Here is a 57,671-nt window from a genome sequence, read left to right as displayed (position 1 = left end):
CCTGCTTCAAGGACCTTGGTCTCGCCAGCTTTGACGTTGGGGTTGTAGCGGATTTCCACCGTATTCGGTACTGGTACCGTTTCGGTATGGGTCACTTGACCGGTGAAGTCCTTGTTGCCGACCTTGATTAAAGCGTTGGTGGCAGGGATTTCTTGAGTCACCTTGCCTTGGCCGACCACAGAGTTGGTAATTGGCCATTCGGTGGTCCGTGAACCCACTGCGCCTGGAGTCACGATTTCATACTTGCCGGCTTGGATAGCTGGGTCGTATTCTACCGTGTAGCTAAATGGCAGTTCTTCGGTGTAAGTATGGACACCTTCTGTCTTAGCCCCCACTTTGATCTTGCGGTTGACCGGTGTCTTAGTTTGAACCGGATCAGAAACCACTTTCTCACCAGGAACGCCATTGGTGATGGTTTGACTTACCTTGGTGGTCGTTTCGCCTAACTGGCCTTTTTGAACTTCAACCACTGCATTTGGAGCCAGACTTGGGTCCACTTCAACTTCGGTTTCAAAAGGCACGATATTGGTGTATTCGTGGCTGAATTCCCCGTTATAGCCTTGGGTGCCCACAATAATCTTCTTATTGACTGGAGCCTTGGTTTCGGTCGTGGTGGTGGTTCCTGGGGTCACCGTGCCATCCGCAGCAGTTACTGGAGTAGTCTTGGTTTCTTCACCAGGGACACCTGTATTTGGCACGACTTCTACCGTACCAGCTGGCTTGGTATTATCGTATTCGATTTCCACGTCGAATGGTTTTTGGTTGGTGGTCGTCACAGTGGTAGAGCCAGTTAAAGGCTTGGTGCCGACCCGGATGATGTGTTCTTGAGGCGCGCTTTCGGCTTTGACAGTTGAAGTCAGGGCGCCATCCGCTACCCCATTCTTGATGGCTTGGGTATAGGTCGTGGTCTTAGATCCTGGAACCCCTTCTTGGTCGACATGGTAAGTGCCCTTGTCCAAGGTTGGGTCTTCAACAATCTTGACTGGGAATGGCACTTTTTCAGTGACATCGTGGCTCACTTCGCCGGTAAAGTCTTGGTCGCCCACTAAAACAACCGCATTAGTAGCTTGCTCATTAATGGTTGGCTCAGAAGTAGCGGTCACTTGAGAGTTTTCGATGGTCAGGGTCTTGGTTTGACTGCCTGGCTTACCTGGGGTTTCTACCTTGTATTCGCCCTTCTTCAAGCTTGGGTCCTTCTTGACTTCTACTTGGAATGAAATTGGCTCCGTCACTTGGTAGCTACCGCTAGACTTAGCCCCGATGCGAACGACACGCTTAACAGGATCTTTTGTTTGGGTACTTTGTCCTGGTGTCGAAGCGATCACTTGACCATTTTGGATGGTGTGGGTAGTTGTGGTGGTCTTCTCACCGAGTTCACCTGGATTTTCCACTACTTCCTTACCGGGTTCAAGGGTGTTATCGACAATATATTCGGTTTCATAAGGAATCAGATCCTTGTCCACCGTTTCAAAGCTACCCGTGTAGTCTTTTTGGCCCACCTTGATCACCGCATTGACTGGAGCCACCGTTTCCACAGCAGGGTCACCTACAACCTTAGAGTTTTCAATGGTCCAGGTCTTCTTGTTAGAACCCGCTTGTCCTGGGGTCACGACCTTGTAATTTTCGGTCGCGTCAGGGTAGTTCTTGTAAAAGTCCGGATCGAATTCCACTGTGTATTTGAATGGAATCTCGTCGTTATCGACAACGGTGCCAGTGGTCTTGGTGCCGACTTTGACTTTCTTAGGCCGAGCTGGAGTCGTGGTAGCCTTCGTGATGTTGACCGCACCAGTTTGAGGGTCTCTGGTTGTCTTCACGGTAACTACACCGTCTTGGCCTTCTTCCACAACGACCGGTTCAGCAGTCGGTTCCATGTTTGGATCCACTTCAACTTCAACAGGTCGAGGAATCGTCACGGTTTCTTCAACGGGCTTAGTCCCAACCTTCACCAAACGGTCTTGTTTCTCCTCAATGGTTTCCGTCCGTTTTCTGAAGAGTTGGTCACCGGCCGTGAATTGGCCAGTCGCTGGGTCAATTAAACCTTTTTGGCCGTTGATGACATCTTGTTCGAAGATAGTCCGTTCCTTACCGACCTTACCTGGGGTCACCACTTGGATGGTCCCTGCAGGCAGAGTCTCGTCGATAACCTCCTTAGTTTCATAAGGAATTAACTTGTCGTCGGTATCAGTTACGGTCGTCTTATATTTTGGACGGGCGATGAATTGGGCTTTGACAAATTCTTCCTTGTGTTGACCAGATTTAGGATCAGTATAGTTGACCTTAACCGGAATATAGACATTCTCGCCACCGATAATGTTGGCATCGGTTGGCACAGTGGCGGTTACCGCACCAGTTTGTGGATCAATTTTAACACCATGCCAGACATTGCCATGGTCGTCCTTGTAACCGCCTGTTTGAGGTACGAGTTCAAAGGTTTTAGGATCTAATTTCTTAGAATCTTGAGGAATTTCTGGGATATTGGTTAAGTTATCTCCCTGATAACCCACTTCCGCATGATATTCTGGCTTGTTATTGTTAGAATCTTGGACCACAAAATGGAACCATTGGAGGTCGGTTGATCCGTTGGTATAAGTATAGGTAATTAAAATGGGAATAAATTCCCCAGCTTTGGCGTCTGCTGGAGCTGTGACCTTGAGCTTAGAAATATCACCAGGGGTAGATTCTACCTTCCAGCCTTTTTCTTCAGCTTTTTTGACGAAGTCTGGGTCAATGACCCCGGTTGCAAATTTCTTGTTACCGGCCACATTCATTTCTTCATAAGTTTTGCGGTTAGGTTCGATGGCAGGGTCCATGTCCTGGTCGGTGATAAAAATAACCTTATCTTGTCCTGGACGGATTGGAGTTACTTTATCGGTTTTCTTTTCAAAACCTTGGTTGAATTTTTGGTCGTAGTAACGGGTATCGTCTAGGTTGATGGTGATCGAACCTAAATCATTGTAGTTGTCATAACGCGCGATGCCTTGCTTATCGGCAATAACTTCCTGACCATTGTGGTTGAGGGTTTGAGTGCCTGCACCGGTTTCGACGTATTTGTAGGCCCACTCATCATCATAAGGAGTTCCATTTTCATCATTCTTTGCATTTACAACACCAACAAATTCTTCCTTTGTTCGTGGGCGGGCAAAGAAACGCGCTTGTAAACTTTGAATACCCTTAAATTTATCCGTATTAAAGATGGAATAATCTGGACTGTCGGGATCTTTCGAACCTTCCAAAGCACCCTTAGGCATTGCAAAGATAATCTGACCTAGTTGAATATCGTTACCGAGTTTACCTTTCATTTCCTCGATATTCTTAGGTGTGATGATAAAGGCATTAGCTTGAGGAACAATAGATCCATCAGGATGGTAAACTTGTCCCACTACTCGATCATAGTCAGCAGGGTCGAGATTTTCAATATGAGCTCCAGTCTTAACATAACCTTCTTTGACGGCAACACGATTGACATTAGTGTCTCCAGCCACCTTTATAATAGATAAGTTGGCGTTTTCATTTGGATAGGGGTTGACACCAAAAGTAACAGCAAAGTTTCCACCCTCTAAAAATTTAGTCCCATTTTGGTTATCTTTAGTATATTTATCCCTAAAAGAGAAGGTAGTTTCTTTATTGTTATGGTTATTTATATATTTAAGATCATCTTCATTAAATGTTGAATTTAATGCTCTCTGTCTACCTGTTGTAATATTTACAGTTGTAGTAGGGGTGAAATTAGTACTCTTACCATTGATATGAGTAGGCTGCCCTACTTCTTCATATGGTTTTACTTTCGGTCTTATAGGTACACCTTTCTTAGAATCAGTGATTCCTATCAAGTTATAGGTTCTTTCAGAGTCATTCCGGTCAATCGAAATATCAATCCCATAATCTTTTTTCTTATCATCAGGGGTATTTGCTGATGGATTTAGTACCTTATGTGTCACCCCTTCAGTCTTACCTTCTGTTTCCGTAGCAGAATAGGAAATCCCATTATTCGCCAATTCCGACTGTCTATAGTGGCCCACATTCTTCTCATTTTCTGAGTAATTTGGGTTGTCTGGGTTAGCCGCTACTATCGGACCGTTGACAGTGTCGGCAGGAAGGCCGGATATTTTGGCGTCTTCACCGGATGCGGGTTGGTCGGTGTTAACTGGTGTCCCTTCTGCGGCGTAGAAGCCAGCTTGGTCAGCTGGGTTCACCGCGTCAACAGCTAGGGCCGAACTTGGCTGGCTAGGCTGTTCTGCAGCTTGCACTTCTTGGCCTTGACCAGCTAAGAAGGCAGCAATGGCGACACTTCCCACCCCCAAGGTAGTTTTTCTTATCGCATATCTATAATTCTTCTCCATTGTTCTCCTCCATGCAATCGAAGACTTTAACTTATACAATATTACACTAATGATATAAGTTAATTTAGTTAAACTATATATTAACATCTTAAAAGCATAATTAAATTCTTTTTTTATTTATATTAAAGCTACAGTGATCCTACTGTATAATTAGCCCTAATAATACCCCAAATAATACTAAGAAACCAATTTTTTAGCTTAAGTTGACAGTAAATAAACAATATTTGTTCTAGTCTGTCTTTTATTGCGTCTTTCCTAGGAACAAAGGCAAAGAATTCGTCAAAAAATGCCACACCCAAGCGGATGTGGCATTGTTGTTAGCTATCGATAAAGTACATTAACGTTTATCTAATTCTTGTTTTAAGAGTTTGTTTAAGACTTGTGGGTTAGCTTGACCCTTGGTCTGTTTCATCAATTGGCCAACTAAGTAACCCATGGCTTTCTTCTTACCAGCCCGGTAGTCTTCGAGGGATTGTGGGTTATTATCAATGACTTCGTTAATCATTGGTAGCAAGGTTTCTGGGTCAGAAATTTGAACCAGACCTTCTTTTTCCACATATTCCTTAGCAGAGCCGCCATTTTCGGCCAAGTGCTTGAAGACTTTCTTACCAATTTTTGAAGAAATGGTTCCATTGGCAATCAAGTCGATCATTTCGGTCAAGTTCTCTGGAGTTAGTCCGATTTCATCTAAGGTCTTTTCATTGTCATTCATGTAGGCGGACACTTCACCCATCAACCAGTTGGAGACTTGCTTAGGATCGCCACCCAGTTTAACCGCTTCATCAAAGAAGTCGGACATGACTAGGGTTTGGGTTAAGACCATAGCATCATAGTCTGGGAGGTCGTATTCTTCCACATAGCGTTTCCGACGTTCAGCTGGCATTTCTGGGATAGATTTTCTAATTTCGTCCAACCATTCTTCACTAACGGTAAATTCAGGAAGGTCAGGTTCTGGGAAGTAACGGTAGTCGGCTTCCCCTTCTTTCACCCGCATGAGGACGGTTTTTTGGTTATCCTTGTCCCAACGGAGGGTGGATTGAACGACCCGGTCACCACGGTTTAAGACTTGGGCTTGACGTTTCTCTTCGTAAGCTAAACCGCGACGGACGTTGGAGAAGGAGTTAAGGTTCTTAATTTCGGTTTTGGTCCCGAATTCTTCTTGGCCATAAGGGCGCAAGGAGATGTTGGCGTCACAACGCATGGACCCTTCTTCCATCTTCACGTCAGAAACATCGATAAACATCATGGTTTCGCGGATTTTTTCCAGGTAAGCGTAGGCTTCTTCTGGTGAACGCATGTCAGCTTCAGAAACAATTTCTACTAAAGGAGTTCCTTGGCGGTTTAAGTCCACTAAGGTATCGCCTTCATCGTGGATACTCTTCCCAGCGTCTTCTTCTAAGTGGATACGTTCAATGCGGATACGTTTGGTTTCCCCGTTTTCGAGTTCAATATCCACATAGCCGTGTTCCCCTAAAGGACGGTCTAATTGGGTAATTTGGTAGGCCTTAGGGTTGTCAGGATAGAAGTAATTCTTCCGGTCAAAGCTTTGGACCGGGTTCACTTCACAGTTCAAAGCCAAAGCAGCCCGTAAGCCAAATTCAACGGCGTGGTGGTTGGTTACTGGTAGGACACCAGGGTAACCCCAGTCAATAACGTTGGTTTGGGTATTAGGATCGGCACCAAAACTGGTGGGTGTTGGGGAGAAAACTTTGGATTGAGTTTTTAATTCCACGTGGATCTCTAAGCCAATAACTGATTCATAATTCATGTAATAATCTCCCTTCTACTCTGGATGTTTGGTATGGTGGTCGGTAGCTTGTTCGTAGGCATAAGCGGTCTTGTACAAGGTCGCTTCATCGAAGTAGTTACCAATTAATTGTAGACCAATTGGTAAGTTATCGCTGTCAAACCCACAAGGCACCGAAATACTTGGTAGGCCGGCCAAGTTCACAGGAACGGTTAAGAGGTCAGCTAAGTACATTTCGATTGGGTCGTCGGATTTTTCACCGAATTTGAAGGCGGTTGAGGTGGTTACTGGACCAGCAACAACATCATATTTTTCAAAGAGTTCTTCAAATTCTTGACGGATCATGGTACGGACCTTACCGGCTTTCTTGAAGTAAGCGTCATAGTAACCGGATGATAGGGAGAAGGTCCCTAACATAATCCGCATTTTCACTTCGTCACCAAAACCTTCTGAACGGCTGCGTACATAAAGGTCTTCCAGGTCTTGGATGTCGTCAGCGCGGTAGCCATAGCGAACCCCGTCAAAACGTTGCAAGTTGGAAGAAGCTTCTGAAGAAGCCACAATGTAGTAAACTGGAATCCCGTATTTTAAGAGTGGGAAGTGGACTTTTTCCACGATAGCTCCCATGGATTCAAGTTGGTCAATGGCTTTTTCTACGCGGTCTTGGACGTCGGCTTCAATTCCGTTAGTGAAGAATTCTTCAGGAACAGCGATCCGTAAACCTTCAATACTGTCACCTAATTGGGCGGTGAAGTCAGGCACTTCAATGTCAGCTGTAGTGGAGTCACGGTGGTCGTGGCCGGCAATGGCGTTAAGTACCAAGGCGTTATCTTCAACGGTTCTAGTCATTGGCCCAATTTGGTCTAAGGAAGACCCGAAGGCAATTAAGCCCCAGCGTGATACCCGACCATAAGTAGGTTTCATCCCCACAATCCCGTTATAGGCGGCTGGTTGGCGGATAGAACCACCGGTGTCAGAACCTAGGGAAGCGACAACTTCACCAGAGGCTACAGCAGCTGCAGATCCACCGGAAGAACCACCTGGTACCCGGCTGGTGTCCCAAGGGTTTTTACTTGGTCCAAAGTAAGAAGTTTCTGTAGAAGACCCCATAGCAAATTCGTCCAAGTTTAACTTACCAATAGTAATAGCACCAGCGGCTTCTAAGGCTTCCACCACAGCGGATTGGTAAACGGGGACGAAGCCTTCCAAAATACGGGAAGAAGCGGTCGTTTCAATCCCTTCAGTAATGATGTTGTCCTTAATCCCGACTGGAATCCCTTGTAGGGGACGGTCAGTGGAATAGCCTTTTTCATCACTGGCTTTTGCGGCTGCAAGAGCGCCTTCTTCATCTAAGCAAAGAAAGGCCTTGTAAGTTTCATCGAGTTCCTTAATACGGTCAATGGTAGACTGTACCAATTCAACGGCAGTGATTTCTCCATCGACCAATTGTTGGTTTAAGCCTTTAATGCTTTCATCAAATCGACTCATATGGATTAATCCTCACTTTCATCAAAACTGGCTGGTACGACGATAAAGCCATCCCGTTTGGTTGGCGCATTTTTTAACATTAAGTCACGATCGGTACCTGCTTCAGGTTTATCATCGCGCATAATATTTTTTAGGTTGATACCGTGGGTCATGACTTCAACCCCTTCAGTATCCACTTCAGAGAGTTGTTCAACCATGTCGAGGATTTCAGTAAAGCGGTCGTTCATGGGACCTACCTCTTCGTCAGAAAAGGATAGTTTTGCAAGTTGTGCCACGTGTTTAAAGTCTTGTTCGCTGATAGACATAATGGCCTCCTTTTTTCTTTTTCAAAATATTTACTGTTCTATTTTAACATAAGTTCTTAGGGCATTTTTACTGACTTACTTATTCTTGTAAAAAAATCTCACAAATTAAGGGTGGATGCGCTTGTCGCACTCTTTCTTAATAAACGGTGTATTGGAATTTGCCTTGGCCAGACAGGCGGGTGATGTTGGCGGTCATTCGGCTTGGGCCTTCAACGGTTACCTGCATTTGCACGTCTTTGGGATAGATGGCGTCCAGGCTAGCGATGACGTGTTGGACCAGAGCGATGTTTTCGGTATAGCCGTCAAATGGGGTGTTGATATGGAAGTCAATCCCATTGAGCTTGCCGTTATCGTATTGACCGACACCCACAATCCCGCTCAATTCAGGGAAGAAGGATTCGATTTCACCACGGAAGCGGCTGAATGAGGTATTATCTTCCTCGCGTGGGGCTTGGTCGACCCCGTAGACCACGTATTGGCGGTTATATTGCTTCCACTTACCTAGTCCTGCTCCTGGTTCAGCAATGGCTTCTGCCATATAAGCCCCGCCCCCGAGACTGTTTTGCTTATCGTTATAAAAAAGGGCGATTTGAATCGGGGTTTGGCCGTATTTGCCTTCTTGGCGGATACGCTCCACGATAGTTTGGGCCATGGCCTTGCCTTCTTGGAGGGCTTGGTCGCGGCTAATTTCTATGGTTTCTTCGCTATCCTTGTTTTGGAAGCGGTCTTCGGCATTCATGGCCAGACCGAGACTAATGACTTTCAAGTCATAGTCATCCCCATTTTCTTGCATTAAATTGTATTCCAAGATGGAATTCAAATAACGGGGTTGGAATTGATCGCGGTCGCTCGCGGCGCTGGCTTCAGGGTTGAGCCCTTCAGGATTGTCATTTGACTTGGGCTTGAGCCAGGAAGTGATCTTATCTTTGGATAGGACTTGACCTTCCGCCAAGGAATACTCATCGGTCGGATAGGCATTCTTCATTAATTCATAGAGGCCCCGTTCCATATTTTCCAGGTTGGCCTGGCTGGTCCGACTAGACAGGGTCCCCCGGCTGTTACTTAAGGGATAGCTGCCATCTTTGATAGCGGCAGGATAGTAAGCCTCGGTAAGGGTATTCTTCTTACCACTTTCTTCCTCTTCACTACTTGATTCTTCCGTGGTTTGGGTTTGCCCAGCGGTTGATTTGGGTTGGGCGTCCCTCCCACAAGCTACTAACAGGCTCAGTGACGCTAAGCCAAGCACGATCATATGTTGGATGCGTTTTTTCACGGTATGCTCTCCTTTATCACGATATCTGTAGAGTCCATACTATTCTAACACGAAATCAAGTGACTAAGCATCTTCTAGGTGACTCAACATCTCTTCTTCATCAAAAATTAAAATATCTAAGTTTTGGGCCTTGGTCAATTTACTACCGGCATCTTCTCCAGCCACAACCACATCGGTATTCTTAGAGACTGAACCGGTAACTTTTCCGCCCTGAGCTTCAATGAGGGCCTTGGCTTCTTGGCGGCTATAGTGAGTCAGTTTACCGGTTAAGACCACGGTTTTTCCTTGCCAGAAGGAGTCCACATTGGCCAAAGTTTGCGGGCTAGCGCCGAGGTAGGTCATATTAACCCCCCGCTCACTCAGGCGGTTGACTAGGGCGGTCACTTCATCGTTAGCAAAGTACTCCACCACACTGTCGGCAATGATTTCACCAATCCCATCAATGGCTGAAATAGACTCCCGTTCAGCGGCTTGGAGGGCTTCCATAGAGCCAAAGGTCATAGCAATGTCACGCGCCGCCTTAACACCCACATGGCGGATACCTAAGCCAAAGAGAAGCCGTTCCAAGGAATTCTCCCGGCTCTGATCGATGGCTTGGAGGATGTTTTGGGCCGACTTTTCCTTAACCTTGTCTAAGGTCAGTAAGGTATCTTCGTCTAATTGGTAGAGGTCACTGGGGTCTTTGACATAGCCCTTCTCGTACAATTGGGTAATAACTGCTGGCCCCACCCCGGTAATATCCATGGCATTACGAGAAACAAAGTGGAAGAGTTTCTCCTTGGCCTGGGCCGGACAGGCGGGATTGACACAGCGGAGAGCCACCTCATCTTCTAAGTGGACTAGGTCACTGTGACAGATTGGACAGGTCTCAGGTTCTGGATAGGGCTGGCTATCAACATCCCGGTCTTCCGTCACCACGCTAACCACTTCAGGGATAATATCCCCGGCCTTATGGATCATCACGGTGTCGTTAAGGCGGATATCCTTAGCTTGGATCAAGTCCATATTATGGAGGGAAGCCCGTTGCACGGTCGATCCTGCGACTAGAACCGGATCCATGACGGCAGTAGGGGTGACTACCCCGGTCCGCCCTACTGTCCATTCAATATCACGGATGATGGTCTCGGCTTGTTCAGCGGGGAACTTATAGGCAATGGCCCAGCGTGGGGCCTTGACGGTATAGCCTAATTCTTCCTGTTGGTCAAAATCATTGACCTTAATCACAATCCCGTCAATATCATAGGCCAGGTCATGGCGGACCTGACTAACGTGTTCGACATAGTCCCAAATTTCTTCCTTACTGTGGGTCAACTTAAATTCTGGGTTCACTCGAAGGCCCCACTGAGGATAGCTGGTCAACAGTTCCGCTTGGCTATTGATCCCAGCCTCGGCGGGTAGGACGCCAGTATAGAGAAAGACGTTCAAGTTTCTCTTGGCAGTCACTTTGGGGTCTAATTGACGAACCGAACCCGCAGCTGAGTTACGCGGATTAGCAAAAGTCGCCAGCCCGGCAGCTTCCCGTTCTTCATTCAATTTGGCAAAGGAGGCCTTGGGCATATAAATTTCTCCCCGGACTTCCACACTTAAGGGTTCTTGTAAGCGGAGGGGAATGGAGGAGATGGTTTTTATGTTATTGGTAATATTTTCTCCCGTATTACCGTCACCCCGGGTCGCCCCCCTAACCAAACGGCCGTCTTGGTAGAGGAGAGAAACAGACAGACCATCAATTTTCATCTCGCAGACAAATTCAGTATCTGCTCCAAATTCCTTTTGGACCCCGTCTACCCAGGCCATTAATTCTTCCTGGCTAAAGACATCGCCCAAGGACAGCATGGGATGGTCAAAGTGAACCTTATCAAACTTTTCATTTAAGACATCCCCAACCCTTTGCGTGGGGGAGTCGCTTTGAATCAAGTCAGGATGGCTGGCTTCCAGTTCTTCGAGTTGGCGGTAGGTCTTGTCATAGAGGTCATCACTGACACTGGGTTGGTCTAAGACATAGTACTCATGGGCATAGTGGTTTAACTGGTCAACCAGTTCTGCCATTCTTTCCTGGACCCCTTGGCTATTTTCCTGAGCTTGCTCTTCTTTTGTCACAGCAAAACCTCCTAATCTTCTTTACTAATGGGTGCAAAGGCCGCTAACAAGCGCTTAATCCCCTGCCCCTTAAAAGCGATATCTAATTCTTGGTCATTGTCACTGCCAGTCACCTTGACCACGGTGCCTACTCCCCAAACCTTATGGCGGGCCTTATCACCCACCTGCCATTCTACTTCTTCACTGCTCTTGCCTTGAGACTGGCTGGGTCCCTTAGCAAAAATAGAACGTTTTTCTTGGGCTTTGACCGCAGACTTGGAAAGCCGGCTTCTGCGATTATAGTAGGCCGGCCGGCTGGAAGAGAAGCTCCCCATTGAGAGCGGGCTATGGTCTTCCTTAGCTAAGAGTTCATCGTCAATCTCAGTGATAAAACGTGATTCTGGATGGCTCTTATGTTGGCCGTAAAGCATACGAGAATAACTGTTAGTAAGATAGAGCTCCTCTTCTGCCCGGGTAATCCCCACATAGGCCAGGCGGCGCTCTTCTTCTAATTCTTCATCGTCCTCACTGGCCCGGGAAAGAGGGAAGATCCCCTCTTCCATACCGATGATAAAGACAATGGGAAACTCCAGCCCCTTAGCGGCGTGGAGGGTCATGAGGTTGACTTGACCCTCTTCTTCATTGGACTCACTATCATCCAAGTCAGAAACTAGGGAGAGGTCGGTAATAAAGGCCAAGAGGGCATCATCACTAGCATCCGCACCCGGATCTAAGCCCAGCAAGGCTGTTTGACCGAGTCCGGCATCTAATTCTTCAGGACTCAAGAGCGAAACTTCACCAGCCTGGTCATCTTGACTAGAATCCTCCATGATATTCACCGGTTCAACCGGATTTCCAGCTTGGTCAGTCTGGGTAATTTCGGCCAGGGCTTGGCGTTGGTCGGCTTCCTTCTCCCAGCGTTCGTCAAAGGCTCGAGTTACAGACAGGAATTCTTCAATATTTTCAACCCGGGCGGTCGCTTCCAAGGTCTTTTGGGCCTTGAGGTCGGCTAAATAACCCGACTTATCTAAGACCTCTTCAGTAAGGTCAGTGATAGTGAGGAATTCTCTTTGTTTTTGCAAATTAGTCATCATGTCCGCAAACTTTTTGAGCGACTTGGCCCCTTTTCCTGAAATGGGCGCATAGTCTACCTTTTGAGCGGCCTGTAAGAGGGTTAGTCCGTGCTCACTAGCAAAGAGGCGTAACTTATCCAGGGTCCCTGGCCCGATTCCCCGTTTTGGAACATTAATAATCCGGGTGAAGGACAGGTTATCTTGGGGATTGGTTAAGAGACGCAAGTAAGCCAGGACGTCCTTAATTTCCTTACGGTCGTAGAACTTGAGTCCGCCGACAATCCGGTAAGGAATATTGGCCTTGACCAGGGCTTCTTCCATGGTCCGTGATTGGGCATTGGTCCGGTAGAGGATGGCAATGTCCTTGTATTGGTAGTTCTTGTCAGTCGTGGCTTGGCGGATCTTATCCAAGACATAGTGGCTCTCATCTTGTTCGTTTTGGGCCCGGTAATAGTTAATCTTGCCACCGTCCTGGTTATCGGTCCAGAGTTTCTTGGCTTGGCGGTGGACATTATTTTGAATCACTTCATTGGCCGCCTTGAGGATGGTCTTAGTGGACCGGTAATTCTGTTCAAGGAGAATCACCTTGGCTTGAGGGTAGTCCTTTTCAAAGTTCAAGATGTTCTCCATATTGGCTCCACGCCAGCCGTAGATACTTTGGTCAGCATCCCCCACCACACAGATATTCTTGAAGTAATCCGCTAAGAGTTTGACCAAGCGGTATTGGGCTTCATTGGTATCTTGGTATTCGTCCACGTGGATATAGTGGAATTTTTGTTGGTAGTAGGAAAGAATTTCTGGTTGTTCCTTAAATAAGCGGACCGTCAACATAATCAAATCATCAAAGTCCAAGGATTGGGCGGCTTGGAGACCAGCTTGGTAGTCTTCATAGAGATCAGCGACAATATTCTCAATAAAACCGGTATATTCTTGGCGGTATTCCTTGGGCCCTAAGAGATTATTCTTGGCATCAGAAATTTTCCCTAAGATCATCTTAGGTTTGAATTGCGTGGTATCGAGATTATGGTCCTTCATGATCCGTTTAATTAAACTTTGTTGTTCAGCAGGATCAGCAATGGTAAAGGAGCGAGAGAGACCGATAGCTTCTGCTTCCCGGCGCAAAATCCGCACACACATGGAGTGGAAGGTACTTACCCACATGGTATCTGCGGCTTCGCCGACTAAGTTTTTCACCCGTTCCTTCATTTCATTGGCGGCCTTATTGGTAAAGGTAATGGCCAGGATATTCCAAGGCCGGACCGCTTTTTCTTCTAATAAGTAGGCCATGCGGTGGGTGAGGACCCGGGTTTTACCTGATCCCGCCCCAGCCATAATTAAGAGGGGGCCTTCTGTATATTGAACTGCTGCTTTTTGTTGTGGATTGAGACCGTCGATTAATTGATTAATATGGGTCATACCAAACCTCCGTTCTGATATTCTTTAATAGTCTATCACTTCTATAACCCACCATCAAACAGTTTAGATATAGAGTGAGACGGGCGCGCCAAAGATCGATAGCACTGGAGCTAAATAGCAAAAAATTCTTGAAAAGAATTTCTTGCTATTTAGTGAAGTGGAGATCGATCTGCACCCGGAGCACGTTTAAATAGAGTGCGAGCTGACGACAAAAAAGTGAAACGCTACGCATACTAGATCTGTAACTCGCTCCGCTTCGAACAGCTATAGCAACTGGAAGAAATAGGCGGAAATCCTTGAAAAGGATTGCCTAATATTTCTGAAGTGGAGTTCACTTTTGTCAGCGAGCAGGTTTTAATAAAGTGTGATGGAACAGGTTCTAACAAATTATTTATAATTTAAAAAGAAGCTGATTTTTTTCAGCTTCCCTATTTCTGTTTTTTAGTAATTAATTTGTTGCAAGATCAGTTTATTAATCCACATGCGGATATACTTATTAGCCTGTGGGTAGTCACCGTCTTTGAGGGCCTGGATAAAGGGTGGATAGATGTTCTGCATGTCTTCTAACTCCGCTAAGAAGCGTTCTTCCCGTTTCTTGGCTTCGTTAATATAGAGTTCATGCAGATTTAAGACCGTATCCAAGGTTACCCGGCGGAAGTAAGCATTGGAATGATAAGAAACCAAGAGCTGGAAGAGCTTGGCCTCAGCATCATAATAGTCATTTATCTGGTCAATGGTCTTATCCCACTTTAAATGGTGGGCGATTTCGTCTAACTGCTTAGTATTTACCGTGATTCCTTTATTTTCCATTTGCTTAAAGAGGGCCGTCACCAAGAGCTCAATAAACTGGAGCCGTTCCACAATCGCCTTAGAATTAAGGGTATTTTTACAAACCACGGCCCCCTTATAGGGCTCAATCCGGACATATTTTTCCTTGGCCAGTTGGTCTAGGGCCTTGCGAATGGGGGTGCGCGACATATCCAATTGTTTAGCTAAATCATTTTCTTTTAAATGAGTTCCTGCTAACAACACGTTATTATCAATTTGTTCTTTCAAATAGCGATAAGCTTTCTCCTTATAACTCATAGACTTAGCCATTCTTGCTTCCTCCCTCGCAAACGTTAAATTTCCTTTTAATGATACCAAAAATTATTAGCTAAATATATTTCTTTTTTTGCTTAGGGATCAAATTGCATGAGACCGTAACTTTCAATTAAGTGGTTCAATTTGTCCGCATAGCCTGGGTCTGTCGCATAACCCGCCTCAGCCAGGGCCTTGGTTGCCTGGCGGTAATGACGCGCTTGTCTGACACCTAGGTAAAGGTCGGGGTTCCAATCGGTGCCATTAACCATTAAATTGCCATGGTCAATCACCGCACTCTGCCAATCAGGATAGACCTTAAAGTGATCGGTAATGGTTACCCAGCCCCCGGGACCATATTCCTGAGTCGACAGGGCCACACTGGGTTCCCCTGCACCTGCCTTACGCCCAAAAAGATTCCCATACTGGCTGGCCAACTGGCTCTTGCCAAAGTCCGATTCCAAAATGGCTTGAGCAATGACTACACTAGGTAGGACTTGGGACTTAGAGTAATTGAGGGTAGCATAATTACCGATTTGGTTGATAAAAGCCGCCTCTTGATCACTCATTTTCTTATCCTTCCATTGGTAGGCAGAAAAATTAAAATAAGGCAAGTAGTGATTGGCACAGTAGGTCAAACCAAGTAAAGAGAGGGCCACTAAGATCATCACAGCCACTTGCTGCCTTTTTTGCTTGGGCCAAAAGCGCTTTTTAAGTCTTACTCTAGGCCGTTTCTTTCTTTTACGCGCCACCGGGCCTCCCCTTTCACCTCTTAAGTCGAGTGGTTGATCTTTTTAGCCACGACTTATTGATCTATCTTTAATTGTATCATTTTCCCCAGCCTAAGCCCATTAATTTCCCAAGAAGATCAAAATCGTCAAGAAAAAGGCTGTTTATTAAATAGTAAAAATTAAAGAATCTAAAAAGGGGCTGTGTTTGATCACAGTCCCTTTTCTTAGATAATATGTTTTAAACTTCATTGCTCTTCTTTGAGGTATTCAATAATTTCGGCGCCACTTTCTTCAATGGACTTGTACTCAATGTCAATGACATGGGCGCCTAATTCCCGGTACAAGTCACTAGCCGTCACCAATTCATATTTAATCCGTTCCAACTGGCTATACTTAGCATCTGATGTGAGTCCCAAATATTTCAAGCGGTTGCTTCGAATATTCATAATGTATTGGGGTGAAGCCATTAGACCAAAGACCTTATTAGGGTCAAGCTGGTAGAGTTCTTCTGGATAGCGAACCTCTGGAATCAAGGGATAGTTAGCCACCCGATAGCCCCGGTTAGCCAAATAGAGAGACAATGGGGTTTTGGATGACCGTGACACGCCCAAGATAACAATATCCGCTTGGGCGAAGGCCTTCTTGGGATAGTTCCCATCGTCATACTTAATGGCAAATTCCACTGCTGACATCCGGGCTAGGTAAGCGTCATCTACCTTACGTAAGCCCCCAGCCTGTTCCTTAGGACTTAGGCCAGTGGCTTGGCCAATCCCCTGGATCAGCTCATGGAGAAAGTTAATATAGGTGAGCTGATGTTCTTTGGCATATTGGCGGGCAAAGCGGTCCAAGTCGTCATTGACAAAGGTCGCTGCTACAATCGCTTTTTCTGCCTGGGCATCACGGAGAATTTCGCCTAACTCCTCCTGGGTCTTCACAAAGGGATAGCGGCGCAGGTCGCTCTTCAAGTCGGGAGCGAATTGGGCTAAAGCCGCCCGGGTCACCTGCCGGGCCGTTTCTCCGACAGCGTCCGATATGATAAAAAATACTTGCTTGGCTTGTGTCATAAGTCTCCCTCACTCGCTAAGGTATTAACAAAAAATTCGACTAAATGGCTTTTGGTAATCTTACCAAGAACTTGGTAGTCCTCACGGTTATTGACGACCGGTAGGGAATCTACCTTATGGTCTACTAGGAGCTTCCCTGCTTCCAGGACTAGGGTCTCTTTTTCCACGACCACAATGTTGGGCATCCGGGTCATGATCAAGGCCACCGCAGGAGATTCACTTTGACTCTTAGTCGCCAAGGACCGCAATAAGTCTTTTCTAGAAACCAAGCCTTGGAGGTGTTGGTCCTCATCGGTCACATACAAAGACCCATTATCATAGAGAAACATGGCTGTAATGGCCTCGTAAACCGTGGTCTTGGCTGAAATATTGACTGGACTGGCCATGAGTTCTGCCACCTTGACCTCGCTCAATTTCTGACCTAATAAGGGATCAAAACCCAGGCCGGTATAAAAGTAGCCCACTTTAGGACGGGCATCCAAGATTCCAGTCATAGTCAGTAAGGCCAAGTCACTTCTTAGGGTCGATTTAGACAGGCCAAATTGCTTGGCAATGGCCTCCCCACTAATGGGTTCTTGGTCTTTGACAATGGCAATGATTTCTTTTTGTCGGTCAGTGAATTGCATAGCTTACCTCTATTCTGCCAGTGAACTTAGCCCCTGATCCTGTTTTCTCTAGTGGCTTCCTTCTGCTTGCCTGATGGCGGATTGGGCGGCGGCTAATTGAGCCAGGGGTACCCGGTAAGGCGAACAGGAGACATAGTCCAAGCCCACTTGGTCAAAGAAGTGAATTGAGGCGGGGTCGCCACCGAGTTCCCCACAAACCCCAATCTTGAGCCCGGCTTTGGCCTGGCGGGCCTTTTCAACCGCAACTTCGACTAGGGCGCCTACCCCTTCTGGGTCGATGGTTTGGAAGGGATCTTGTGCCAGGGTGCCGTCTTCTAGGTACTGGTTAATGAATTTCCCGGCATCATCCCGTGAAAAGCCATAGGTCATTTGGGTCAGATCATTGGTCCCAAAACTGAAGAAGTCCGCCTCTTGGGCTAATTGATCGGCAATGAAACAGGCTCTAGGAATCTCTATCATTGTACCAATTGTGTAAGCGATTGTCACATTTTCCTGGGCTAGGAGCCGGTCAATGACTTGGCTGAGGCGCTTGCGTAAGCGCTCTAACTCGGGCTCCACACTCACCAAAGGAATCATGATCTCTACTTGAGGGTCTAGACCCTCTGCTCTAGCAGCAATGGCTCCATAAATAATGGCTTCCACTTGGCGGTCATAGAGCTCAGGGTAAGTCATGGCTAAGCGGCAGCCCCGGTGTCCCAACATAGGATTGACTTCAGCCAGTTGCACCATCCGGCTCCGCAATTCTGCTTCACTGATGCCTTGGTCAGCCGCCACTGCGGCCACTTCCCGGTCACTCTTGGGCATAAATTCGTGGAGAGGTGGGTCCAGCAAGCGAATCACCGCTGGAGCCTCTTGTGACAGTTGGAAAATCTTAGTAAAGTCTTCCACCTGATAGTCACGGATCTTCTCCAGGGCAGCCTGACGTTGGTCTTCATCAACTGAGAGAATAAAGCGGCGGATCTCCCGCAAACGCTCGGTCTTAAAGAACATGTGCTCAGTCCGGACTAAACCAATCCCATCCGCTCCAAAGCTAAAGCCGGTTTGAATATCTTCAGGGGTTTCAGCATTCATCCGCACTTTGAGCCGGCTATATTTTCTCGCCCAGTCCATCATTTTTTGGTAGTTTTCGTCCGTGTTAGACAGGGCGGTAGGGATTTCTCCCAGATAGAGTTTCCCTTGACTACCGTCCACTGAGATGGTGTCACCTTCCTGCAAGTGCCCACCGGGATAATAAACCACCTTAGCCGCTTCATCAATGGTCAAGTCACTACAGCCACTGACACAGCACTTCCCCATCCCCCGAGCAACCACAGCAGCATGAGAGGTCATTCCCCCATGGGCGGTAACGATGGCTTCTGCTGCAGACATGCCTTCGATATCTTCTGGCGAGGTTTCATTGCGCATCAGAATGACTTTTTTGCCAGCGGCCTGCCACTCTTTGGCCTTTTGGGCACTGAAGACAATTTGTCCTGAGCCAGCTCCCGGACTAGCTGCCAAACCTAGGCTGGAGAAAGCCTCTGCCTGGGCCAGGGCTTGGGAATCAAAGGAAGGATGGAGCAATTGGTCAATCATGGATGGTTCAATTCGTAAGAGGGCCTCTTTTTCATCGATCAGACCCTCTTCCACCATATCGACAGCAATCTTAACGGCAGCCTTAGCTGTTCGTTTTCCGTTCCGGGTTTGCAGGAAATAGAGTTTACCCTTTTCAACAGTAAATTCAATGTCCTGCATGTCGTGGTAGTAGCCTTCCAATTGTTTAGCCAGGTCATGGATTTCTTGGTAAATTTCAGGCATTTCTGCTTTCAAGTCTTCAATAACCGCTGGGGTACGGATACCGGCCACCACATCTTCTCCTTGGGCATTGACCAGGTATTCACCGAAAAGCTTGCTTTCCCCAGTAGCAGGATTACGGGTGAAAAGAACCCCAGTCCCACTCTCTTGACCGCTATTACCAAAGACCATTTCCTGAATATTGACGGCAGTTCCCAGATCATGAGGGATATGGTTCATCTCCCGATAGACCCGGGCCCGGTGGTTGTTCCAGGATTTGAAGACAGCCTTGACCGCTTCATAAATTTGCGTCTTAACCTCTTGGGGGAAGTCAAAGCCTAGTTGGTCTTGGTAAACCTTTTTGTAGGCGGCCACTAATGCTTTCAATTGGTCTACTTTTAATTCATGGTCAAAACGAACTTGGGCCTTGGTTTTTTCTTGGGCTAAGTGCTCTTCAAAGAGTTGACTGTCTAAGCCGTAGACCACATTGCCATACATTTGTAAGAGACGGCGGTAACAGTCATAAGCGAAGCGCTCATCTTGGGTGATTTGGGCCAGGCTCTCCACATTGCGGTCGTTGAGACCCACATTGAGAATGGTATCCATCATCCCCGGCATAGATTCTCTGGCCCCAGACCGTACCGACACCAAGAGTAAGTTTTCAGGATCATTAAAGGCCTTCTCAGTAGCACTTTCCAGGTCAGCTAGTGCTTGGTCAATAGACACTATGACGGGATCACTTAATTCTTCACTGTCTTCCTGGGCTAAGTAATCTAGGCAGGCCTCAGTAGTCAGGGTAAACCCCTTAGGAACGGGAAAACCTAGCCGGGTCATTTCCGCCAGGTTAGCCCCCTTGCCTCCCAAGAGATCACGCATCTTGGCAGACCCCTGGTTAAAAGCATAAATCACTTGTTTCATTGGACTTCCTCCTTTTATAAGACGGCTTATTAAGATATATAATGTGTACTATTAGATTATATAGTGCATCACATATAATTAGCAAGCGCTTTCTTATTAAGAAATCCTTAATTTGGCTCTAGAATATGAGCATTGGTTCTGCTTTTGAATAAAACAAAACCCTTAGTCACTGTGATGGTTGTCACAGCGGCTAAGGGTTTTATGCTAGGTCTTTATTATTCATTTAAGGAAGGGTTTAAGCTCCCAGGTAAGCTTTTTGGACCACTTCAGAAGACAGGAGTTCTTTTCCGGTTCCGGAAGCGGTAATTTTACCCACTTCGAGGACATGGGCGTGGTCAGAGATTTCTAAGGCCGCCTTAGCGTTCTGTTCGATCAGTAAGACGGTGGTATTCAACTCACTATTAATGGTTTGAATAATTTCAAAAATTTGTTGGATGTAAATCGGCGCTAGACCCATGGAAGGTTCATCTAAGAGCAAGAGCTTGGGACGTGCCATAAGAGCCCGAGCCATGGCCAGCATCTGTTGCTCCCCACCAGATAAAGTCGCCGCGTCCTGGTTGAAACGTTCTTTCAGAATTGGGAAATAATCAAAGTAACGTTCCATATCGCTGGCTAAGTTATCGCGGTCCTTACGGGTATAAGCTCCCATCAGTAAGTTTTCCTTGACGGACATGCCGCTAAAGACATGACGGCCTTCAGGCACTTGGGAGACCCCAGCTTGAACGATTTGGGCACAGGACTTGGTTTGTAAGGGTTCATGATTGTAGAGAATTTCCCCTTGAGTCGGTTTCAAGAGTCCAGAAATCGTCTTTAGAATGGTTGACTTTCCGGCCCCATTGGCCCCAATCAAAGAAACAATTTCCCCTTCATTAACGGTAAAGGAAATGCCCTTGATGGCTTGGATCATCCCATAGGCAACCTTGATATTTTTGATTTCTAACATGAACTAGGCACCTCCTAGGTAGGCTTCGATAACTTTTGGATTACTTTGAATTTCGCTTGGTGTCCCTTCAGCGATTACTTTTCCATATTCCAAAACATAGATCCGTTCACAAATATCCATCACCAAAGACATGTCGTGTTCGATAAGAACAACAGATATCCCAAACTCTTTTTGGATCTTACGAATAGTCTGTTTCAAGTCTGTGGTTTCATTAGGGTTCATCCCGGCAGCGGGTTCATCTAAGAAAAGGATCTTGGGTTCAGTCGCCAAGGCTCGAACGATCTCCAAGGCCCGTTGTTGGCCATAAGGCAAGTTCTTGGCTTTTTCATTGGCGTAGCCTTCCAGGCCAAAGATGGCTAATAATTCCATTCCCTTAGCATGGAGGGCGTCCCGGTTTTGATAGTACTTAGGCGTTCTTAGGAGACTGTGCCAAACCCCTACCCCACGTTTGTTGTGCATGGCAATGAGGACATTATCCAAGACTGAACGGTTGGCAAAGAGGCGGATATTTTGGAAGGTCCGGGCCACCCCCATTTCATTAATCTTATCTGGACGTTGACCTGCTAGGGACTGACTGCCTTGGTCGGTTTCTAATTCAATCGACCCAGAAGTCGGTGCATAAACCCCAGTAATCAAGTTAAATAGGGTGGTTTTCCCGGCCCCATTAGGACCAATCAAACCGATTAATTCATCCGCTTCCACATGGATACTAACATCGGAAACGGCGGTTAGGCCCCCAAAGGACTTGCTGAGATGACTTAAGCTTAAGATACTCATACTATTGGTCCTCACTTTCTTCTTTGGCTGCTACTTGTGACTGTCCCCGTCTGCGCTTAAAGAGCTTGGAGAATTGGAATTCATATTCTCCCATTAATCCCGACGGCTTGAAGATCATAATTAAGATCAAAGCGGCGGCATAGAGGATGGGACGTACTTGACCAAAAGGTGCTAGGAAGGTATTCAATAGTCCCAATAAGATCGAAGCCACGAAGCTCCCGGAAATGGACCCAATCCCCCCGAAAACCACGATCACTAAGATGTCGATGGATTTTTGGAAGGTAAACTGACTGGGGTTAATCACGCCAAAGTAGGAAGCATAGAGGGTACCAGCAATACTTGCGGTTACCGCCCCGATCACAAAGGCCAGGGTCTTGTAGGTGGTGGTGTGGATCCCCACTGATTCGGCCGCAATCTCATCTTCACGCACCGCAATGGTGGCCCGACCAGGACTGGAATAGATGTAGTTAACCACTAATAAGGTAGTAATCACCACAAAGACATACATGGTAATCCAGGTCACGTGACGGGGGACACCAGAAATCCCGGCAGCCCCATTAGTAATCTCTAAGTTCATAATGGTAATCCGGATAATCTCAGAAACTCCAAGCGTGGCGATAGCTAGGTAGTCACCCCGTAAACGCAGGGTAGGAATCCCCACGATCAAGGCCACTACGGCGGTCACTACCATACCAGCTAGTAAACCGGCTAAGAAACCGGCTTGACCAGGAATCTCTTGGGAAACGATAGCTCCCACATAAGCCCCGATCGCCATAAAACCAGCATGTCCTAGGGAGAACTGGCCGGCATAACCAACCACTAAGTTAAGTCCTACGGAAAGAATAATATTAATGGCAATATTCATAATAATGTTTTGGGTGTAGGCCGAAACTAAACCAGCAATGTAGGACGCTGCCATTAAGACAAAGCCGAGCACGATGACAGCAATCCAAGCTAAAGTGGTCTTGGTGAAAAATTGATTGAACCAAGAAGTTTTGTTTTCTTTCATCTTTGCCACCTACACTTTCTCTACTTGCGGTTTACCGAGCAAGCCAGTTGGTTTGACCAGTAAAATAATAATCAAAATAATATAAACTGCGGCGTCTTTCCAGGTGGAGAGACCAATCATGGAGACGAAGGTTTCCACAATACCGATAATTAAGCCCCCGAGAACAGCACCAGGGATGGAGCCAATCCCGCCGACCACAGCTGCAACAAAGGTCTTAGTCCCAATATTGACACCCATTAATGGTGAAATGGAATTATAGTAAATCCCTACTAACACCCCTGCTGCACCTGCTAAGGCTGAACCAATTAAGAAGGTAAAGGAAATAATGGTGTTGGCATTAATCCCCATCAATTGAGCCGCATCTGGGTCAACCGAAACCGCCCGCATGGCTTGGCCTAACTTGGTCTTTTGTACGATCACTTGTAAGGCAATCATTAAAACAATAGTTACCGCTAAGATCAGAATTTGTTGGGAGTTAATGGTAAAGGCTCCCAATTGTAAGGACCAATCAGGAAGGTCGGCTGGAAAGGCACGCACTTCAGGCCCTCTGAGGAAGATCATCACGTTTTGTAGGAGCATGGATACCCCAATCGCAGTAATCAAAGCGGCAATCCGGGTCGCCCCACGCAAGGGTTTATAAGCCACCCGCTCAATAATAACCCCTAATACAGCAGTAAATAACATAGCTAAAATTAAAGCCGGGAAAACACCCATTCCGACATTAGTAATCAAGGTGAAACCGACAAAGGCCCCCACCATATAAATATCCCCATGGGCAAAGTTAATTAAACCAATAATCCCATAAACCATGGTATAACCCAAGGCCATCAAGGCATAGATGCTTCCTAGCGCCACGCCATTGATTAATTGTTGAATGACATTATTCACACTTCTCACTCCATCCTATTTCAATCATTTTTAGACCTAGATATAAAAGATTTGGCTTTAAAGCCCTTACATCCTATTAATCAAACAGTAAGCAGAGTCATCCCAGGACAACTCTGCTTGCTTTAATTTTTAAATATTAAACTTTCTCACTATTTAACCGCTTCAATGGCTTGAGAACCAACCACTTGGCCATCTTTTACCTCTTGGATAAAGACAGTCTTAGACGGATTGTGTTTTTCATCCATGGAGAAGTTCCCAGTGACTCCGGTAAAGTCCTTGGTTTCAGCCAGAGCTTTTTGGACCGCTTCACCGTCCGTAGTGCCGGCACGCTCGATCGCGTCGAAGGCCAGGTTAGCCGCATCATAAGCTAGAGCTGAGAACATATCGGGTTCAGATTGGTAGGTCTCCCGGTACTTGGCTAAGAAATCTTTGACTTCTTGAGGAGAGTCTTCGTTTTCAACGAAGTGGGCAGCATAGTAAATGTTATCCCAGTTTTCTTCCCCTGCTAAGTTAATAATTTCCTTATTACCAAAGCCGTCTGGACCAAGAATTGGCAGGTCAATGCCCATTTCGCGCGCTTGTTTAATAATTGGACCAGCTTCTTCATAATAACCAGCAACGAAGATCACTTGGGCATCTGAGTTCTTAATATTGCTCAAAATACTGTTAAAGTCAGATTCCTTAGCCACATAGGATTCTTCCCGAACCACGTCACCATCAAAGTGCTTGTGGAATTCGTCAGATAGGTTTTGACCGTAGTCAGAAGAATTATCCTTGATGATCGCTGCCTTAGTATAGCCTTCCTTGTTAGAGAATTCCGCTAAGGAGCCCCCTTGCAAGGAATCTTGGAAGCAAATTCTAAAGATATAATCCAAGACATTGCCCTCTTGGTCAAGGGTAATATTATCAGCAGTAGCAGTTGCTGAAATCAAAGGGGTCTTGGCCCGGGTCACTGTTGAAATCGTCGCTTCAGTATTATTGGTGGTAGAAGGTCCAATAATTACTGCCGCGTTTTCATCAACGAGTTTTTCCGCACCAGAAACCGCTTCTTCAGTCGTGGACTTATTATCATATTCTAAATAGTTGATCTTCTTATCGAGAAGGCCGCCAGCTTGATTTTTTTCATCTACGGCGAGCTTAATCGCATTGTTCTGTACAACACCATAAGCAGAAACATTGCCCGATAACTCCCAGTTCCCCCCAATACGAATTTCATCTGCATTTTCAGCGGATTGATTAGTCGTCTCAGTCAAGGAACCCGAACCGCAGCCGGTTAAGGCCATGACACTCCCCAATGTCACAAAGGCTTTCAACCATTTCTTATTCATGCTAACTCCTCCTCATTAAAATTTGACAAAAGAATAAGTATTCAATTGCTGATACTCAATATTCTAAAATAGTCTGACAATTCTGTCAAACACTTTTTAATTTTTTTGAAATTATTTATCAAAATTTGGTGAGGATCAATAAACTTAGTAATATAGCAAAGACTCTTTAGCCCTAATTTTCAATGAACAAAGTCTAATTTAAAAATTCTTGGATTAAAAGGATTATTTAACCACTTCAGTATCGACCACTTGGCCACCTTGAAGTTCTTGGACAAAGACTTCTTTGACTGGGTTATGGTCTTTATCGAAGGAGAATTTACCAGTCACCCCTTGGAAGTCCTTGGTTTCAGCTAAGGCTTTTTGAACGGCTTCGCTATCTGTTGAACCAGCTTTTTCCATAGCTTGGGCGATGAGGTTGGTTGCATCATAAGCTAGAGCAGCAAAGTGGTCAGGTGAGGTCCCGTAAGCATCTTCGTATTTCTTGATGAATTCTTTGACGTTTTCAGGTGAGTCTTCATTATGGGAGAAGTGGGTCACGAAGAAGACATCGTGGGCATTTTCTGGTCCAGCTAAGTCGATGAGTTTTTGGTTACCAAAGCCGTCAGGTCCCAAGACTGCTGCGTTTACACCCATTTCCCGTAATTGTTTGATGATTAAGCCACCTTCTTGGTAGTAACCAGCGATAAAGACAACATCCGGTGAATTTTGCTTTAAGTTGGTTAAGAGGGCCTTAAAGTCGGTATCTCCGCTGGTGTAAGACTCTTCACCAACCACTTGACCGCCATGTTCTTCAAAGGAAGCCTTGAAGTCATTGGCCACGTTTTGACCGTAGTCAGAGGAGTTGTCTTTTAGGACAGCAACTTTCTTCCAACCCTTTTGAGCGGCATACTTTCCTAATTCCTTACTTTGGTAAGCATCTTCGAAACAAGTTCTAAAGACATAGTCGTAGAGGTTACCGTTATCATCGAGGGTCAAGCCATTCCCAGTAGCTGCAGGTGCTACCATAGGCACCTTAAATTGTTGGGCCACTGGAATTTGCGCTTCACAGTTTCCAGTGGTGTCTGAGCCTACCAGAACATTAACGCCTTCTTGTTCCACTAAGCGGGTGGCTTGAGAAGTGGATTCAGCATTGTCTGACTTGTTATCGGCACTGACATATTCTACTTTCTTGCCTAAGACCCCACCATTATCGTTGAGGTTTTGAACGGCAACTTTGACCCCGTTGTCGTGAGGGGTTCCATAGGCAGAATATTGCCCAGACAAGGACCAGTTCCCACCAATCTTCACCACATCACTGTTAGCAGAATCATTCTTAGCGGTCTCGGTCATCGATCCACAGGCCCCTAGCATCATAGCAGTTCCAAATAAGGCGGCTAATTTCTTCATTTTTTTCTTCATCTTTAAAACCCTTTCTCAAGTATTGCTCACGGCAATTTCCTTAGAATCATCAAACGCTGATTTGTTGGCCAACAGAGAAGCGTTACATAACAATTATTTCAAGTCAGTAGCCATAGAAAAAGCCACCCATCTTAGAATGAATGGGTGGCTTTATTGTTTATCCAAGTCCCATTCATTTTAACAAGCACGAATAGGACTTAGTCTGTTTTTTATTGAAACAGCGTTAAGCCCTGGTATTAATAATAATAATAATTGCTTGAGGGGAGCTAAACATGGATAAACTTCCTTTCGAAATAATCTTGAACTTATTCTAGCAGGGCTTGCCATAGAAAGCAAGCCCTTTTGTGGTAATTGTCTGAATTTTTGAAATATTGGATAATTAAAAGATATAAAGAATATTAAAATAGACTGCAACAAGCTCGCTCAAGCTCCCTTAATCAATAGAACTGCGCTTTCTTTTTGCGCTTAAATTCAGGGATAAAAAAAGCCACGACAATAAAGTCATGGCTTCAGCGTGCTAACCCTCTAAGGTTCAATTGGTGTGGTGTCAACAATTTCGCCCTGGTCCACCCTTTGAACATAGGCGGTCTTAATCGGATTATGTTGGTCATTGATGGTAAAGTTCCCCGTAATCCCCGAGAAGTCCTTGGTTTCTGCTAGGGCTTGGTTGATGGCCTTGCTATCTACCGATTGGGCCCGTTCAATGGCGTCAAAGGCTAAACGCGCCCCATCGTAAGCCAAAGCAGCAAACATATCAGGAGCATGGCCATATTTTTCCTGGTAGGCCTCCATAAATTTCTTAAGTTCTGGACTAGGCTCATTGGTGGTGTAGTGGGCCGTGTAATAGACATTGGTCATGTTTTGCTTACCGGCAAGATCAATAATCTCTTGGTTACCAAAGCCATCTGGCCCTAGAATTGCCGCCTTAACCCCTTGCTCACGGGCTTGCTTAATCAAGGGTCCAGCTTCCTCGTAGTAACCGGCCACAAAAATCACATCCGGTTCCTGTGATTTCAAGCGAGTCACCAGGGAGTTGAAGTCCGTATCCTTAGCATTATAGGCCAATTCATCCAAGACTTCCCCTTGGAAATATTTCTTAAATTCGTTGGTCAAGTTTTGCCCGTAATCGGTCGAATTGTCCCGGATTAAAACAGCCTTCTTGTACTGACTATCGTTAGAAAACTTAGCCAAGGCCTGCCCTTGAAAAGCATCCTGGAAGCAGACCCGGAAGACATTGTCTAAGACTTTGCCGGAGCTATCGGTAGTCAAACTATCACCCGTGGCCATAGGCGCAATCACGGGTAGGGAGGAGGCGCTTGAGATCTGCGCTTCCATTAAGCCGGTGGTGGCTGGGCCAATGATTAAGGATACTTGGTCGTTAGATATTAACCGCGAAGTATTGGCCGTAGTTTCTTCACTGGTGGATTTATTATCCAAGGCAACATAGTCTACTTTTTTGCCTAAAAGTCCGCCCGCCTGGTTGACCTGGTCGACGGCTAATTCCACCCCTTCATTTCCTGGGCTACCATAGCCTGCTGTGGCACCGGAGAGTTCCCAGTTACCGCCAATCTTAATCACATCTGCTTGGTCATTGGTCTTTTCTTGAGTTTGGGTTAAAGACCCGCAAGCAGTCATCATTAAGCAGCTGACGGCTAGGGCCAACCCCTTTAAATTGCGCTTGATCTTCATAGCTCATCCTCCTTTTCTCTAATAATTGATTATTAAATATCAGACAATTCTGTCTTTAATTTATTTTTTATTGTATTTTATTTATCTATCCCTGTCAATAATATTTTATGCCTTAAAAATTAGGCAAAAAAAGAGCCAAGACAAAAATCTCAGCTCTTAAGGTGTGACTGTCACACTCTCTAGTTGAGTTCGGACGCCAGCCTTGAAGTCGCTTCAGAAAATTCCAACGCACAGTCTTCTGTGCTTATGGTATTTCCTTCCTCCGATTCAAGTCTCTGACGGCATCCTCACATCCTTACTAAACGTGTTCCGGGTGCAGATCGATCTCCACTTCACTAAAGTACAAGAAATTCTTTTCAAGAATTTTTGTTCTTTAGTTCCAGTGTTATCGATCTTTGGTGCACTCGTCACACTCTCTTATTCCACGCCTTTTAGGGCTTCTACCATGTCGACGTGTTTGAGTTTGACATGCATGATTCCCATGACTATCAGGGTAAAGAGATAGGTTAGGGCAATGGAATAGAGGTAGGAGGTCCAGTGGATGGTATGTGGGAAGATTAAATTATCTACTTCTACGGTTTTTAAGATATATCCTGTCAGACCGTAGCCCATCAAGAGGCCAATGAGAATGCCTGCTGTAGTGAGCAAGAGGGTCTCCCTAAAGATATACATGGTCACTTCATTAGGATAGGCACCAAGGACCTTGATGGTAGATAGTTCCCGAATCCGTTCAGACACGTTAATATTGGTTAAACTATAGAGCACAATAAAGGCGAGTAGGGCGGCGGCAATAATAAGAATTAAAGTCACCACATTTAAGCTTTCAATGGTGTCATTAAAGGCATCACGGAGGCTTTGACTAGCGTAGGCAGCCAGGACATGGTCGGTGTTTTGTAAGTCTTCTAAGACCTGCCCTTCACTGGCTGACTGGCTTAATTGGATTTGTCCCATATTAGGCGCCGGCAAGTCCTTGGCAATCAGATTCTTATAAGTATTCTCATTAATAAAGCAATCATGGAAGATATAAGATTCTACAATCCCTCCGACCGGCAAGCTAATCTTTTGCCCGGATTCATTGGCCAGCTCAATCGTATCCCCTTCAGAAAGGCCCAGTAAGCGGGCCAATTTCTGGCTTATGAGAGCCTCATTATCCTTTAAATTATAAGCTTTTTCCGGGTCATCCACGGCATTGAAAGCATAAAAGTCATGGTAGGGACTGTCAGAGTTAAAGACCCGGAGGCGGACAGTTTGGGTATTAACATTAGGATCAGTGGTTTCCAGATTGGTCGTATAGGAATGGAGGACCTGGTCGACGCCATCGGTAGCTTCCACCGCTTCCCGGACGGCTTGGTTATCCTCGGCATTCAAGTCATTAGCGTATTGGGCCACGACATCATAGGACTCAATCACAGTATATTGGCGGTCAGCCAGGCCAGAAATCGAGTCAGAAATCCCGAAACCAGTCAATACCAAGGCGGTACTCCCAGCCACCCCAATGACAGTCATCAAGTTCCGACCCTTATAACGGAACAGGTTACGGAGGGTAATCTTCATCGAGAAGTTGAGGTGACTCCAGAACCAGCGCCATTTCTCTAGGAGGATATGTTCCCCTTGCTTAGGCGGTTTAGGCCGCATCAATTGGGCGGCATTCTCTTGGAGCAAGTGGCTGGTGGTAAAGATGGCCGGTCCCACTGTGGTTAAGAGAGCTATGCCCAGGGCTAGGAGGATATCTTTCAGGTAGAAACCGTATTGGATATCCGGCAGGGTGTACATCATCCGGTAAGCATTATAGATAATATTAGGGAAGAGGAAATTACCAATCCCTACCCCGATCACGGTGCCTAAGAGACTGGCTAAACTGGCATAGAGGAGGAACTGCATAGCAATGTCTCCTGACCCGTAACCAATTGCCTTCATGGTCCCCACTTGTGAGCGTTGCTCGTCCACCATTCTTGACATGGAGGTGTAGGATACCAGGGCAGCCACCAAGAAGAAGATCCAAGGGAAGACTTGGGCGATGGCAGAAATCCGCTCAGCATTATCCCCGTATTCACTAATTCCTGATAAGGCACTGCGGTCATTGACCAGGTAAGTGGGGGCTTTGAGTTCTTCTAACTGCTTAGCTTGTTCGTCGAGGTCTCTAGTTTTTTGGTCAATTTCTTCCTTAGCTGACTGCATTTGCTCTTGGCCTTGGGAAACTTTATCTTTTTCCTGGTTGAGGCGGTCTTGGTTGGCTTGGAATTGGCCAGCAAGCTGCCCCAAACCAGCTTCCTCTAGGCTCATTCCAGCGGGTAGTTGACTCTTGATCCCTTGAACCTCTTGGTCCAAACGCCCTTGGGCTTGGTCTAAAGCCGACTTGGCCTGGTCAAGTTCACTCTTTTTACTGTTTAGGTCATCTTGCGCCTGGTTGAGCTGTTTACGGCCCTCATCAAGGGCTTCTTGGCCATCACTTTTGGCTTGATCAAGTAAGTGATTAGGCCGGTCTTCAAGGGCGGACTCAACCTCCGCTTTTTTATCGGCAACCAGGTGGTCATAGTCATCACTATAGCCGTGATATTGACGAGCCTCGGGGATACGGATGGAAACGGCTGAATCATATTCGCCTTCAAAGGCATCCGGACTCACTACCGCAAAGGCATCCAAAGCCCCATCGCCGATACTGGTTTGTCCCCGGATTAACTTATCAATATACATGGGAGAGTCGACAAAGCCCACCACGGTAAAGCTATCCTGCTTGAGCTTGGGAGCCTTGTCATCCTCTGTCTTGCCGGCTTGGTTGAAAGTAATGGTGTCCCCAATGGCAATATCTACCTGGTTTTCAGCAATTAACATATGGTCAAGAGCAATCTCTTGGTCATTTTCCGGTAGGCGACCTTCCCTCACTTTAAAATGATTGACTTCTGCATCTAAGGCATTGAAGTTAGGAAAGATCCGGTAGAGCAGTTCCGAGTTTTCTGACTGGCGGTCGACGGTCTTATAAGACAAGCTATCGATCCCATCCACTGTATCTAAAGCATCCAGGTCTTCGGGGCGAATTCCCCAGGTCGATTGGAGGGAAAGGTCTTCTAAATAATAATCGTCATAGTATTGGTTGGAAGTATTCAACATATTTGGCGCCGCGGCTCGGATCCCCACAAAGAAACCCGTTCCTAATAAGATAATGCCAAAGAGGGCTAAAAAACGGGCCCAGGAATTTCTAATTTCGCGCCAAGCGTTCTTCCATAAAGCTGTTTTCTTCATGCTTACCACTCAATCTCTTCGACTTGCTTAGGGTCATCCTGAGTAACGTTGGATTCCACCTGGCCGTTCTTAATCCGGATCACCCGGTCAGCCATGGCGGCAATGTTTTGGTTGTGGGTAATGACCACAACTGTGGTGCCATTGTCTACTGACTGTTTTTGTAGGAGCTTGAGCACTTGTTGGCCGGTGTCATTGTCCAAGGCCCCGGTAGGTTCATCGCAGAGTAGGAGCTTGGGATTTTTGGCAATAGCCCGAGCAATCGATACCCGTTGCTGTTCCCCACCAGAGAGTTGGGCGGGGAAGTTATTTTCTCGGTCTGCCAAGTTCACTTCCTTTAAGACTTCACTAGCGGTAAAGGACTGGTCGGCAATCTGCTCAGCCATTTCCACATTTTCCTTAGCGGTAAGGTTAGGAATAAGATTATAAAATTGAAAAACAAAACCCACATTATCGCGGCGATAAGCGGTGAGTTCACGTTCATTAAAGTTGGCAATATTTTTACCGGCTACCCAGATTTCACCACTACTTGCCTGGTCCATACCGCCTAAAATATTTAAAACGGTTGACTTCCCGGCTCCTGAAGGTCCCAAAATCACCACAAATTCGCCTTCTTCAATGGTGAAGGAGACATTATCGTTCGCAATCACTTGGCTATTGCCTTGGCCATAGCTCTTGCAAACATCTTTTAGTTTAATATAAGACAAGTTGACCACCCTTTTTGTACAAAATACTTCTTATTAATATAATTATACTAATTTCTCACGAAAGGGACAAAAAAGCAACCGATATTGTTCACTGAAAATAGCCTCCCTATGGAGATTATGATAGAGTAAAACTAAATCAATCGAATAAAGAAGAGGAGATTTTTACATGCCCAACTTAGAAAATGTCCGCCTCATTGCTATCGATATGGATAAGACCCTGATTACCGATAGTGGCGAGCTTCCCGACCGCTTTGACAGCCTGGTGAAAGACCTCGCCCAAGTCGATGTCTTAGTCGCTATTGCTAGTGGACGCCCCAATTATACCTTAAAAGCTATGTTTCCTCACCTAGAGGACCAAATCACCTTTATCTCTGATAACGGCGGTTATGTCAGCTACCAAGACCGCCCCCTCTACCAGGAATTAATCGACCCTAAGGACTACCAAGCCATGGCTCGCTTTGCCGAAGACATCCCTAATAACATCGGGGTCTTGTGTGGCTTAGACGGGGCCTATGTGGCTAAGGAAGCCAAGATTTATGATGAGGCCTTGCGCTATTACTACTACCAACTGAATTATGTGGATGACTTGACCCAACTGGACCTTCCGGCCAACAAATTCACTATCTACCTGCCTAATAATGATAGTAAGGCCCACCATGACCAAGACTATGCTCCAAAATTTGGAAATGACTTCTCGGTTGCTGTCTCCGGCTGGGACTGGATTGATATCACCGCTCCTGGCGTCGATAAGGGCCAAGGCATAAGCCATCTGGGCCAAGCCGAGGGAATTTCTCCTCAAAAAATGCTTGCCATTGGTGATAATTACAACGATATCCCCATGCTAGAAGTGGCCGCATACAGTTATGCCGTTGCCAACGCCCATGACGATATCAAGGCCGTTGCCAAATACCTAGCCCCGTCTAACAATGATCAGGGAGTGATCCAGGTCATGGACCAAGTCCTCCAAGCTAAACAAGCTTAAGCCATCAAAAAATGCCCAGCTCATTCTATAGCGGTCAGCAAGCTGTTGAAAGATTTATCAACTGCTTTGACCCGCTTCCACAGAATAGGCTTGGGCATTTTTTACTTTTAGTCATCGGCTAATTTGGCAAAAATCATCTTTCCAGCATTGGTTTGAATAGCACTGGTCACTTCGACCTCAAGCTCTTCATCCATATGCAAGCGTCCTTCTTCCACCACAATCATAGTGCCATCATCCAAGTAACCGACCCCTTGTTGGCGTTCGGTCCCCTTTTTAATGATATGGACTTGCATGCGGTCGCCAGGAATAACCACGGTCTTCATGGCGTTAGCTAATTCATTTAAGTTAAGGACCTTAATTTGATGGAAGTGGCTGACCTTGTTGAGATTATAGTCGTTGGTCACCACCACCCCATTCACTTCCTTAGCCAGTAGCAGCAACTTCAAATCCACTTCTTCCTCTTCTTCAAAGTCGCCCGCATAAAATTCCACCGGCAAGTTATCTAAGGCTTGGATAGCGTTTAAGACATCTAAGCCCCGCCGTCCCCGGACCCGCTTAGAGGCATCGGAAGAATCGGCAATGTACTGAAGTTCCTTGAGGACAAAGTTGGGCACTAAAATCGTCCCTTCGATAATCCCAGTCTTTAAGACATCCAGGATCCGGCCATCAATAATAACACTGGTATCCAATATCTTATAGGGTTTGAAGTTTTCCCAAACTTCGCTCTCTTGCCCCGACTCCTTATCGGACTTGGCTGGGCTGGGACTACTTTTAGCCTCCTCTTCATCACTAGCGGTCTCCTTGTCTTGGACACGGTCCCGTAAATTACTGATACGAATATTACGGAAGAAGGCCAATATCTCATCACTCTTCACCCAGAGGACAAAATACCCTAAAAAAGCAAAGAGAATGGTCAGAACGACCGGCAAGACATTACTGATAAAGTAAATATCCAAGGCAATCAAAGGAATATTAATCAACCAAGCCAGAATCAGCCCCATAACAATTCCTAAGAGAGCGATGAGGATATTGCTGATCGGTAGATCGCGAATCTCCTTCTCTAAACGTCTGACCAGTTTCTTTTCAAGCGGTTCTAATAATTTAATAAGAATTAGAAAAATAAGTGCTCCAATGATGATATTAATCCACGCTTGATTAATAAAGGTGTGGGATAAATTGGTCCACCGCCATAAGATGGGGAGGAGATAGTAACCAAAGCCTGCCCCCACTAATAACCACAGAAAATCAATAATCTTGGCCCATACATCTAATCGTTTCATCTTGTCACCCCCTTTCAGTGGTTTTTATTTTATTTTCTATTACATTATACACAATATATCTTTTAAGTGTTAGTTAATTATACTCCCTATCTTCCCTGAGGGAGAAAGACTTCTTTGAGAACTTGAGTCAGGGTCTTGGCACCAATAATTTCAATGTCTTGACTATCGGTCGCCAGGCCTTGCAGGTTCCCATAGGGGATAAAGATCCGTTTAAAACCTAATTTTTCCGCTTCTTGGATCCGTTCATTAATCCGGGAAATCCGACGAATTTCACCGGTCAGGCCAATCTCACCCACAAAGCAATCGCTGGCCTGGGTTTCCTTCTCCCAGTAACTGGAAGCCACAGCTACAGCAATAGCTAGGTCAATGGCCGGTTCATCGAGTTTGACCCCACCAGTTGACTTAAGGTAGGCATCTTGGTTCTGCAGCATGAGATGGGCCCGCTTCTCTAAAACCGCCATAATGAGGGTCACCCGGGAATAGTCCAAACCACTGGCGGTACGGCGGGCATTCCCAAAGGCTGTAGCCGACAAGAGGGCTTGGATTTCGGTTAGAATCGGACGCGTTCCTTCCATGGAAGCAACCACTGCCGACCCATTGGCTCCCATGAGCCGTTCTTCTAAAAAGAGCTGGCTAGGGTTGGTGACCTCTTCCAGGCCCTGACTTTTCATGTCAAAAACTCCGATTTCATTGGTCGACCCAAAACGGTTTTTGACCGCTCTTAGGATTCGGAAGGTGTTATGCTTCTCCCCTTCCAAGTACAAGACTGTGTCCACCATGTGTTCGAGAATCCGCGGTCCGGCAATATTACCTTCCTTGGTCACATGGCCGACCACAAAGATGGCGATTCCAGAGCTTTTGGCGATATGCATGAGTTCCCCGGTCGCTTCTCTGACCTGACTGACACTACCGGCTAAGGATTCATTATTGGGATGGACCATGGTTTGAATGGAATCAATCACCACAAAATCCGCCTGGGTATCAGAAATCGCCGCTTCAATGGCCAAGAGGTCGGTTTCCGCATAAACAAAAAAGTCCGCATCCTGGTAGCCTAGACGGTCAGCCCGCATCTTGATTTGATGTAGACTTTCTTCACCGGAAACATAGAGGACCCGGCTACCATTATCACTTAATTGCTTGGCCACCTGGAGGAGCAGGGTTGACTTCCCAATGCCGGGATCCCCACCAATCAGGACCAAAGACCCAGGGACTACCCCGCCACCGAGGACCCGGTTGAACTCGCCTAAGCCAGTCTTTACCCGTTTTTCTTCCGCCTGGCTGACTTCCTTGAGGCGTTCAGGCTTGGCTTTTTTCTGATTGACCTCTGTCCCAGCTTGGCGGATGGGCTTCCCCGCAATCACTTCCTCTTCCAGAGTATTCCAAGCTCCGCATTGGGGACATTTCCCATACCACTGAGGTGATTCATAGCCACAAGCCTGGCAAGTGTAGACAGTTTTTCGCTTCTTTTTAGCCATTCCTTCCCTCTACTTTCTCTTATTGTCCGGAACTTCCAAAACCACCACTCCGCTCCTTCAAACCACCACTATCTTGGTCAGTCTTCAGGTAGGGGGTAAAAATCCCCTGGGCAATCCGCTCGCCCTTCTCAATCACCACATCTTCCAAGCCAAAATTGAGCAGTTGAACATAGATATGGCCTTCATTATTGGCATTATTATAGTAGTCACTATCAATAATCCCCACCCCATTAGGTAAGGTGAGGTTACGTTTCCAAGGGTTACTGGACCGGGAAATAATTTGCAGGTATTCATCGTGAGGCATATAAGCCTTGAGCCCGGTCGGAACCAGGCTAGGTTGGGTAATCTTCGCTAAATCGCCTTTTCCTTGTCCCCCTGCCGCTTTGACAGCCGCCGACCAAAAGGAAGGTAAAACCACCCGCTCAGCGGCCTCAATGTCATAGCCAGCCGCAGAAGTAGTTTGCCTTTGGGGTAGGTGTATACCTTGATCTTGGTAGGAACTGACAATTTCAAATCCTCTTTTTGCCATTACTTTCTTCACGCTCCGCTTCTTTTATTCATTATATAATGGAAGGACCGCTTCCCAAAACAAAAGCCAAAGCCTTAAACAAATTTTATCCTTCTTTGCCTAGGGGATTTTTTCCCTTACAATGATTAAGAAATAGATCGACTGGATCACTTACAAAGGAGTTTACTATGAATCGTTATACTGTTGCCCTCATTTTTGGCTTAATTGCCTTCGCCATTGCCCTCTACCGGCTCTTCAAAACCCGGGTTCCTGGTAAGGAAAAGCTCGACTATTATTTAAAAATTTCCTTTTGGGTCTTTATCGGTCTGGCCATTATTGCTGCTTCCTTCGGCCAATATCTGGGGTTGAATTAAAAAATCATATTAATGAGCATTCGTTCTGCTTTTGAAATTAGATCGTTAGAAAGCCATGGCTAACAACCTATTTCAAAGCGCCACTACTGCTCATAACTAGCTAATATATGAATATAATTTTATAAATAGTTATCTGCCATAAACAGTAAAAGATAAAAAGCGAGCCTAGGTATTAAATCCTAAGCTCACTGGGAGACTAGGTCCTCAGCTAATGGGGACTAATCCCGCTTTAATTCTCTTAATTGGTCAAAGAGCTCTTGGTTGGCTTGCAACTTATCGCGGTTGCCATAAACTACAATTTTAGCGTCTTCCATCACTTGACTGACAGTCTCATTAAGCGCCAGTAAGTCTTCCTGCTGGGCATGGATGAGGTCAGAGAATTCCTGGTCTAAGTCGGCCCGACTCTGCTTACAGAAGTAGCGTTTTAATTTGATCGCATTGACTTCTTTAGGGGTCAGTGGGTACTGATAATGGGTCAGGGAACCAATAATCCGCTGCTCGACAAAGTCGGAGGTTAAGTCTAAATCCTTAAAGGATTGGTCCATATTTTGGTAGACGGCTAGACTTTGTTTCAAATGGGGGTCGCGGTAGGAATAGGCTAAGACTCCACCAGCAGGACTCATAGAAAGCCCCGCCCCATAAGCTCCCGCTTGGGCCCGGATTTTTTCATGGAGGATTTCATTACTCATAATATTAGTAAAGACTGGGAGTTGCCCTCTTTGGCTGGCCTTTACATTTAGGGGGCCACCTTGGACCACATATTGGACATTACTATTGGACATTAGGCCAATATTCCCCGCTTCATGTAAGGGAGCGGGATTTTTCATATGGTCTAGTCCGGCATAGTCGCTTTTTGGCAAATCGGCTAAAAAGTCGTGGACTTGGTCGATCAAGCGGTCTCTATCAGCTGGACTGGCTGTCACTGCGACGGTTGCCGTATTTGAAGACAGCACTTGTTCATGGAAGTGGGTCAAGTCTTCAAGGAGACCTGGGAGAGCCTGGTCAAAGTCAGCCAAGAAATCAGCTAATTGGTCATAGTAGTCTAAACCGCCCAGGGCTTGACTAGTGGCTTGGGCCGGCGAATATTGGGCTTTGAGTAGCCCCATGGCTAATTGATGGCCGGCTTGGTCAAATTGCTGCTCCATTTGGTATTTGACCCGGTCAAGGATATTCTTAATCCGTTTACGGTCTTCAAAGCGAGTCCTGGTTATGATCTCTTTGACTAAGTCCAGGGCAGCTTGGCTCTTATCCGCCATGGCCGCAAAGCTGGCTTGGACCTGCAAGTTAAAGTGGCCCGGCTCTTGGCTATCCAGATAAATTTTTGGCCGGGTGGTTAAACCAGCCGTTAACTGGATTAATTTGACTTCAATTTGATCATAAGTATAGGAAGCCGTTCCCAAGGTCCCTAGGAGAATGGTCCAGGTCTTCAATAAAAAGAGCTGGTCACTGGTTAAATGGTTGGCTGAAAAACTGAAATTAAAATAGGCAATTCCTTGGCTAGCGGCTTGGGGATGGTAGAGGATCTTGCCCAAGGTTGGGTCAGTGATCTCTTCTTCACTAGCATCGGTAATTTCTGCTTCAATATCAGCCAGGGTCAGTTGCGGTAGGCTGGCTTGGGCTGCTGGACTATCGGGGGCTTCTTGGTAAGCCTTCAAATCAGCATTTTCTTGAATCAAAGCCTCAATCTCACTGTCACTAGCTTGGGCCTTCTCTTGGGCCAGACTTTGGGCCAAGTCTTGGTCTTTGGCTTGGTGGTAACCCTGCTTAGGCAGGTGGACAATGACCAAGCGCGAGCTGAAGTCAACCAGACGGTCTCGGATCAAGTCTTCCAGCTGAGCAGATGAGAGAACTTGGTCCAAGTGACTAAGAATTTGCTCATAGGACAGGACCTCGACGGGCCGGTCCAGATAGCGCCAAGCTGACATTAATTGGATAAAGGTCTTGACTCCCCGTGAAGATCCGCCCTTTTCCCGGAGCTGGAGCTCGGTTTGGTTGAGACAGGCCTTGACCAAGTCACGGTCTAGACCCTGGTCGGCGATTTTCTTTAAGGTCTTTTCAATCACTTCAATAATGGTATCAACCTGGTCAGGAGCAACCTTTTCTAAGACCAGGGAAAAGTCATTGTAATAGGTTCCTGAGCTATAGACCGACACATCTTGGCAGTAGCCGCCCTCAACCAGGGCCTTATGGAGGGGGCTGGACTCGCCGTTAGCTAGGGCATTCATGATAATCCCATACAAGAAGCCATCTTCAACCGTCTGATTTTTTGAAAAAGGAATATTGTAGGATAGGTAGGCTAGCCCCTCAGCTTCTTGCTTGTCATCAGCATCAAAATAAAGGGTCATTCGCCGGTCGCCTTCGGGAAGGTCAGCTAATTCTAATTGGATCTGGTCATCACTAGGCTCGAAGTGTGAGAAGTACTCACTATCTAACTGGTCCAGAACTCGGTCGATATTGACATCGCCATAGACAACCACCAAGGCATTATCCGGCCGGTAATGTTTCTTATGGAAGGCAAGAAAGTCCTGGTAAGTGAGCTTAGGAATATCATAGGGATAACCGCCCGATTCATAAGCCACACTCGTATTGGGATGGAAGTTGGCATCAATTTGTTGGCAGACTTCTGCGTCCGCATCAGAATAAACGCCCCGCATTTCATTGTAGACCACCCCGGTAATGGTGATGGGATCATCTGGATTGTGGAGCTCCTTATGATAGCCTTCTTGGCGGAAGATATTCTCTTCTTCGTACATCCGCGGGAAAAAGACCGCATCCAAATAAATCGACATTAAGTTCTCAAAGTCAATCTCATTCATGGATGAAATTGGAAAGAGGGTCATGTCCTTATAAGTCATGGCATTTAAAAAAGTATTCATGGAGCTTTTGAGCATGTACATGAAGGGGTCTTTGACTGGATACTTCCGCGAACCAGACAAGACCGTATGCTCGACAATATGGGCCACCCCAGTAGAATCCTTAGCTGGGGTTAAAAATCCAATCCCAAAGGCCCGGTGGGGGTCATCATTTTCAATCCAAATCACTTGGCCGCCTGAAGCCGGATGGCGGAATTGATGGATGATTGCACCTTGCTCCTTGGAAACAATTTTTTCACTTTCAACAAAACCATGGTTTTCCTTATTCACAACAAGCACTCCTCTTAAAGAATCTTTCACTAGTATAACAAATTTTTCCTAGGGTCACTATCCAGGAAATCAGATCGCTTGCGACTGTATAAAATGGGACTTTTTATTTTTTACTGTTGGTGAGCATGAGTGGCGCTTTGAAATTAGTCGTTAGCCGTGAATAAGCAAGCGATGTGAATTACGTTTAGTAGGGTTTAGCCGTACTAAACGTTTGAAGCTCGCTAGACGAGAGATCTCAGCTCGAGCCGTTGCCACGGCTTTTTAATGACTAAATTTCAAAAGCAGAACGAATGCTCACCAATATCATTGAATAAACAGAGCCTAAGGATTGCGGGCGGGAGAAAATCCCCTTATAATAAGCAAGATACTTTGGCATTATTATATAGAAGGAAGTGTTCCTGATGTCTATTCACTACTATCACAATGACGCCCACTTGCAAATGGGGATCACCTTAAGAGACTCCGACCTGCCCGAAGCCGGCAATATGGGGATCCATTCTTACCAGGACTTGGCTGCCGTCCTGGCTAACCGGAAAGCCTTTTTCCAAGCGACCCATGTCAGTCCCGACCACTTTGTCCAAGCCCATCAGACTCACTCCAAACGAGCAGTCGAAGTTAGCCTGGCTGACGGCGGCAAGGGTGCCTTATCCAATGACACGGCTATCCCCCAAACCGACGCCCTCTACACTTTCGATGAGGAGCTCATGTTAGGGATTTTCACCGCTGACTGTGTCCCTATTCTCTTCTACGACCAAAAGACTCCCCTCATTGGCGTCATCCATTCCGGTTGGCGGGGCACGGTCCAAAACATTACCCGAGTGACCTTTGCGCAAATCTTTGCCGTTCATCCTGAAGTCCAAGCAGAAACTATCCAGGTTCAAATTGGTCCAGCCTTATGCCAAAAACACTTTGAAGTCGATGAGGATGTTTACCTTCAATTCAAGGACCTGGAAGGCTCAAAGGGAAATATCTCCTACCAAGCGGACAGCGGCAAGTGGCACATCGATAACCAGGCCGTGGTCAGGAATCAATGCCTCCATTTAGGGATCCGTCCCGAAAACATCCAAGTGGACCCCATGGATACCTATACCAGCCCCCAAGGCTTCTCCTACCGTCAAAACCAAACTAAAGGCCGCCACATGGGCTTCATCTGGCAAAAGGGCCGTGTGAATTAACAAAAAATCTGATAATAAACGAAAAAAGGCTGGGACAAAAGTCCCGGCCACTTTTCAAAATACGAACCATCTAATTAAAATTTGTTCCAAAAGTCAGCCCTGACGTCCACTTCATACAGGGTGTGAGACTAGGCGTTTAGACTTGGATGATTGGAGCAAGTCAGAATAAAAGCGAGGCATTCGCTTGTTTCTGACTTGTGAAATCACTCCAAGTCTGCCAAGGCGAACCCAACTACAAACTATGTGCGATAGGCTTTCGCCTATCTTCCATAGTTTATTCCAGTTGCTGTAGCTGTTCGAAGCGCTAGCGAGTTACAGATATAGTATGCGTAGCGGTTCAGGGCTCTTTTGACTTTTGTCACACTCTTTTTTCTATCTATACAAGAGGAATTTCTTACTTATTCTTAATTGGTTCTGGAGCCTTACCATAACCTTGGTAAGCGGCCCGCATCATAGCCATCATATCAGGAACTAATGGCAGACGAGGGTTTAATGGGGTACATTGGTCTTCATAAGCATCATAAGCAAGTTGTTCTAGGGCTTTTTCCCATTCTTTCTTGTCAAGACCTTGGGCTTGGTAGCTCATTGGTAGACCAACTTTTTCACCGAGTTCATAGCAGGCTTGGGCTAGGGAAGCAACGGCTTCATCAACTGTATTAGCCTTTAAGCCCAGCATCCGGGCAATATCTTGGTAACGTTCGCCAGCCTTGTAATAGTTGTATTTAGGCCAGGTAGAAAGTTTTCCTGGTTTTTCCCCGTTGTAGCGGATCACATAAGGCAGGAGGATAGCGTTGTTTTCCCCGTGAACGGTATGGAAGACCCCACCGATCTTATGGGACATGGAGTGGACAATTCCTAGGAAGGCGTTACCAAAGGCCATCCCCGCCATGGTTGCCGCATTATGCATCTTCTCTCTAGCGACTGGGTCAAAGTCTTTAACCGATTTTTCCAAGTGGTCAAAGACAATCTTAATGACTTGAAGGGCAAGTCCATCGGTATAGTCCGAAGCAAAGATGGAGACATAGGCTTCGATGGCATGGGTTAAGACGTCCATCCCGGTAGCAGCAGTTACCCGACTAGGTACCTTTTCGACAAAGCTGGAATCCACGATAGCCACCTTAGGTAAGAGGGCGTAGTCAGCAAGCGGGTACTTCTTATTGTTCTTCTTGTCTGAGATGACCGCAAAAGGCGTTACTTCAGAACCTGTCCCTGAGGTGGTTGGAATAGCCACTAATTGGGCTTTGTCACCGAGGGCTGGGAAACGGAAGGCCCGTTTTCTAATGTCCATGAATTTTTGAACCAGGTCACGGAAGTCAACGTCAGGACGTTCATAGAAGAGCCACATGATCTTAGCGGAGTCCATAACCGATCCCCCACCAATAGCAATAATGGTATCAGGTTGGAAGGCACGAATGGCGTCAGCACCCGCTTGAACCGTGGAAATATCTGGGTCAGGTTCAATGTTGTCAAAGACATCATAGACCACCTTATTTTGCCGTTGTTGGAGTTGGTCAATGACTTTTTGGACAAAGCCGAGTTTGGCGATGCCTTTATCAGAAATAATCGATACCCTTTCCACATGGTCTAATTCTTGTAAGTATTTAATGGAATTCTTTTCGAAGTAAACCCGAGGGACTTTAAACCATTGCATGTTATTTTGCCGCTCCCCTACTCGTTTAATATTAATCAAATCTAAAGGTCCCACGTTACCAGCTACGGAGTTATGTCCATAAGACCCACAGCCTAGGGTTAAGGAAGGAATAAAGTAGTTATAAACATCCCCAATCCCCCCAAAGGTTGAAGGCGCATTGACAATCACCCGGGCCACTTTCACCCGTTTGGCGTATTCGATTTCTAAGTCATGGTTATTGGTATGGATGGCGGCGGAGTGACCTAGACCATTAAATTCAACCATGGCTTCGGCCTTAGCCATCCCATCCTCAGTCGTCTCAGCCTTTAAGATGGCAAGAACTGGGGATAATTTTTCTCGGGTAAGAGGTTGGGCAGGTCCCACTTCAGGAACCTCTGCTGCTAGGATGACGGTTTCTTCAGGAACTTCAAAGCCGGCTTCTTTAGCAATCCAAACCGCTGATTTCCCAACAATATCGGCATTGAGTTTGGCTTGGTCAACCGCTTCACTATTGGCTTTAGCTCCAAAGCAGAATTCTTCTAAGAGAGCTTTTTCCTTTTGGTTGACAAAGTAAACATGGTAGGACTTCATTTCTTTAATGAAGGCGGGGTAAATGTCTTGGTCAACAATGGCAGCTTGTTCTGAAGCACAGACCATCCCATTATCGAAGGCCTTACTCATGACAATGTCATTAACAGCTTGCTTGAGGTTGGCCGTTTTTTCAACATAGGCAGGCACATTCCCTGGTCCCACACCCAAAGCAGGTTTCCCACAAGAATAAGCGGCCTTAACCATGGCAGATCCCCCAGTGGCTAAAATCGTTGCGACATCAGGGTGATTCATCAGTAAATTGGTAGCTTCCATGGAAGCATGTTTTGGATCGATCCATTGGATACAGTTTTCAGGTGCCCCTGCCGCAATCGCTGCGTCCCGCACCACTTTAGCCGCATGGATAGAAGATTCCAGCGCTTGAGGGTGGAAAGAGAAGACAATCGGGTTACGGGTCTTCAAGGAAATCAAGGACTTAAAGATTGCTGTCGATGTTGGGTTGGTAGTAGGGACAATCCCACAAATTACCCCGACCGGTTCAGCAATATAGGTCAATCCCTTGGCCTCATCACGATCAATAATACCTACTGTTTTCAAGTGGCGCATGTGGTTGGTAACATGTTCACAGGCAAATAAGTTCTTGGTGGCCTTATCTTCAAACACACCCCGTCCCGTATCTTCAACGGCATGTTTAGCTAAGACCCCATGTTGGTCTAAGGCAGCAATCGATGCCTTGGTGACAATATGGTCGATTTGTTCTTGGTCTAAGGCCATAAAATCCTCTAAGGCCTGTTTAGCCTTAGCTACTGTCTCATCGATAAATTGTGGAATATCTACTTTTTGTTCTTTTCCTTTAGCCATTGTTCTTCCTAACCTTTCCTTTGATTTTTAATGACTTTCATCTTTATGGCTATTATGTTAAATTATTCACAAATAAAAAGCAAGTTATTTTTTGTTTTTCTTTTTACCAATAACCGCTTACAATTACTGAAACATTAGTAATTTAACCTTGTAATCGCTTACAACTTTTTAAATAATATTTTTATATTTTAATTAAAAAGAGAAAATATGTGTTTATTTTCACAATATTAGAAAAATATGCTCTTTTATAAAAACACTTAGCCGCTTTTCCAAAATATAGGAAAAAGGCCATGACAAGCTATCATGACCCTTATCGGTGTACAGATACTTTTCCCCTAGCAGGCCTAGCCTCGTGGAAGGGTTGAAAGACTAAAAACTAATTGCTAAGGGAAGTTAAGGCAATTAATCGCCACTGGGGTAATAAGTCAAGAGGCCAAAACCATGGTTCAAGGGGCCACTCCCCTGACCTAGGTCTAATTGATCTTTAAGAGCATGGCTGAGATAGGTCTTAGCCCGGGCAATGGCAGTAACTAAGTCATCACCCTTGGCTAGGTTGCTGGCAATGGCACTGGATAGGGTACAGCCGGTGCCATGGGTATTGGGATTATCAACCCGCTCACCCTTAAACCAGTGAACCTCTCCTTTAGGGGTAACCAGGACATCGTTAGCATCATTAACCCGATGGCCACCCTTACAGAGGACCGCGACCCGGTAGGTCTGGCTGATTTTCTTAGCGGCTGCTTCCATATCCGCTGCCGAATGGATGTCTTGTCCCGCTAAGACCTGGCTTTCAGGAATATTAGGGGTAATTAAGCAAGCCAGCGGGAAGACCTGGTCAGCTAAGACTTGGACGGCTTGGTCTTGGATCAAGTTGGACCCGCTCGTTGCGACCATGACCGGGTCTACCACAACATTTTTAGCCTGGTAGTTTTTAAGGGCTTTGGCGATTTCCTCCACTAATTTCACTTGGGAAACCATGCCAATCTTGACGCTAGCCGGAGGAATATCCTCAAAAACCGCTTGGAGTTGGCTAGCCAAGGCCTCGGGACTGAGGTCATAGACTCCGGTCACACCCCTAGTATTTTGGGCGGTCACTGAAGTAATGGCACTCATACCAAAGACTCCATTGGCCTGCATGGTCTTGAGGTCCGCTTGAATACCAGCTCCCCCACTGGAGTCTGAACCAGCAATGGTCAAGACGGCTTGGAGTTTAAAAAGCTTTTCAGCAGCTTTACGGATATCTTGAGTCGCTTGGTAGGGATCATCCGCTTTAAATAGGGCGGAAATTAGGGCCACCCCAGCCAGACCCTGGTCACGTAAATTGGCCATATTATCTAAGTTAATCCCACCTATGCCGACGATAGGAATATTGACCCCTTGGGCAATCGCTCTCAAGGTGGTCAGACCGGTCCCTTGGGCATTGGCCTTAGATTGAGTCGGATAGAGGGCACCAACTCCCAAATAGTCTGCACCAGCTGCTTGGGCTTTTAGAGCGGTGTCCAGACTCTTAGCCGAAGCCCCGATAATTTTATCCGGGCCGAGCAGTTCTCTAGCCTGGTCGACTGGCAGGTCCTCTTCTCCCACATGGAGACCGTCAGCGTCCACAGCCAGGGCCAGCTCATAGTCATCGTCGATAATAAAAGGCACACCTGCTTCTTGGCAGAGACCTTTAATTCTTTTAGTCAATTCCAGCTTTTCTTCCTGGTCTTTAAAGGGATGGTCCTTCAAACGTAACTGTAAGATCGTGGCCCCGCCCATTAAGACCTCCTTGACTTGCTGGATTAAGTCGTCATGGTCAAAGCGGTCGGGCGTAATAGCATAGACCAATAAATCATTTTTATTGAATGTCATACTTGGCTCTCCTTTCTAATTCTTTGGCCTCTAATAAGGAGACCTGGTCAATCACCCGGTTGGAATAAGTGGCATTACCCTCATAGGGCTGGAGCACTTGAGCAGCGATTTCTCCCGCCACCCCATAGCTAATCATGGCTGCTGTAGCTAGGTAAAAAGGATCCTCATCCGGATTACCGGCTAAAAAGCTAGCTAGGACGCCGCTTAACTGGCAACCTGATCCCGTATAGGAGGCCATCCAGGGGTGACCATTTTTAATGATTGCCAGCCGTTCGCCGTCAGTCACTAAGTCAATCGGACCTGACATGGCTAGGATAATCTCTTTTTCTTGGGCATAAGCTTTAAAGTCCGGAGCAAAATCAGCCAAATTAGCTAAGGTCACCTCGTCTCCAGGACCCAGGTCGACCCCAGATCCTTGGCTTTTTTCAAAGAGGAGGCTACGAATTTCCGAAGCATTCCCCTTCACCGCCGTCACTAGACCCCGGTCAATCAGATCCTGACAGAGCTTTAATTTAGACGGCATAGCTGAAACCCCCACTGGGTCTAAGACCACGGGATGGTGGTCATTTTTTGCTGTGGTGGCGAGGTCCAACAATTCCTGATTAGGTCTGGGGCTAGCAGCATTTAGGAGCAAAAGGTCAGCCGACTTGACCACATCCTGGCTATTAGGTAATTTATCGGTCATCACGGGACGCCCGCCACTGGCCAAAATCACATTGGCCACATCATGGATGGTGACATAATTATTTAAGACTTGGATCAGCGGGGCCTTGGCCTTGACCTGCTGACTATATTTCGCAAAGGGAATGCTTGTTTTTTTAGACATTTACTCATCTCTCTTATTCTGTTTAGACTGCATATTTTACCTGCAGGTCTTTTACTTCTAGACAGAAAAAAAGCCCTGCAAAGTATACTCCACTGAGTGCACTTTGCAGGACTTCTTATCGTTAGGGTTTAGCCAAAGCTTGGCTGTGCCTTATAACGATATTTGAATTCTCACATCCCTACGCAAGTTTTAACTTTCTCAGGTTCAAAGAGTCCAGGTTTCCACCTATCTCAGCAAAAGCACCTCTTGTGAGTACTTTCTAACTATAGCAGAAACCGCTTACCTATTCAAGGCCGAGCGCTTATGCCCCCCTTTGAAAGCTGGGAGAAATAAAAAACGGTTCTTTGTCAAATCGTGTTGATGAGAATTTATATAATTAATGTCATATCAGAACTGGTATGACATTTTTTAATATTTGCCGATCAAAGAAAAATGGGGACGATTAAAAGACCTCTTATTTCTTGTTTTTTCGCCATAGGCGAAAATAAAGAGTAAGAAAGCAATATCATAAATAATGAATAAGTATCACAAAGACTATGCTGCTTCTGAAAAAGTGAGAGGCCGAGGTTGAAAATCATTACATACCAATCGAGAGGCCATTATTATACGTATTCTTAAATGATCAAAACGACGATACCCATATCCTGTGCGCTTAATCAGTTTCGTTTTATTGTTCATTCCTTCTATTGGACCGTTAGATAAAGTATACGTTAAAGCTGTACAAATACCTTCTTGATATCTTTCTAACGTTTGAAAAATGGTTCGTACTCTACGTGGAAATGTGTATTTCTTGACTTCAATAAGCAAGTCTCTAAAGGACTGAATATCATGGGTATAAATACTATATTTTAGGCGATTAACGTAAGTATAGGTGCGCGATAATTCGGGAGATAAATTGGTGAGGTAATCAACAATCATCTGTTCTGAAACGAGACCGTCAAAAAGTCGATGAGTATATAAGTTTTTAAAGTCAAGTTCCCATTCATTTTTTAAAGGCAACTTCCATAGCTGCTTTAATTTGCGATAATCACGTGGTGATTGATAGCGAATCTGATTCATTAGCTGAATACGTACGGAATTGATGGCCAAATTGAGATGTTGAATGACATGAAAACGGTCAAATAGAATTTTTGCATTGGGAAAACAAGCGCGGATGACTTCGATATACGGGCTATACATATCAATTGTAACGATTTTGACGGCTTGACGACTTTGGTAAGAAAAACGCATAAAGTAGTGGATTAATTCGCTCTTTTGTCGATTTTCAACAATATCAATTAACCGATGGTTCACTGGATCAATAAAAATAAAGCTCATCGCACCACTGACATTTTTCACTGATTTAAATTCATCAAAAGAAAGGTACTGGGGCAAATAATTAAATTTAGGAAGTAATGCTTTTCCTCTTTCTTCTAGAAGTCGAATCACCGTCGATACGGAAACATTGTGTTGTTTACCAATAAGAGTCATCGCTATCGTCTCACTGAGAGCAAAAGTGATTGCATTTTTTAGCGTGTTAGAAATATAACAATTAGCAGTGACTATGGGAGTTTTAGCATTAAAAGTCCTTTGGCAGTGTTTACAAAAGAAACGTTGCTTTTTAAGACGCAAAGTAACGGGTTGCCCATCATTAATGGTTGTTAGTAAGATATCGCTTGAATAAGAACCATTTTTAACGATATCAGCTTGTGATTCGTTGATATGGCCGCAATGGGAACAGTGAGAAGGTTGGTTAGTTAAGTTCCCAAAAATAACCTTATGAACGATATTGCCTTTCTTTTCCTCCACTACTTTATCTTCAATTTCAATATTTTCATCTTTTATATTAAAGAGATTTTGTATACAATGGGATTGAGTCATGGAATCCGCCTTTCTGTGTGTTTGTTTGTATTTTCAGTATAGGCTTTCCATGGCTTTTTGTGTATAAAAAAATGGTGCCAATGAAGAGCCGTTGGCTCCCATCAACACCAAATATTATAGAACCTAAAAAACTCCAGCCCAGTGAGCCGGAGTTGATTGAGGAGCCTGTGACAAAAGTCTCAGGTTTTTTGACTTTTGTCACACTCTTTTTAAACCTGCTCCAAGCGCGAGGTGAGCTCCATTTCAGAAGTCCTTGCAAATCCTCTTTGAGGATTTACTACGTACTTCTTCCAATGGTCTCCCCTCTTTTTGCGCTTGTCGCACTCTATTCAAACCTGTTCCAAGCGCAGAGCAAGCGTCCGCTTCAGAAAAAGGCGCTAAATTCTCTAGTTGAGTTCGTACGCCAGCCTTGAAGTCACTTCAGAAAATTCCAACGCACAGTTTTCTGTGCTTATGGTATTTTCTTCCAGCGATTCAAGTCTTTGACGGCGTCCTCTCATCCTTTTTGAAAATTTAGACGCCTTTTTCTTCCAGCGGTATTGCTCTTTGACGCGCTTGTCACACTCTCAATTTTTTATCTTAGTACCAACCGTTAGCGTTCCAGAATGCTAAAGCGTTGTCCCATGAACCGTAACGACCGGCTACGTATTGGTCAGCCACACGTTCTTGGTTAGCTGGGGAGTAGTCACCATTTAAGTAAGAAGCGCTTAATTGGTAACGTCCGATGTATTGACCGTTAGTTGCTGAGTATGAACCACCAGATTCACGTTGAGCAATGATTTCTTTAGCGGATGAAGAAGAACCAGTGTAAGCGCTTTGTGCTGGAGCTGGTGCAGGCGCAGGTGCTGGAGCAGCAGCTGGTGCAGCTTGAACAGTTGCAGGTGCTTGGTAAGTTTGACCAGCAGTTTCATCAACGGTGTAAACTTGAGCTGCTTGACCTTGTTTTTCTACTTCAACTTCATTAACCTTACCTGATTGGTCAGATTTGAAAGTTAATTTAGTTCCTGGGAAGATTAAGTTAGCATTTTCGATGTTGTTGATTTCAGCTAATTCTTTGGTGTTCACGTCTGCTGCTTGAGCAATAGCGTTTAAGGTGTCACCAGATTTAATGACATAAACTTTTTCGTTGTCATCTAATTTTTGGAAGTCAGCTTTGATTTCTTCAACTGAACGTGCTTGCCATTCAGCTGCGTGTGCTTCAGTCGTTTCCCCAGCAGCAAAACTTACTAAGGCTGATAAAGCGATTGAGGTACCTACTAAAACTTTCTTCATATTCATGTGTAATAAAAATCCTTTCTTATGTGCAAAGTTCATTCTTTTTTCTATTTAATATGATTAAGCATCTTAATCATTCAGATTCATTTTTATCTCTCAACGAGGTCTTTCCCTCGTCGACATGAAATATACTATCATGGCTTCCAGACGAAGAAAAGGGATTTTCTGACTTGTTAAGGCCCTTTAATTACTTTGACATTTTAAAAGGATTTTCTGAAATATTTCTGTCGCCTTGTAACCTTGCTGTAACAAAAGTCAGGGCAAAACTTGAGCTATGGGTATTAGAAATCAAGGATTTCTGCCTCAAGAAGTCCAAACCTACTTCCTAACTTTCAAATGTTTGAGGGACAAATCTAAGATTCCAGCCGAATGGGTAATGGCCCCACTAGAAATATAGTCAATGGCTAGGTCCTTATAATCTGTGACATTGTCCCAGGTAAAGTTTCCTGAAGCTTCTATAATCGCTTGACCGTTAATGATAGCAATGGCTTCCTCCATAGTATCATGGTCCATATTATCGAGCATAATAATATCGGCTCCAGCTTCAACTGCCGCTCTGACCATGTCCAGGTCCTCGACTTCAATTTCAATCTTCTTCACAAAAGGGGCATAGGCCTTAGCCGCTTGAATGGCTTCTTTGACCCCACCGGCAGCAGCAACATGGTTGTCCTTGAGCATAATTTGGTCCGAGAGTGAGTAACGGTGGTTATAGCCACCCCCTACTCGGACTGCATATTTTTCCAAGGGACGGTAGGCTGGAGTCGTTTTACGGGTATCCAGTAGCTTAATCCCACTACCTTCCAAGGAGTCTACAAAACGACGGGTAGCCGTAGCAATCCCACTCATTCTCTGAAGGAAGTTGAGAGCAATCCGTTCGCCACTTAAGAGGGTATTAACGGAGGCCTTAATCACCATCAAAGTCTCTTGGTTAGCCACCCGGTCTCCATCTCGGACCAGGCTCTCAAATTGAACCTCAGGATCCAAATGTAAGAAAACCCGCTTGAAAAGATCCAAACCACAAATCACTCCTGCTTCCTTAGCTAAGAGCTCTACCTGGGCTGCTTGCCCCTGGTAAATAGCATTGGTCGACAGGTCTTCATAAGGAATATCTTCCTTAAAAGCTAGGGTAATTAATTCATCAATAATATCTTGGTTCAGATTTATAAAATTAGATACTTGTTTTGGATTAGCCATCACTAAACCGCCTCCTCATTTTTTCTATTCTGATTCTCTGACTAGCCACTTTCAGCCAACCAAAGGAAACCGACTTTTATGATCTTAAAAAAGCCCAAGAATGCTGATACTGTTTTACCTATCATACCATAAGCCAAGGCAGCAAAAACCCCTAGTCTTATGCGAAAAGTGATCGATTTAGACAGACTTGACAAAAATAAGGGCTAAGCTTATGATAATTTTTAAAGGTAAATTGTAAAATGAAGTGCATAGAGAAAAGGACGACAAAAAACCAGTGATGCTCTATACTTAAAAGCGTCTAAACCCAAGTAAAGGAGCACTCACTGGCTATGAAACATTCTAACACGAAACCTAGATCATATACACACCTTTCTGCAGAAAAACGCGGAATTATCCAAGCAATGCACCAAGAAGGACATAAACAGAAAGAGATTGCTGACGCCGTTGGCGTCAATCAATGCACCATATCTCGTGAACTAAAACGTGGAAAAACACGTCAAATGAACTATGATCATACCTACGTTGATGTCTATCTTGCAGAAACTGGCTCGCGTGTTTATAAAGATAATCGGTCAAATTCTAAAGCCAGAGGCGCTTTGTATGGAAAATCTAACTTCATTAAAGCCTTTGAGGAAGCCTTACTGACACCTAAAGAAGACCGTATTTTCAGTGTTGATACGTTTATTCATGATTACCGCAGAAAACACCCTTTAGAAAGAGTTCCTTGCACCAAAACCATGTATAAATATATCAATCTTGGTTTATTAAATGTGAGGAATATTGATCTTCCTATGAAAACAAGGATTCGTCCAAGAAAACAACCTAGTGAACCGCGTGGGACGAATAAAAAGGTATTTGGAAAAAGCATTGATCAGCGATGCCCAGACGTCCTTTCAAGAGAAGAATTTGGTCACTGGGAGCTTGACCTCGTGATAGGAAAGAAGACTAAAGGAGAGCCATGTCTTATTACTCTAGTTGAACGGAAAACGCGAAAATTCCTCACCAAGAAGACTTGGAAGTGGGATGCAGATTCCATTGTAAAATCGGTTAAAAAGGTGATTCTTAAAGAGGGTCAAGCGTGTTTTAAAACCTTAACGACCGATAACGGCAGTGAATTTTCTAAACTATCTCAGCTTGAGTATGCTCTGAAGGATTTGGAAGTCTTTTTCGCCCATGCCTATTCAGCTTGGGAAAAAGGCAGTAATGAGAGACATAATCGCATGTTAAGAGAATTCTTGCCCAAAGGGACAAGCTTTAAAAAGCTGACATACCAGGAACTCGCACACTATACGAATACAATAAATAATCGCTTTAGAAAGGTCTTAGATTATCAAACCCCTAACGACTGTTATAACCTAGAAGTTGCGAAACTTCAGGAAACGCTTAAAGAAGCAGGCTAAAGTGCTTAACAAAGCATAGAGATTCAGTGTGGGCCAGTCAAGGTCCGCTTCGCTCTCCACCTTGACAGCCCCACCCTGAATCTCTAAATGATAATCAAGCACTTTAAGCTAGAGAAAAACGGGCCAAGAATTATTGACTTTATCAGCTTTTTAGTTATTTGGCATGACACTGGGATTTTTTAAAATAAATATGCACTTGATATTGCAATTTACCGATAATTTTTAAATTTTTATCATTATTTGGTTTTATATCGATTATATTAGGACTCATTCTTCAAGGAGGATTACAATGAAAGAAAGTATTTCAGTTAGCAAAAAAAATACGGGCAAAATGACTACCGTCGCCTTACTAACAGCCATCGGTATCATTATCCCTATGATTAGCCCCATTAAAATCGCTTTTGGTCCCTTTTCCTGGACCCTGGGCTCACACATTGCCATTGATATGGCGCTCTTTATTTCTCCAGCCTCAGCCGCTTTTGTGGCCCTAGCCACCTCATTTGGTTTCTTGATGGCAGGCTTTCCCTTACCAGTGGTCTTCCGGGCGGTTTCCCACCTCTTATTTACCCTAGTGGGTGCCTATACTCTGCAACGGTCCAACCAATTTGTCTTGAACCCTTGGAAAAGAACCCTCTTTAACGCTGGGATTAATAGCTTACACGGTCTCGGGGAAATGATCGTTATCCATTGCTTTGTGACAGCAGGTTTAACCAGTTTGGATGGCCAATATGGTTACTGGGCCTCACTCTTTATTCTCTTCGGTGTATCGTCACTCTTCCATGGGATGATGGACTTTGAATTGGGTTACCTCTTCCTCAAGTACCTCAACAAGCACCTACCTTATAAATTCCCCCGTTTTCCAATTAAATAGCACACAAAAAACTCCCTCAGTTCTTTCTATATATGGATAGGACTAAGGGAGTTTTGTGGTTACTAGCAATTAATATTGCTGAGCATCCATTCTATTTTATCAGCTGAAAGCAAAAAAAGAGACTAAAAAATCTAGCCTCTTTAATATTAATTCTTTTTACAAAACCTGTTCCAAAAGTCAGCCCTGACGTCCACTTCACGAACTATGTGCGATAGTTCGCTCCAGTGGTTCAGGGCTCTTTTGACTTTTGTCACACTCTCTTAACTGGGGTAGCTGGATTCGAACCAACGCATGACAGAGTCAAAGTCTGTTGCCTTACCGCTTGGCGATACCCCAATATGATTAGAAATGGAGGGAAGAGGATTCGAACCTCTGAACCCGAAGGAACGGATTTACAGTCCGCTGCGTTTGGCCGCTTCGCTATCCCTCCAAATCAGTACTCAATTAATATACCACTATTTCCCTATAAAATGCAAGGGTTATTGGCGATTTTTTTCATTTATCATAATTTGGTAAATTGCAATATCAAGTGCATATTTATTTTAAAAAATCCCAGTGTCATGCCAAATAACTAAAAAGCTGATAAAGTCAATAATTCTTGGCCCGTTTTTCTCTAGCTTAAAGTGCTTGATTATCATTTAGAGATTCAGGGTGGGGCTGTCAAGGTGGAGAGCGAAGCGGACCTTGACTGGCCCACACTGAATCTCTATGCTTTGTTAAGCACTTTAGCCTGCTTCTTTAAGCGTTTCCTGAAGTTTCGCAACTTCTAGGTTATAACAGTCGTTAGGGGTTTGATAATCTAAGACCTTTCTAAAGCGATTATTTATTGTATTCGTATAGTGTGCGAGTTCCTGGTATGTCAGCTTTTTAAAGCTTGTCCCTTTGGGCAAGAATTCTCTTAACATGCGATTATGTCTCTCATTACTGCCTTTTTCCCAAGCTGAATAGGCATGGGCGAAAAAGACTTCCAAATCCTTCAGAGCATACTCAAGCTGAGATAGTTTAGAAAATTCACTGCCGTTATCGGTCGTTAAGGTTTTAAAACACGCTTGACCCTCTTTAAGAATCACCTTTTTAACCGATTTTACAATGGAATCTGCATCCCACTTCCAAGTCTTCTTGGTGAGGAATTTTCGCGTTTTCCGTTCAACTAGAGTAATAAGACATGGCTCTCCTTTAGTCTTCTTTCCTATCACGAGGTCAAGCTCCCAGTGACCAAATTCTTCTCTTGAAAGGACGTCTGGGCATCGCTGATCAATGCTTTTTCCAAATACCTTTTTATTCGTCCCACGCGGTTCACTAGGTTGTTTTCTTGGACGAATCCTTGTTTTCATAGGAAGATCAATATTCCTCACATTTAATAAACCAAGATTGATATATTTATACATGGTTTTGGTGCAAGGAACTCTTTCTAAAGGGTGTTTTCTGCGGTAATCATGAATAAACGTATCAACACTGAAAATACGGTCTTCTTTAGGTGTCAGTAAGGCTTCCTCAAAGGCTTTAATGAAGTTAGATTTTCCATACAAAGCGCCTCTGGCTTTAGAATTTGACCGATTATCTTTATAAACACGCGAGCCAGTTTCTGCAAGATAGACATCAACGTAGGTATGATCATAGTTCATTTGACGTGTTTTTCCACGTTTTAGTTCACGAGATATGGTGCATTGATTGACGCCAACGGCGTCAGCAATCTCTTTCTGTTTATGTCCTTCTTGGTGCATTGCTTGGATAATTCCGCGTTTTTCTGCAGAAAGGTGTGTATATGATCTAGGTTTCGTGTTAGAATGTTTCATAGCCAGTGAGTGCTCCTTTACTTGGGTTTAGACGCTTTTAAGTATAGAGCATCACTGGTTTTTTGTCGTCCTTTTCTCTATGCACTTCATTTTACAATTTACCTTTATCATAATTTTTTCGCTTTTCGGCTATTTTTTAAGCCAGCACTCCTCGTCTATTCTCCCTACTATCCATAATTTAAGAAAGACCTAAAGCCTGGTCAGACAGTGTCTATGGTATACTTATTAATGAATTTAAAACATCACTAATAGGAGGGAAAACGATGGATTGGGAATCAATTTTCAGCTGGTCACACGCCTTTGACCTGATCGATATCTTGATTGTTTGGCTCATCATCTATCAGTTGCTCAAGTTAATCCGGGGCACACGGGCGGTCAATATCTTTAATGGCATCATTATCTTTTTACTGTTTAAAATGGTTTCGACCGTCTTTCAATTAGAAACCATCGACTGGATTATGAATAGTATTATCCAGTGGTCAGTCATCGGGATTATCATTATTTTTCAACCGGAAATCAGAAACGGCCTCGACCACCTCGGCCAAAGTTTACGCATGAAAAATTTACGAAATACCCAAAATGACCCCATTGAGCAAATGATTGAAGAAATTATCCGGGCTTGCCAGTACATGGCTAAGCGGCGGATCGGAGCTTTAATTTCCATTGAAGATACCCAATCGCTCACCGAATATGCCAACACGGGGATCAAATTGGATGCGGATATTACTGAACAACTCCTGATTAATATCTTCATCCCCAACACCCCACTCCATGACGGGTCGGTGGTGATTCAAGATATGAAGATTAGCTCAGCAGCCAGTTTCCTCCCCCTCTCGGAAAACCCCGAAATCCCTAAGGAACTAGGCACCCGCCACCGGGCTGCGGTTGGCCTCAGTGAAGTCACCGATGCGGTAGTGGTGGTAGTTTCTGAAGAGACTGGTGATATTTCCCTCACCTATAAAGGAAAAATTATGCGAGACCTTTCTGAAGAAGAGATCCGCGAGACCCTCCGCCAACATTTCGCTGAGAGCGAAGACAGCGATTCTATTATCGAAGGCAACCACTTCTTGAAGAATATCTTCCAAAAGAAAAATGGAGGTGACAAAGATGAATAAGCTCTATGAAAATAAAGCCGCTATGATTTTTTTCTCACTCCTATTAGCGCTTTTCCTCTTTATCTTTGTCAAAGCGGAACGTTATAATAATAACCCGGTCAGTTTCTTCACTAATATCAGTGAAACCAAGTCAGAAACCATTTCCGACGTCCCCGTTTATGTGAGCGGCGACGTGGATGACTACTATATTACTGGCCTACCTGAAACCGTCTCTGTGGAAATTTCAGGCCCAAGTAATATCATCGACCAAACTCTTCAAGCCAGAGAATTTAAGGTCGTAACTGAAAACCTGGAAGAACTCGGCGAAGGGTCACACTATGTCCAACTCACTATGACTAATATTTCTAAAGACCTCAATTATCGGATTTCACCTTCCAGTGTGGAAATCAATATTGCTCAACTGCAAAGTCAAAAATATCCGGTGGAAATCCATGTTAATCCGAACAACTTGGCCCCGGGTTATGAAATTCATGCGACCAAGGCCACTCCGGCAGAAGTCACCTTGACCGGATCAGCTGAAAGCCTCAGCAAGATCGCCTCAGTGAGTGTCGACGTCAGTCTCCCTAACAATACCAATTCCGACTACCATGGCAGCGGCCGGGTCATTGTCAAGGACCGCGAAGGTAATATCCTAAACATTACCGCTAACCCAAGTCAAGTCGGCGTCGATATTGCCATCGGTAAGCAGGGGAGCTCGGTACCTATCCAAATCGACCTCGATAATCCCAATGATGACTACACTTATGACTTAAGTAACTGGTCTACCCGGCAAGTAACCCTCTTTGGCGATGAGAAAGCACTAGCCGCTATTCAAGCAGTAGTCGGTCATATTGACGTCAGCGGGATCACCCAGAGTCAACGAGTCCAAGTGGCTCTAGAACGCCCCGATAATGTTGAAGCTATGGAACCCGAGTCCATCACCCTTACCGTTACTGCCCGACCCAAAAACAGTGGCCAAAGAAGTGAAGCCTCCAGTGATTCCTCTAGCCAGGCAAGGCAGGAGACTAGTAAGGATGAAAGCCAACCAGCCACTGACCGGCAAAAAGAATCTAGCAGTCAAGCAGAGGCTAAATCTAGTTCTCCCTAATTTGGCAAAGACTTGAAATCGTGGTAGTATATTGAATTGTTAATAAGATTGGTAAATCAAAGGAGTATATCATGTTAAAATATTTTGGAACTGACGGTGTTCGCGGAGAAGCCAATAAGGAACTTACCCCTGAATTGGCCTTTAAATTAGGTCGCTTTGGCGGCTATGTCTTGCTCCAACACGCCAAGGAAGAACAAGAACATCCCCGTGTCCTCGTTGCACGCGACACACGGATTTCTGGTCAGTTATTAGAACACGCCTTAATTTCAGGGCTGTTATCTGTCGGTATTGAAGTTTTACAACTGGGCGTTATTACTACACCAGCTGTCGCTTATCTCACCCGGACTACTGGGGTAACTGCTGGGGTAATGATCTCAGCCAGCCACAATCCTGCTAAGGATAACGGCATCAAGTTCTTTGGTAGTGATGGCTTTAAATTGTCGGATGACCAAGAAGCTGAAATTGAATACTACTTAGACCAAGAAGAGGACAGCTTACCTCGTCCTAGTGCCCAAGGTTTAGGCACGGTCAGTGAG

The 57,671-nt window shown here is 45.2% G+C and carries 40 protein-coding genes, 2 tRNA genes and 1 riboswitch (2 of these 43 cut by a window edge); of the genes, 8 read left to right on the top strand and 34 right to left on the bottom strand.

Annotated elements, in window-relative coordinates; translation table 11 throughout:
• The 21 genes from CJ190_RS00480 to CJ190_RS00380 form a co-directional block, all read right to left on the bottom strand.
• On the bottom strand, window positions 1-4,340 hold the 5' portion of the coding sequence (locus CJ190_RS00480; protein ID WP_070598103.1) for a G5 domain-containing protein. Its footprint begins 3,559 nt before the window's first position; the window shows 4,340 of its 7,899 coding nt (coding positions 1-4,340); its start codon is at window positions 4,338-4,340; the stop codon falls past the left edge of the window.
• Window positions 4,341-4,677: 337 nt separating this feature from the next.
• Window positions 4,678-6,108: an Asp-tRNA(Asn)/Glu-tRNA(Gln) amidotransferase subunit GatB gene (gene gatB / locus CJ190_RS00475; protein ID WP_060777541.1), complete on the bottom strand. Its 1,431-nt coding sequence runs from the start codon at window positions 6,106-6,108 to the stop codon at window positions 4,678-4,680.
• A 15-nt stretch (window positions 6,109-6,123) separates the two neighbouring features.
• Window positions 6,124-7,575 carry an Asp-tRNA(Asn)/Glu-tRNA(Gln) amidotransferase subunit GatA gene (gatA, locus tag CJ190_RS00470; RefSeq protein ID WP_064293299.1) on the bottom strand — a complete coding sequence of 484 codons (1,452 nt, stop codon included), beginning with the start codon at window positions 7,573-7,575 and terminating at the stop codon, window positions 6,124-6,126.
• 5 nt (window positions 7,576-7,580) lie between these two features.
• Window positions 7,581-7,880, bottom strand: coding sequence for an Asp-tRNA(Asn)/Glu-tRNA(Gln) amidotransferase subunit GatC (gene gatC, locus CJ190_RS00465; protein ID WP_060777539.1), 300 nt, complete (start codon window positions 7,878-7,880; stop codon window positions 7,581-7,583).
• A 136-nt stretch (window positions 7,881-8,016) separates the two neighbouring features.
• On the bottom strand, window positions 8,017-9,153 hold the full coding sequence (locus CJ190_RS00460) for a CamS family sex pheromone protein (RefSeq protein WP_064293298.1): 1,137 nt from the start codon (window positions 9,151-9,153) through the stop codon (window positions 8,017-8,019).
• A 63-nt stretch (window positions 9,154-9,216) separates the two neighbouring features.
• A complete protein-coding gene (ligA, locus tag CJ190_RS00455; protein WP_064293478.1) occupies window positions 9,217-11,199 on the bottom strand; it encodes an NAD-dependent DNA ligase LigA in 1,983 nt (660 codons plus the stop codon).
• A gap of 62 nt (window positions 11,200-11,261) precedes the next feature.
• Window positions 11,262-13,718, bottom strand: coding sequence for a UvrD-helicase domain-containing protein (locus CJ190_RS00450; protein ID WP_064293297.1), 2,457 nt, complete (start codon window positions 13,716-13,718; stop codon window positions 11,262-11,264).
• Window positions 13,719-14,159: 441 nt separating this feature from the next.
• Window positions 14,160-14,816 (bottom strand): GntR family transcriptional regulator, encoded by a 657-nt coding sequence (locus CJ190_RS00445; protein ID WP_060777536.1) that lies wholly within the window; start codon window positions 14,814-14,816, stop codon window positions 14,160-14,162.
• Between the two features lie 80 nt (window positions 14,817-14,896).
• Window positions 14,897-15,550 (bottom strand): glycoside hydrolase family 73 protein, encoded by a 654-nt coding sequence (locus CJ190_RS00440; RefSeq protein ID WP_082888632.1) that lies wholly within the window; start codon window positions 15,548-15,550, stop codon window positions 14,897-14,899.
• A 224-nt stretch (window positions 15,551-15,774) separates the two neighbouring features.
• Window positions 15,775-16,593 carry a pyruvate, water dikinase regulatory protein gene (locus tag CJ190_RS00435; RefSeq protein WP_064292704.1) on the bottom strand — a complete coding sequence of 273 codons (819 nt, stop codon included), beginning with the start codon at window positions 16,591-16,593 and terminating at the stop codon, window positions 15,775-15,777.
• Window positions 16,590-17,219 (bottom strand): helix-turn-helix transcriptional regulator, encoded by a 630-nt coding sequence (locus CJ190_RS00430; RefSeq protein ID WP_064292703.1) that lies wholly within the window; start codon window positions 17,217-17,219, stop codon window positions 16,590-16,592. Before CJ190_RS00430 ends, CJ190_RS00435 begins: the two co-directional genes overlap by 4 nt.
• Window positions 17,220-17,267: 48 nt before the next feature.
• Window positions 17,268-19,907, bottom strand: a complete 2,640-nt coding sequence (ppdK, locus tag CJ190_RS00425) for a pyruvate, phosphate dikinase (protein ID WP_064292702.1) — start codon at window positions 19,905-19,907, stop codon at window positions 17,268-17,270.
• A 235-nt stretch (window positions 19,908-20,142) separates the two neighbouring features.
• Window positions 20,143-20,850 (bottom strand): ABC transporter ATP-binding protein, encoded by a 708-nt coding sequence (locus CJ190_RS00420; RefSeq protein WP_064292701.1) that lies wholly within the window; start codon window positions 20,848-20,850, stop codon window positions 20,143-20,145.
• A gap of 3 nt (window positions 20,851-20,853) precedes the next feature.
• Window positions 20,854-21,627: an ABC transporter ATP-binding protein gene (locus CJ190_RS00415; protein WP_064292700.1), complete on the bottom strand. Its 774-nt coding sequence runs from the start codon at window positions 21,625-21,627 to the stop codon at window positions 20,854-20,856.
• Window position 21,628: 1 nt separating this feature from the next.
• The gene (locus tag CJ190_RS00410) at window positions 21,629-22,636 is read right to left on the bottom strand and encodes a branched-chain amino acid ABC transporter permease (RefSeq protein WP_064292699.1); all 1,008 of its coding nucleotides are present in this window, start codon (window positions 22,634-22,636) and stop codon (window positions 21,629-21,631) included.
• A 9-nt stretch (window positions 22,637-22,645) separates the two neighbouring features.
• Window positions 22,646-23,524: a branched-chain amino acid ABC transporter permease gene (locus CJ190_RS00405; RefSeq protein ID WP_076340191.1), complete on the bottom strand. Its 879-nt coding sequence runs from the start codon at window positions 23,522-23,524 to the stop codon at window positions 22,646-22,648.
• Between the two features lie 149 nt (window positions 23,525-23,673).
• Complete coding sequence (locus tag CJ190_RS00400; protein WP_064292698.1) at window positions 23,674-24,852, bottom strand: ABC transporter substrate-binding protein; 1,179 nt, start codon at window positions 24,850-24,852, stop codon at window positions 23,674-23,676.
• 222 nt (window positions 24,853-25,074) lie between these two features.
• Complete coding sequence (locus CJ190_RS00395; RefSeq protein ID WP_064292697.1) at window positions 25,075-26,250, bottom strand: ABC transporter substrate-binding protein; 1,176 nt, start codon at window positions 26,248-26,250, stop codon at window positions 25,075-25,077.
• Window positions 26,251-26,775: 525 nt separating this feature from the next.
• A complete protein-coding gene (locus CJ190_RS00390) occupies window positions 26,776-27,939 on the bottom strand; it encodes an ABC transporter substrate-binding protein (RefSeq protein ID WP_064292696.1) in 1,164 nt (387 codons plus the stop codon).
• Between the two features lie 417 nt (window positions 27,940-28,356).
• Window positions 28,357-31,179, bottom strand: a complete 2,823-nt coding sequence (locus tag CJ190_RS00385) for an FtsX-like permease family protein (protein ID WP_064292695.1) — start codon at window positions 31,177-31,179, stop codon at window positions 28,357-28,359.
• 2 nt (window positions 31,180-31,181) lie between these two features.
• The gene (locus tag CJ190_RS00380) at window positions 31,182-31,883 is read right to left on the bottom strand and encodes an ABC transporter ATP-binding protein (RefSeq protein ID WP_064292694.1); all 702 of its coding nucleotides are present in this window, start codon (window positions 31,881-31,883) and stop codon (window positions 31,182-31,184) included.
• 166 nt (window positions 31,884-32,049) lie between these two features.
• On the opposite strand from CJ190_RS00380, the gene CJ190_RS00375 reads away from it, so the two are divergent.
• Window positions 32,050-32,865 (top strand): Cof-type HAD-IIB family hydrolase, encoded by an 816-nt coding sequence (locus CJ190_RS00375; protein ID WP_064292693.1) that lies wholly within the window; start codon window positions 32,050-32,052, stop codon window positions 32,863-32,865.
• A 107-nt stretch (window positions 32,866-32,972) separates the two neighbouring features.
• Here CJ190_RS00375 and CJ190_RS00370 read toward each other — a convergent pair whose 3' ends face one another.
• The 3 genes from CJ190_RS00370 to CJ190_RS00360 form a co-directional block, all read right to left on the bottom strand.
• Complete coding sequence (locus CJ190_RS00370; RefSeq protein ID WP_064292692.1) at window positions 32,973-34,145, bottom strand: PIN/TRAM domain-containing protein; 1,173 nt, start codon at window positions 34,143-34,145, stop codon at window positions 32,973-32,975.
• A gap of 86 nt (window positions 34,146-34,231) precedes the next feature.
• Window positions 34,232-35,620, bottom strand: a complete 1,389-nt coding sequence (radA, locus tag CJ190_RS00365) for a DNA repair protein RadA (RefSeq protein WP_064292691.1) — start codon at window positions 35,618-35,620, stop codon at window positions 34,232-34,234.
• 19 nt (window positions 35,621-35,639) lie between these two features.
• Complete coding sequence (locus tag CJ190_RS00360) at window positions 35,640-36,149, bottom strand: dCTP deaminase/dUTPase family protein (protein WP_064292706.1); 510 nt, start codon at window positions 36,147-36,149, stop codon at window positions 35,640-35,642.
• A 167-nt stretch (window positions 36,150-36,316) separates the two neighbouring features.
• Between CJ190_RS00360 and CJ190_RS00355 the strand changes: the two genes are divergently transcribed.
• Window positions 36,317-36,502, top strand: coding sequence for a hypothetical protein (locus CJ190_RS00355; protein ID WP_064292690.1), 186 nt, complete (start codon window positions 36,317-36,319; stop codon window positions 36,500-36,502).
• Between the two features lie 218 nt (window positions 36,503-36,720).
• Here the strand turns inward: CJ190_RS00355 and CJ190_RS00350 are convergent, their stop codons facing one another.
• A complete protein-coding gene (locus CJ190_RS00350; protein WP_070598021.1) occupies window positions 36,721-39,645 on the bottom strand; it encodes an insulinase family protein in 2,925 nt (974 codons plus the stop codon).
• 401 nt (window positions 39,646-40,046) lie between these two features.
• Here CJ190_RS00350 and pgeF point away from each other — a divergent pair, with 401 nt between their 5' ends.
• Window positions 40,047-40,820: a peptidoglycan editing factor PgeF gene (gene pgeF, locus CJ190_RS00345; protein ID WP_064292688.1), complete on the top strand. Its 774-nt coding sequence runs from the start codon at window positions 40,047-40,049 to the stop codon at window positions 40,818-40,820.
• A gap of 394 nt (window positions 40,821-41,214) precedes the next feature.
• Here pgeF and adhE read toward each other — a convergent pair whose 3' ends face one another.
• The 6 genes from adhE to nadC all read right to left on the bottom strand — a co-directional run bounded on the left by adhE (window position 41,215) and on the right by nadC (window position 50,866).
• Complete coding sequence (gene adhE, locus CJ190_RS00340) at window positions 41,215-43,860, bottom strand: bifunctional acetaldehyde-CoA/alcohol dehydrogenase (RefSeq protein ID WP_064292253.1); 2,646 nt, start codon at window positions 43,858-43,860, stop codon at window positions 41,215-41,217.
• Window positions 43,861-44,262: 402 nt separating this feature from the next.
• On the bottom strand, window positions 44,263-45,711 hold the full coding sequence (gene thiD, locus CJ190_RS09225; RefSeq protein WP_064293505.1) for a bifunctional hydroxymethylpyrimidine kinase/phosphomethylpyrimidine kinase: 1,449 nt from the start codon (window positions 45,709-45,711) through the stop codon (window positions 44,263-44,265).
• Window positions 45,698-46,537 carry a hydroxyethylthiazole kinase gene (locus CJ190_RS00325; RefSeq protein WP_064293506.1) on the bottom strand — a complete coding sequence of 280 codons (840 nt, stop codon included), beginning with the start codon at window positions 46,535-46,537 and terminating at the stop codon, window positions 45,698-45,700. Before CJ190_RS00325 ends, thiD begins: the two co-directional genes overlap by 14 nt.
• A gap of 158 nt (window positions 46,538-46,695) precedes the next feature.
• Window positions 46,696-46,794, bottom strand: a riboswitch (TPP riboswitch).
• Window positions 46,795-47,071: 277 nt separating this feature from the next.
• Complete coding sequence (locus CJ190_RS00320) at window positions 47,072-48,397, bottom strand: ISL3 family transposase (RefSeq protein WP_101562096.1); 1,326 nt, start codon at window positions 48,395-48,397, stop codon at window positions 47,072-47,074.
• 579 nt (window positions 48,398-48,976) lie between these two features.
• The gene (gene apf / locus CJ190_RS00315; RefSeq protein ID WP_060777514.1) at window positions 48,977-49,675 is read right to left on the bottom strand and encodes an aggregation-promoting factor; all 699 of its coding nucleotides are present in this window, start codon (window positions 49,673-49,675) and stop codon (window positions 48,977-48,979) included.
• Window positions 49,676-49,990: 315 nt separating this feature from the next.
• On the bottom strand, window positions 49,991-50,866 hold the full coding sequence (gene nadC / locus CJ190_RS00310) for a carboxylating nicotinate-nucleotide diphosphorylase (RefSeq protein ID WP_064292550.1): 876 nt from the start codon (window positions 50,864-50,866) through the stop codon (window positions 49,991-49,993).
• Between the two features lie 329 nt (window positions 50,867-51,195).
• Here nadC and CJ190_RS00305 point away from each other — a divergent pair, with 329 nt between their 5' ends.
• Both CJ190_RS00305 and CJ190_RS00300 read left to right on the top strand, forming a co-directional pair.
• The gene (locus CJ190_RS00305; RefSeq protein ID WP_101562109.1) at window positions 51,196-52,266 is read left to right on the top strand and encodes an IS30 family transposase; all 1,071 of its coding nucleotides are present in this window, start codon (window positions 51,196-51,198) and stop codon (window positions 52,264-52,266) included.
• 289 nt (window positions 52,267-52,555) lie between these two features.
• Window positions 52,556-53,137: a hypothetical protein gene (locus tag CJ190_RS00300; RefSeq protein WP_013668868.1), complete on the top strand. Its 582-nt coding sequence runs from the start codon at window positions 52,556-52,558 to the stop codon at window positions 53,135-53,137.
• A 264-nt stretch (window positions 53,138-53,401) separates the two neighbouring features.
• On the opposite strand, the gene CJ190_RS00295 is transcribed toward CJ190_RS00300, so the two are convergent.
• From CJ190_RS00295 to CJ190_RS00285, 3 genes are all read right to left on the bottom strand, one after another.
• Window positions 53,402-53,473 (bottom strand) — tRNA-Gln (locus CJ190_RS00295).
• A gap of 13 nt (window positions 53,474-53,486) precedes the next feature.
• Window positions 53,487-53,567: transfer RNA gene (locus CJ190_RS00290), tRNA-Tyr, on the bottom strand.
• A gap of 295 nt (window positions 53,568-53,862) precedes the next feature.
• Complete coding sequence (locus tag CJ190_RS00285) at window positions 53,863-54,933, bottom strand: IS30 family transposase (RefSeq protein WP_101562109.1); 1,071 nt, start codon at window positions 54,931-54,933, stop codon at window positions 53,863-53,865.
• Window positions 54,934-55,196: 263 nt separating this feature from the next.
• Between CJ190_RS00285 and cdaA the strand changes: the two genes are divergently transcribed.
• The 3 genes from cdaA to glmM form a co-directional block, all read left to right on the top strand.
• A complete protein-coding gene (cdaA, locus tag CJ190_RS00280) occupies window positions 55,197-56,048 on the top strand; it encodes a diadenylate cyclase CdaA (RefSeq protein ID WP_064292969.1) in 852 nt (283 codons plus the stop codon).
• Window positions 56,041-57,135, top strand: coding sequence for a CdaR family protein (locus CJ190_RS00275; protein WP_064292970.1), 1,095 nt, complete (start codon window positions 56,041-56,043; stop codon window positions 57,133-57,135). Before cdaA ends, CJ190_RS00275 begins: the two co-directional genes overlap by 8 nt.
• Window positions 57,136-57,206: 71 nt before the next feature.
• A protein-coding gene (gene glmM / locus CJ190_RS00270; RefSeq protein WP_064292971.1) for a phosphoglucosamine mutase crosses the window boundary here: on the top strand, window positions 57,207-57,671 show its beginning. Its footprint extends 903 nt past the window's final position; only the first 465 of its 1,368 coding nucleotides appear in the window; its start codon is at window positions 57,207-57,209; the stop codon falls past the right edge of the window.

The sequence above is a fragment of the Aerococcus loyolae genome, from assembly GCF_002871915.2.
Lineage (GTDB): Bacteria > Bacillota > Bacilli > Lactobacillales > Aerococcaceae > Aerococcus > Aerococcus loyolae.
This window is presented reverse-complemented; position numbering and strand designations above follow the sequence as displayed.

Coding starts and splice junctions, on each gene's coding strand:
- cdaA (WP_064292969.1), top strand. CDS start 55,197: ATGGATTGGGAATCAATTTTCAGCTGGTCACACGCCTTTGACCTGATC.
- CJ190_RS00325 (WP_064293506.1), bottom strand. CDS start 46,537: ATGTCTAAAAAAACAAGCATTCCCTTTGCGAAATATAGTCAGCAGGTC.
- pgeF (WP_064292688.1), top strand. CDS start 40,047: ATGTCTATTCACTACTATCACAATGACGCCCACTTGCAAATGGGGATC.
- radA (WP_064292691.1), bottom strand. CDS start 35,620: ATGGCTAAAAAGAAGCGAAAAACTGTCTACACTTGCCAGGCTTGTGGC.
- CJ190_RS00435 (WP_064292704.1), bottom strand. CDS start 16,593: ATGACACAAGCCAAGCAAGTATTTTTTATCATATCGGACGCTGTCGGA.
- CJ190_RS00385 (WP_064292695.1), bottom strand. CDS start 31,179: ATGAAGAAAACAGCTTTATGGAAGAACGCTTGGCGCGAAATTAGAAAT.
- CJ190_RS00400 (WP_064292698.1), bottom strand. CDS start 24,852: ATGAATAAGAAATGGTTGAAAGCCTTTGTGACATTGGGGAGTGTCATG.
- CJ190_RS00395 (WP_064292697.1), bottom strand. CDS start 26,250: ATGAAGAAAAAAATGAAGAAATTAGCCGCCTTATTTGGAACTGCTATG.
- CJ190_RS00445 (WP_060777536.1), bottom strand. CDS start 14,816: ATGGCTAAGTCTATGAGTTATAAGGAGAAAGCTTATCGCTATTTGAAA.
- CJ190_RS00415 (WP_064292700.1), bottom strand. CDS start 21,627: ATGAGTATCTTAAGCTTAAGTCATCTCAGCAAGTCCTTTGGGGGCCTA.
- CJ190_RS00370 (WP_064292692.1), bottom strand. CDS start 34,145: ATGAAACGATTAGATGTATGGGCCAAGATTATTGATTTTCTGTGGTTA.
- nadC (WP_064292550.1), bottom strand. CDS start 50,866: ATGGCTAATCCAAAACAAGTATCTAATTTTATAAATCTGAACCAAGAT.
- CJ190_RS00275 (WP_064292970.1), top strand. CDS start 56,041: ATGAATAAGCTCTATGAAAATAAAGCCGCTATGATTTTTTTCTCACTC.
- gatA (WP_064293299.1), bottom strand. CDS start 7,575: ATGAGTCGATTTGATGAAAGCATTAAAGGCTTAAACCAACAATTGGTC.
- gatB (WP_060777541.1), bottom strand. CDS start 6,108: ATGAATTATGAATCAGTTATTGGCTTAGAGATCCACGTGGAATTAAAA.
- CJ190_RS00450 (WP_064293297.1), bottom strand. CDS start 13,718: ATGACCCATATTAATCAATTAATCGACGGTCTCAATCCACAACAAAAA.
- thiD (WP_064293505.1), bottom strand. CDS start 45,711: ATGACATTCAATAAAAATGATTTATTGGTCTATGCTATTACGCCCGAC.
- ppdK (WP_064292702.1), bottom strand. CDS start 19,907: ATGAAACAAGTGATTTATGCTTTTAACCAGGGGTCTGCCAAGATGCGT.
- CJ190_RS00430 (WP_064292703.1), bottom strand. CDS start 17,219: ATGCAATTCACTGACCGACAAAAAGAAATCATTGCCATTGTCAAAGAC.
- CJ190_RS00305 (WP_101562109.1), top strand. CDS start 51,196: ATGAAACATTCTAACACGAAACCTAGATCATATACACACCTTTCTGCA.
- CJ190_RS00360 (WP_064292706.1), bottom strand. CDS start 36,149: ATGGCAAAAAGAGGATTTGAAATTGTCAGTTCCTACCAAGATCAAGGT.
- CJ190_RS00420 (WP_064292701.1), bottom strand. CDS start 20,850: ATGTTAGAAATCAAAAATATCAAGGTTGCCTATGGGATGATCCAAGCC.
- gatC (WP_060777539.1), bottom strand. CDS start 7,880: ATGTCTATCAGCGAACAAGACTTTAAACACGTGGCACAACTTGCAAAA.
- CJ190_RS00320 (WP_101562096.1), bottom strand. CDS start 48,397: ATGACTCAATCCCATTGTATACAAAATCTCTTTAATATAAAAGATGAA.
- CJ190_RS00355 (WP_064292690.1), top strand. CDS start 36,317: ATGAATCGTTATACTGTTGCCCTCATTTTTGGCTTAATTGCCTTCGCC.
- CJ190_RS00390 (WP_064292696.1), bottom strand. CDS start 27,939: ATGAAGATCAAGCGCAATTTAAAGGGGTTGGCCCTAGCCGTCAGCTGC.
- CJ190_RS00410 (WP_064292699.1), bottom strand. CDS start 22,636: ATGAAAGAAAACAAAACTTCTTGGTTCAATCAATTTTTCACCAAGACC.
- adhE (WP_064292253.1), bottom strand. CDS start 43,860: ATGGCTAAAGGAAAAGAACAAAAAGTAGATATTCCACAATTTATCGAT.
- apf (WP_060777514.1), bottom strand. CDS start 49,675: ATGAATATGAAGAAAGTTTTAGTAGGTACCTCAATCGCTTTATCAGCC.
- CJ190_RS00375 (WP_064292693.1), top strand. CDS start 32,050: ATGCCCAACTTAGAAAATGTCCGCCTCATTGCTATCGATATGGATAAG.
- CJ190_RS00285 (WP_101562109.1), bottom strand. CDS start 54,933: ATGAAACATTCTAACACGAAACCTAGATCATATACACACCTTTCTGCA.
- CJ190_RS00300 (WP_013668868.1), top strand. CDS start 52,556: ATGAAAGAAAGTATTTCAGTTAGCAAAAAAAATACGGGCAAAATGACT.
- ligA (WP_064293478.1), bottom strand. CDS start 11,199: ATGGCAGAACTGGTTGACCAGTTAAACCACTATGCCCATGAGTACTAT.